Origin of the sequence: Methylobacterium sp. 190mf, assembly GCF_900107945.1 — a bacterium.
Taxonomy (GTDB): domain Bacteria; phylum Pseudomonadota; class Alphaproteobacteria; order Rhizobiales; family Beijerinckiaceae; genus Methylobacterium.
On the sequence record NZ_FNVI01000009.1, the window covers coordinates 166120 to 223397 of the forward strand.

Consider the following 57278-nt stretch of genomic DNA (forward strand, 5'->3'; position numbering starts at 1 on the left):
CTCGTCCTTCAGGTAGATCGCCCGGCGCCCGCGCTCGGCTTTGTAGAGCGGCGGCTGCGCGATGTAGAGGTGGCCGCGCTCGATCAGCTCCGGCATCTGCCGGAAGAAGAAGGTGAGCAGCAGAGTGCGGATGTGCGAGCCGTCCACGTCCGCGTCGGTCATGATGATGATGCGGTGGTAGCGCAACTTCTCCGGGTTGAAGCCCTCCCGGTCCGTGGAGGAGCGCCCGATCCCGGCGCCCAGCGCCGTGATCAGGGTGCCGATCTCCGCGGAGGACAGCATCCGGTCCGCGCGCACGCGCTCGACGTTGAGGATCTTGCCGCGCAGGGGCAGCACGGCCTGGAAGGTCCGGTCGCGGCCCTGCTTGGCCGAGCCGCCGGCGGAATCGCCCTCCACCAGCAGGATCTCGCACTTGGTCGGGTCGCGCTCCTGGCAGTCGGCGAGCTTGCCGGGCAGCGAGGCGATGTCGAGCGCGCCCTTGCGGGTCACGGTCTCGCGCGCCTTGCGGGCGGCCTCGCGGGCGGAGGCCGCCAGCACCACCTTGCCCATCACCGACCGCGCCTGGCTCGGATTCTCCTCGAGCCACGTGGACAGGCCCTCGTTGAGCACGTTCTCCACGGCCGGGCGCACCTCGGACGAGACGAGCTTGTCCTTGGTCTGCGACGAGAATTTGGGGTCCGGCACCTGCACCGAGATGACCGCGGTGAGCCCCTCGCGGCAATCCTCGCCGGTGAGCGAGACCTTCTCCTTCTTGGCGATGCCCGACGACTCGGCGTAGCCGGTGACCTGCCGGGTCAGGGCCGCCCGGAAGCCGGCCATGTGCGTGCCGCCGTCGCGCTGCGGGATGTTGTTGGTGAAGGGCAGGACCGTCTCGTTGAACGAGTCGTTCCACCAGAACGCGACCTCGACGCGAATTCCATCGCGCTCGGAGCTGACGACGACGGGACTCGTCATCCCGTCGATCGGCTTGCGGGAGCGGTCGAGATACCGGACGAAGGCCTCGATGCCGCCCTCGTAGTACAGCTCCTCGCGCTTCTTCTCGGCGTGGCGGGCATCGGTCAGGACGATGCGGACGCCGGAATTGAGGAAGGCGAGCTCGCGCAGGCGCTTCTCCAGCGTGCCGTAGTCGAACTCGATCATCGTGAAGGTGTCGGTCGACGGCAGGAAGGTGACTTCCGTGCCGCGCCTTCCGTTCCCGGGCCCGATGATCTCCAGGGGTGCCACGGCGTCGCCGTGGCGGAACTCCATCGCGTGCTCCTTGTCGTTGCGCCAGATGCGCAGGCGCAGCCACGACGACAGGGCGTTCACCACCGAGACGCCCACGCCGTGCAGGCCGCCGGAGACCTTGTAGGAGTTCTGGTCGAACTTACCGCCGGCATGCAGCTGGGTCATGATGACCTCGGCCGCCGAGACGCCCTCCTCCTTGTGGATGTCCACCGGGATGCCGCGCCCATTGTCGGAGACCGTGCAGGAACCGTCGGCGTTGAGCGTCACGGTGACGAGGTCGGCGTGGCCGGCCAGGGCCTCGTCGATGGCGTTGTCCACGACCTCGTACACCATGTGGTGGAGGCCGGAGCCGTCGTCGGTGTCGCCGATATACATGCCGGGCCGCTTGCGGACGGCGTCGAGGCCCTTCAGCACGCGGATGGATTCCGCGCCGTAATCGGCGGGCTCGGTCTGGGGGGTGTCGGCCATGAACTTCCTCGGCAGGCGGGCCTGATCGCGTCGGTGGCAGATGCGCCCTCGGGCGCCCGCGCCTGAACTCTCGCTTGGTCCGCCTGATATAGGGGTTCCGCGTTGAGATTGCACGATTTTACGGGTCCGCGGCGGGCCCGTCCCGTCGCTTTTGTGACGCCCGTCGCTTAACGCTGCGTTAGCCCTCGATGCCGCCCGCGCTCGCCGCATCCAGGCGGTCGATCGCCCCGGGTGCGAGCGTCAGCCGGACGGCGCCGAGCAGCTCGTCGAGCTGCGCCACGGAGGTCGCGCTCGCGATGGGCGCGGTGATGCCGGGGCGGGCGATGATCCAGGCGAGCGCGACCTGGGCCGGACTCGCGCCGTGGGCCTGCGCGACCGAATCGAGGACGTCGAGCAGCGCGAGGCCGCGGGGGTTCAGGTACTTGGCGACCCGGTTCTCCCGCGGGCGTCCCGCCGCGTCGTCGGCACTTCGGTACTTGCCGGTCAGGAAGCCGGCCGCCAGGGAGAAGTAGCCGATCACGCCGATCTGCTCGGCCCGGCAGAGCGGCTCAAGCTCGGCCTCGTAGCCGCGCTGGGCGAGGCTGTAATCGGGCTGCAAGCACTCGTAGCGCGGCAGGTCCGCGGAGGCCGAGACCGCCAGCGCCTCCGCGAGCCGGGCCGCGGTGTAGTTCGAGGCGCCGATCGCCCGGACCTTGCCGGCCGCGATCAGGCGCTCGTGCGCCCTCAGGGTCTCCTCGAGGGGCACCGCCGCGTCGTCGAGATGCGACTGGTACAGGTCGATCCGGTCGACCCCGAGGCGCCGCAGCGAGGCCTCGCAGGCCCGCTCGATATGGGCTGCCGAGAGGCCCTGGCCGGCCTCGCCCAGGTCCATGCCGACCTTGGTCGCCAGGACGATCCGGTCACGCGCGCCCGGTCGGGCCGCGAGCCACTTGCCGATCACCGTCTCGGATTCCCCGCCGACGTGGCCCGGGGCCCAGCGCGAGTAGACGTCGGCGGTGTCGATGAAGTCGAAGCCGCTCTCCACGAACCGGTCGAGGATCGCGAAGGACGCGGCCTCGTCGGCCGTCCAGCCGAAGACGTTGCCGCCGAGGCAGAACGGCGCGACCGTCAGGTCGGAGCGGCCGATGCGGCGCCTGTCCATGCGCGTCAATCCTGCAGGAAGGGGTTGGACACGCGCTCCGCGCCGAGAGTGCTGGTCGGTCCGTGGCCGGGGATGAAGGCGACGTCGTCGCCCAGCGGCAGGACCTTGTCCTTGATGGCGCGGATGAGCTGCTCGTGGTTGCCGCCGGGCAGGTCGGTGCGGCCGACCGAGCCCTTGAACACCACGTCGCCGACGAGGGCGAAGCGCGCGTCCCGGCTCACGAACACGACGCTGCCGGGCGAGTGGCCGGGGCAGTGGAGGATGTCGAAGCCGAGCCCGCCGACCGTCACGGCGTCGCCCTCGTCGAGCCACCGGTCAGGCGTGACGGGCCGGGCGGCGCCGAGGCCGTAATTGGCCGCCGTCTCGGGCAGGGAATCGAGCAGGAACTTGTCGGCCTGATGCGGGCCCTCGATCGGCACGCCGAGGCGCTCGCGCAGCTCGTCGGCGCCGGCGGCGTGGTCGACGTGCCCGTGGGTCAGCAGGATCTTCTCGACGGTGACGCCCTGCTCGCGGATCGCCGCCTCGATACGGTCGAGGTCGCCGCCGGGATCGACGACGGCGCCGACCTTGGTGGCGTCATCCCAGATCAGGGTGCAATTCTGCTGGAAGGGCGTGACCGGGATGATCCCGGCGCGTGGCGTACCTGGCATGTCGTCCCGCGTGTTGGTGGCGCCGCTCCGGACGCCCTCCGCCCCAGTTTAGCGTAGAACGCCGGTGGGCGGCACCCTGCGCGGCACCCTGCGCGGCACGCTCAGGCCGCGTCGCCCCTGGGGCGGCGCAGGCTGTCGTGAAGCGCCAGCATCTCGGCCATGCCGAGCGACCGCGAGCTCCAGCGGGTCTCCGCGGCGTTGACCTGGGTGAACCGGTCGTGGGACCGCCCGCCATAGGCGCCGAACAGGGCTCTGCCCGCCTCGACGGCACCGTCGCCGGGCGCCGTCTCGTCCGGCCGGTCGATCCGGTAGGACGGCGTCGGGGAACGGCCGGTCACGCCGATCCGCACCCAGGCGTCGCCGTGATGCTTCTGGCACATCCGCATGGTGCTCAGGACCTGGCGCAGGTAGGCCTCGCCGTCGGCGAGATCCGGCAGGACGTCCGCGATCGTCGCGTCCGGGGGATGATGCTTCGTCCGGGCCATGTCCCACCTCGCTCCGGCCTGTCCTACCGTGTCGGCCGGCCGAGGGCGAGCCGGGCCCCGGTATTCCTCACGTCGGCCGCCGCTTCAGCAGCGCGTCGAGCCCGCCGACGCGGAACCAGTGGTAGCCGTATCCCTCCAGGAACAGGCAGTGGCGGCCGTCGTCCTTCACTTCGCTGCGGGCGCCGGTGAGCAGGTCGACGAGGATGTCGTGCTCGCGATACTCGGATCCCGACGCCATCGCGACCTCCACGGGCTCCGGCGCCAGGTTGTGGACGCACAGGATGGCATTGCCGCGCCACGCGTAGCGCAGCGCCAGGACCGACGGGCGCCCGGTCTCCATCGCAACGACGTCGCCCCAGCCGATCTCCGGCGCCTCTTTGCGCTGCCGGATCATGCTCTGCATCCAGTTGAGCAGCGAGCCCTCCTCGTGGCGCTGGTCGGCGACGTTCACGTGCGCGTAGCCGTAGGGGCCGTGGTCGATCAGGGGCAGGACGGTGCGCCGGGCCGTCGAGAAGCCGCCCTGGTGCTCGCTCGTCCACTGCATCGGCGTGCGGGCGCAGTCGCGCTCCGGCAGAGCCAGCTCGTCGCCCATGCCGATCTCGTCGCCGTAGCGCAGCACCGGCGTTCCGGGGAGGGTGAACATCAGCGAGTAGGCGAGGCGGATCCGGCGGGGATCGCCGGCCAGCATCGGCGCGAAGCGGCGGCGGATGCCGCGGTCGTAGAGCTGCATCCCCTTCTCGGGTCCGAAGGCGTCGAACACGCTCTGGCGCTGCTTGTCGGTGAGGCGTCCCAGATCGAGCTCGTCGTGGTTCCGCAGGAAGATGCCCCACTGGCAGGAGAGCGGGCGCGGCTTCGTCCGCTCGATCGCCTTGACGAGGGGCCGCGCATCGTGGGCCGCCAGGGCGTAGAAGGTCGCCTGATTGACCTGGAAGTTGAACATCATGTGCATGCGGTCGGCGTCGTCGCCGAAATAGTCGAGGTCCTGCTTCGGCAGGATGTTGGCCTCGGCCAGGATGATCGCGTCGCCCTGGCGCCACTGCAGGAACTCGCGCAGGTCGCGCAGCATCTCGAACTGCTCGCGGGGCTTGCCGCCGACATCGGCGCCCTTCTCGGCGATGACGAACGGCACCGCGTCCATGCGGAAGCCGGAGACGCCGAGCTGTATCCAGAAGCCCATGATCTTCAGGATCTCGGCCAGCACCTCCGGATTGGCGGTGTTGAGATCGGGCTGGAAGTTGAAGAAGCGGTGGAAGTACCAGGCCTTGGCCTTCGTGTCGTAGGTCCAGGTCGTCTCTTGCACGCCCGGGAAGACCATGCCCTCGTCAGCGCTCGCGGGGCGCTCCTTCGACCAGACGTACCAGTCGCGGTAGGGCGATTTGGGGTCGGACCGGGCCGACTGGAACCACGGGTGCTGGTCCGAGGTGTGGTTGACGACGAGGTCGATGAGGACACGCAGGCCCCGCTGCTTGGCGGCGTGCGTGAAGGCGACGAAGTCCCCGAGCGAGCCGTAATCCGGATCGACGCCGTAATAGTCGGCGATGTCGTAGCCGCCGTCCTTCTTGGGCGAGGGCTGGAACGGCATCAGCCAGACCGCGGTGGCGCCCAGGCCCTGGATGTAGTCCAGCCGGCGTTCAAGCCCGGCGAAGTCGCCGATGCCGTCGCCGTTGGCGTCCATGAACGTGCCGACGGACAAGCAGTAGATGATCGCGTTCTTATACCACAGGTCGTTGATCATGGGCCCCCCGGCATCGTCGCGCCTCACGAACGTGGGAGCCGGCCAAAGCGTTGCCGTGCGGCGTCTCCTTAAATCAGCCGCGTTGTGCACGCCCTGTTCAGGCGCGCTTCCGAAAGGTCCGCGCTCGCCCCGTCGCGTCCCCCGAATCCGGCCCGTATGAACGCCATCCTGATCAAGCTGTTCGCGACCGCCCTGACGCTCAGCCAGGTCACGACACGGCCGGACGCGGTCCGGACGCAGTTCGATCCCGCGACGGACGGCCCGGAGGTGGTGCGCCTGCTGCGCGACGGCTGCGCCCACATGCGCAAGGCCTTCGACATCGAGGACATCAATCTCGACGAGTTGATCACCACCGCGATGGAGGATCCGTCCACGGTCGCCGGTCCGGCCGCGCCGAAGATCCTGCACGGTCTCGACCTGACCGAGCTGAACACGAGCTACAAGCAGTTCTGCAAGGGCGAGAACCCCGCGAACTCGCCCTTCGACGCGAAGGCGGTGATCGAGTTCTACGACAACGCCACCAAGGATCTGCCCAGCGCCGAGGCCCTGCGCGACAAGGCCCTGCCGGGGATGACCCGGATCCTCGACGGCGCCGGCAAGCCCTTCGCCGAGGCGTCGGAGCCGAACGGCCGCCGCATCGTGGTGCCGATCACGGCGGTCCCGAACCTCGTCCAGAAGGCCTTCATCGCCGCCGAGGACAAGCGCTTCGAGACCCATCACGGCATCGACGAGCGCGGGGTGATCCGCGCCTTCATCGCCAACCTCGCCTCGCCGGGGCGGCCGGCGGGCGGCTCGACCATCACCCAGCAGGTGGTCAAGAACCTCTCGGTCGGCGACGACGTCACCTACGAGCGCAAGATCCGCGAGATGATCGTCGCGTCGCGGCTGGAGCGCATCCTGACGAAGCCGCAGATCCTGGGGCTCTACCTCAACGGCATCTATCTCGGCCGCGGCGCCTACGGTATCGAGATGGCCGCGCAGAGCTATTTCGGGAAGCCGGTGGGGCAGCTGACCCTGCCGGAAGCGGCGCTCCTCGCCGGCATGCCCAAGGGGCCGAACTTCTACAGCCCGGACAAGTACCCCGACCGCGCGCGGGAGCGGCGCGCCTACGTGCTCGCCCGCCTCAAGGAAGAGGGGACGATCACCGAGGCCGAGATGAGCGCGGCGATCAAGTCCGATCTCGGTCTGAAGCCGATCGAGACCGCGCGGCGCGATTCCGGCTTCTACGTCGTGGATTTCCTCAATCGCGAGGCCCGGACCTTCGCGGGCGTGGATTCGCTGACCTCCGGCTCGCTGACCGTCCGTTCGACGATCAACGCGGGACTGCAGCGCGCCGTCGAGGACGCCCTGCAGGACGGCCTCGCCAATTACGAGCGCGGCACCGGCCGTCAGGCCTTCACGGGGCCGGAACTCAACCTCGTCGACAGCGTCCGGCGGATCCAGGCGGCGACGCCGGCCCCGGAGGGCTCCGCCTCGGCCGCGCCCGCCGTCACCGGCGCGCGGCCGGAGGCCGCGAAATCCGACGCCAGGCCGGAGGCCGGGCCGGCCGCGAAGCCGCGCCGCGGCGAGAGGGTCGCGGCCGTGCCGCAGAAGAAGCCGGCGTGGCTGCTGGCGCTCGAGAGCGCCCGCCCGGTCCTCTACGACGTTCACTGGCCGATGGCGGTGGTGCTGGAGACCGGCCGCGGCGGCGTGAAGGTCGGCCTCGCCGATGGCCGCACCGCCTCCCTCGACCCCGGCATCGCCCGCGGCAAGCTGCAGCCCTACGACGTGATCCGCGTGAAGGTCAGCGCCGGCAAGGGCGGCCCGCGCGCGCAGCTCCGGGTCCGGCCGACCGTCCAGGGCGCGGCCCTGGTGCTGGAGAACCAGACCGGCCGGATCCTCGCGATGGCCGGCGGCTTCTCCTACCCGCTGAGCCAGCTCAACCGGGTCACCCAGACGGTGCGCCAGCCCGGCTCGACGCTGAAGCCGCTGACCTACCTCGCCGCGCTCAACGCCGGCCTGCAGCCGAACACCCTGGTGATGGATTCCGCCGTGACCCTGCCGCCGATCGGCGGGGCCGGCGATTCCTGGTCGCCGAAGAACTACGAGGGCGGCGGCTCGGGGCCGACGACCCTGCGGCGCGGCCTGGAATTCTCCAAGAACCTCGTCACCGCCCGGCTCCTCCAGGGCGGGATCGCCCCGAAGGCGCCGGCGAGCCTGAAGCGGGTCTGCGACATCGCCCTCGAGGCGCAGATCTACGCCGAGTGCGAGCCCTACTACCCCTTCGTCCTCGGCGCGCAGCCGGTGCGGATGCTCGACCTCGCGGGCTTCTACGCGGCGGTGGCCAACGAGGGCGCCCGCCCGGCGCCCTACGCGCTCGAATCGGTCGAGCGGGACGGCAAGCCGCTCTACACGCACGCCGCCAAGGAGCCGGTGCGGATCGCCTCGGCGGACCGCGTGGCCTTCTACCAGCTGAAGACCATGCTGCAGGGCGTGACGCAGCACGGCACGGCCGCGGCGCTCGCGAAGGTCTCGGCCTACGTGGCCGGCAAGACCGGCACCTCGGAGAACGAGAACGACGCGTGGTTCGCCGGACTGACCAATGAGATCAGCGTGGTTGTCTGGGTCGGCTACGACAACGCCGACGGCACCCGCAAGACGCTCGGCCGCGGCCAGACCGGCGGCCACGTCTCGGTGCCGATCGCCTCGGCGATCCTGCAGGCGGCCTGGGCGAACGGTGTCGCCAAGACGCCGCTGCGGGGCCCCTCCCCCGAGGCGCGCCCGTTCATCGCCGACCTGCCGATCGACCCGCGCAGCGGCGTGCGGATCGCCGGCGGCGGCTTCCTCGAGCATTTCCGCACCAGCGGCGACGGGCGCATGGCGGACACTCAGTACCGCCTCGTGCCGCGCGAGACGCTCTACGCCATGCGGCCCGACGCGCAGGACGGCGACCTCGCCGGCGACGACGGCGCGAGCGTCGCGGGCGACTACTACGGCAACATGACCGGCGAGCGGCCGCGATCCGACTTCCTCGACCCGTTCGGCGAGCGTCCCGCGCCGCGCAGCCGCCGCGCGCAGGGCGACGTGGATCTCTACGGTCAGGATCCCTACAAGCCCTGGCCGGGCCAGACGAATCGCTCGCCCTTCGGCGGGGACGACGACGCGCGCCGCCCGCGCCGCCGCGATCCCGACTACCTGTTCGGCGAAGACCCCGGTTACTGACAGCCCTCCCCGACAGACGAGAATCCCGTTGCGCCAGCAGCTTCCCGCGGCCCTGGCGGCCGCCCTCACGGCCGCGCTCCCGGCCCTCCCGGCACGCGCCCAGACGCCCGCCGCCAACACCGCCCCGGCGCCGGGGCCCGAGCGGATCAAGGAGGTGCCCTCGGTCACGGCCGTCGATCCGGCCGCGATCAAGCCCGGCCAGATCCTGTTCACCGACCATCGCGACAACCCATCGGCGCCGGAGAACGGCCTGATCCCGTACCTCGACTGGCTGAAGGCGCGGCCGGCCGAGGCGGCGGCGCTCGCCCCGTATCCCGGCTACAAGGAGCCGGACTACACGGTCACGGTGAACGGCGTGACCAAGCCGCGGCACGAGACCCTGAAGGTCTACGTCGCCGAGGGGCGCTTCGTCGTCTCACGGCCGCCCGAGGCGATCGACCTCCAGGCCTTCGCCAACCTCGCCTTCGTGCAGAAGATGGATCCGGCGATCAAGCACCGCACCCTGGCGGTCGCCGACGTGACGCCCAACAAGGACCCGGCCGCCGCCTTCGCCAAGCGTCCCGACCGTCCGTGGTGCGAGGGCGCCGGCGCCTGCATCGAGTCGCGCTACGACCTCGAGGGCAAGCTGCCGCTCGGCGTGAAGCTCGCCAACAAGCTCGAGGAAGGCTCGACCAAGAAGATCGCCGAGTTCGTCTCGTTCCAGAGCGAGCTGCGGGTGCTCGGGCCGGACCAGGGCGACCGTCTCAAGGCGCTGACCAAGATCGACACCGCGGTGACCGGCGGCCTCGAGCAGACGATCTTCTGGGTCAACCAGATCCTGCGCTTCGGCAAGTTCCTGGCCGTGTTCCAGCCGATGCCGAACGACCCGACCAAGACGGTGGTCACCACCTATATGGCGCTGGCGATCAAGGGCGACGTCCTCGACCGCAAGGCCGAGTACGCCCGCGTGCCGGTACTCAAGAATCTGCTGCCCGCGCAGGTGCTGATGGGCAATTCCAGCTTCAACACCGGCAACTCGATCAGCGCCGGCCTGCCGGTCTACGCCCGCAACCGGATCGCCACCTTCGCGGACGCACTCACCAAGCGGTGACGCGCCGCGCGCGCCTCACATCCCGCGGTTGCCGATCGTCGGCAGCGTCGGCTGGGTGTAGGCGCGGTTCACGTCGCGGCGGGTCTGGGTGCCGTTGGTGTTGCCCGAGGCCCGGTAGTTGTCGAGGTTGAAGGTCTCGGCGAGGCCGCTGCGGGAATCCGGGCCGTCGCTGGTGCTGCAGGCGCAGAGGCCGCCGAGCGTCAGCGCGGAGAGGGCGAGAAGGGTCAAGCGCATCGCGTATCCTGAAAGCGGGCCGTGGCCGGCCCGCGACCGGCCACGGCCGGAGCGGCCCTCACGGGACGTCTCGCGGCATGGTCAGCGCGGAGGCGCCTCCGTCAAGGTCGCGCGCAAGATGTAAATCCGTTCTGCCGCCTCCGATGCGCGCCGGCCACGGAAAATCCACCACAGACCCGGATTGCGGCGGATAGGGCCGGCCAATCGTGTTGAGTTCGGCCCCCTCCCCCTGGCGAATCCCGGTCGTTTCGGGCGACAACCCTCCGCGATGAGCAACGTCTTGCCCTTCCGTCCGCGCCCGACCGTCACCCGCCTCGCTCGCTGCGAAGTTGTGACCGTGGCCGGTGATCTCCTCGCCCTGCTGGAGCAGCTCGAGGATGTGAGCGCCCGCGCCGCCGCGATGGGGCGTCCGGCGATTGAGGTCGAGCGCACCGTCCAGCACCTCTTGGATGCCGTGAGCGCCGTGGAGCGCGCCCTCGACTGCATCGGCGAGGGCGAGCAATCGGCGCCGGGCTAGACCGCGTCCCTGCGCGCTCGGGCGCGCCGGGCTCCTGACCGCGGGGACGTCGAATCCCGCGCCGGCGGGTCGCCGCGGGGCATTCCTAAGCAGACTCTAAATCATCCGGAACCCTCCAGTACGCCTTGCGGTTGAGGGTCGGATGCTCGCGTCGGGCGTCGCTTCCGGAGGGTGCTATGAGGCTTCGCACGAGCAGCTTGCTGGCCGTCATGGCGGCCGGCGGTCTCCTCGCCGGGACGGCGATGCGCGCCCAGGCCGCGGAGGTCGGATTCCTCGAGATGCTGTTCGGCGCCCGGCCGGCCCCGCAGCAGGCCCAGCCGGCTTCTACCCCAGCCCCCGCCTTCGACGGCCGCGCCTTCGGCCGCCACGCGACCCCGCGGCTCGGGGCGGCGCGCCGCCGCTTCCAGACCCGCTACGCGGCGCTCCCGCTCAAGATCCGCGTCAAGGAGCGGGAGATCAGCGAGCGCCAGACCCCCATCGACATGAAGGGCGGCGCGACGGCGGCGCTGCTCAAGGACGAGACGCTGCGGCCGGGCGACATCGTGGTGCTGAATTCCGGCGCCCGGGTGTTCACCGGGAATCCCGACAAGCGCCACGCGATCCGGGATTTCGAGCCGGTCCAGAACTCGCGCTTCGTGAGCCGGGGCACGCGGAAGGTCCTGGCCGGGCTGTTCACGCCGGTCGGCGCCGTGCCCGCGCAGGAGGCGCGGCGGATGATGGCCCGTGCCCGGCAGCCGATGCCCGAGGTGGCGACGCCGATCCCAGCGCAGAAGACCGCCATGCGGGTGATCAACCCGTGGCAGGGCGGGCAGTGACCGGCGCGGCGCCGCTCAGAAGAAGCGTTCCTTGATGACGATCGTGTCGCCCGGCCGGACCGCGTAGGTCATCGGCACGATCCCGGAGATCAGCGAGCCGCCGGCGTCGCGGGTCAGGACGGCGTAATCGCGCGCTGCCCGGGGGCCGAAACCGGCCGCGATCGCCACCGCCGTCTCCACGGTCATGCCGTTGACGAACGGGTACTGACCGGAGGTGGTGACTTCGCCGAGGATGTAGAACGGTCGGTAGGCGTCCACCTCCACGGTGACGTGCGGCTCGCGCACGTATCCGGAGGCCAGCTTGGCCTCGATCGCCTTGGCCGCCTGCGCGGTCGTCTGACCGCCCACCTGCACGGTCCCGATCAGCGGCATGGCGATGCGCCCCGCGCCGTCGACCGCGTATATGTTGGACAGGTTGTCCTGGCCGAACACGATCACCCGCAGCTTGTCGCCCGCCGCCAGCGTGTACCGCGCGGCGATCGAGCCGGTGCCGGTGGCATCGAGCTGGTCGGTGCGGAAGCTCGGCCGCAGGCAGCCGCCGAGCGCCAGAGTCGAGCCGAGTGCGAGGAGCAGAGCGCGCCGGTTCATCACCATCGCCGTCATGGATGCAGTTGCGGGGTGATGTAGGCCGTTAAGGTTAATGAAACTTGATCACCGCGCGACGGAGGCGGTGCCGTCACCGGCCCGCGCGGCCCTTAACTCTTGAGCAACCTTAACATCCACTAATGGCCGCGGGACGGCAGTAATGCCCGCCCGGCCTGTCTCCGCGTTCAGAGCGTCCGCATGTCCACGATCCGTCAACGCTCGATCTACGCCGTGCCCGGATCCCAGCCGCGCGCCGAGGAAGGCCTCGGCCTCGCGCAGCTGCCGCGGATCCTGCGGCGCTCGATCGGCTGGGTCGTCGGGCCGACCCTGGTGGTCGCCCTGGGCGCGAGCGTCTTCGTCAACGTGGTCAGCCCCCGCTACACCGGCGAGGCGAAGGTGCTCCTCGAGAGCCGCGACCCGGCCTTCGCCCGCACCGCGCAGGAGCGCGGCGACCAGCTCGCGCCGATCGACGAGCAGGCGGTGGCGAGCCAGGTGCAGGTCGTGATGTCCCGCGATCTCGCCCGCGAGGCGATCCGCCGACTCAAGCTCGTCGGCAACGCCGAGTTCGATCCCGGCGCGGGCAGCATCGGCGCCGTGCAGCGCGTGCTGATGATGCTCGGCATCGGTCCCAATCCCCTGGACCGCCCCGCCGAGGACCGGGTCCTCGACGCCTACTTCGACCACCTCCTGGTCTTCCCTGCCGGCAAGTCGCGCATCCTGACGATCGAGTTCCGCGCGAAGGATCCGAAGCTCGCGGCCGAGGCCGCCAACACCATCGCCAAGCTCTACATCGGCTCGCTGGAGGCCGATAAGGTCGACACCGCCCGCTACGCCTCCACCTGGCTCGGCGGCAACATCGACGGGCTGCGCAAGCGCGTCGCCGAGGCGGAGGCCAAGGTCGAGGCGTTCCGCGCCAAGAACGGCCTCGTAGGCAGCACCGGCCTGGCCGGGCGGCCGCTCAACGCCCAGCAGCTCGGAGAGCTGTCGAGCCAGCTCTCCGCGGCGCGGAGCCTGAAGGCCGACCTCGACGGCAAGGTGAAGGCCATCAAGGACCTGATCAAGGACGGGCGCGCCTTCGAGATTCCCGACGTCGCCAACAACGAGGTCATCCGCCGGATCGTCGAGAACCGGATCTCCGTGCGCGCCCAGCTCGCCCTCGAGTCGCGGACCCTCCTGCCGGCTCACCCGCGCATCAAGGAGCTGCACGCCCAGCTCGAGGACCTCGACGCCCAGATCAAGGCCTCGGCCGAGCGCGTCGTGCGCACGATGGAGAACGACGCCAAGATCGCGGGCGCCCGGGTCGAGAGCCTCCAGGCCGCCGTCGACGGCCAGCAGGACGTCGTCGTCCGCGGCAACGCCAGCGAGATCCAGCTCCGCGCGCTGGAGCGCGAGGCCAAGGCGCAGCGCGAGCAGCTCGAATCCTATCTCGGCCGCTACCGCGAGGCGGCGGCGCGCGACGGCGAGGCCGCGACCCCAGCTGACGCCCGCATCGTGTCCCGCGCGGTGACGCCCGAGGTTCCGTCCTTCCCGAAGAAGCTGCCGATCGTCGCCTTCGCGACGCTGCTGACGCTGATGCTCTCGGTCGGCGGGGTCATCGCCAGCGCGCTGCTGGCCGAGTCCGGCCGCGCCGCCGGCGACCGCGACGGCGATCCGGCTGACGATCGGCGGCGCCGCGAGCCGGTGCTGGATCGACCGTCCTTCACCTTCCCGGAGGCGACGCCGGCCGCCCGCTGGTCCGAGGCGTCGGGCGCGGCTGCCGCCGCGTCGGCGGCGCCCGCCGCGGCCACGGCGCTCCGCTCCCCCGACACGTTCGATCTCGCGCCGCTCGTCGCGCGCATCGCGGCGGCGCCCCGCGCACCGGAGGCGCAGGCGGGTCGCCGCGTCCTGATCGTCGAGACCGAAGCCCGTCGCGGCGTCCCGACGCTGCCCGAGGCCCTGACCCGCGCCCTCGGTCGCGAGGGGAGCCTCGTCGCCGTCGACCTGAACCTGCCGAACGACGGCACGGCGCGGCTCGGCTTCGCCGACCTCATCGCCGGCGAGGCCGCGTTCCTCGACGTGATCCAGGCACGCCGGGACGGCGGCCAGCATCGGATCGAGGCGGGGCTGCTGGAGTCGACCGTCCTGTTCGACGAGCCCGATGCCCTGGCCCTGACCTTCGAGGCCATGGCCGAGGCCTACGACTGGGTGGTCTTCCGGCTCCACGCCGCGCCGGGGGCCGTCGACCTCCTCGAGCTCGTGGCCGGCTTCATGGACAGCGTCGTCATCGCGTCGAACGCCGATGCCGAGGATCCGGCGCTGGCCGACCTCTACGCCCTCGCCGAGAAGGCCGGCGCGGGGCAGATCCTGGTCGCGCAGGATCGCCCAGCCGCGTCCGATGTCGAGGAGGCGCGGGCGGAGCTGCGCCTCAACGCCGCCTAGGCCGCGCGCCGATCAGGACCGGCGCAAGGTGCGGAGCCGCTTGAGGGCGGCGTAGAGGCGCGGGTCGCGCTTGATCCGCCGTTTCGTCCGCGTCAGGCCCCGGCGCAGGGCGCCGTAGGCCCGGCCCCGCAGGGTGACCGGGATGATCGTCTCGACGAGGCTGATCGTCTCGTCGCAGATGCTGGCCTTGTAGCGCGCCTCGCCGACGCCGAGATCGAAGCCCTGCCGGCCGCGGGCGGTCTGGTCGCGCACGAGATGCTGCAGGAGAAGGTCGCCGGGACTGTAACGGGCGACCTCGGGGTCGCCGTCGAACGCCGTCATCATGCCGCTGAACCGTCGGTCGCTGACGGCACCGCCGAAGGTGGCGAGAACGCGGCCGCTCTCGGCGAGACACAGGGCGTACAGCTCCACGGCGGGCTCTGCGCCGGTCGACGCGGCCGTCAGGAAGGACCGGATCGCGGGATCGGCGTAAGGGTCGGCCACGCCCATGCCGGCGAAGCGGGCCGATTTCTGCGCGAAGAACGCCGCCAGCAGGCGCGCCGCCTCGTCGGCGGACTCGGCGCGGCGGTAGACGATCGCGCCGTGCGCCTCCACGAGGCGCTTCTCCTTGGAGCGCAGCTTCTTCCGGGCGTCCGCGCTGAAAACCCGGCGCACGGTCGCCTCCGGATCCGGCCCGAGCATGAGGCCGTAGCCGTCGCTGGCCTCCGCCTCGCCGGTCGCGGCGAGCGGGTTCGCTGCCCCGTCCCACATCCGGGGCTGGTGCTTGAGCGCGAAGGCGTCGATCCCCTCAGCGCGGCCGGCGCGGATCAGCGCGGCGACGATGCTGCCGGGCCCGATGGCCGCCGCGTCGCGGGTGGCGAAGAGCGGCATGTGATAGTTGGCGTGCGTGCCGCCGACCGTGCGCGCGAGGCGCAGCCCGTGCTCCCGGCTCAGGGTGAACGGGACGAGGATGCGCGGCCGTCCGTCGTCATCCCGCAGGACCGCGACGCGCGCGCGCTCGGCCAGTCCCGTCGCCCGCAGGTAGGCGCTGATCCAGTCGAACCGCTGATACGGCGTGCCGAGGCTCGCCGGATCGGCTTCCAGGCGCCGCCACAGCGCCTCCGCCGCGGTCAGATCGGGGATGACCTCCGCGACGAGCCCCCCGGCGCTGCGCGAATCGACCATGTCCGTTCCCGCTACGTGGACACCGACCGCCATGACCCGATCTCCCGGGGACCGCGCGCGATCCCGTGCCGCGCAAACCCTGACGGCAAGCGGCTGAACAGCCCGTCACTCCGATCGATGATGGCGCGATACCGGCGCCGGACGGTCCGTCAAAGAACAGTCGTGGCTAATGATAGCTTGCTTTCGCCGCGGCCACGCATGCTTTCGGCTTTGTTTACCCGGGCGAGCCAAGGCTGTGCCGAGCTGGGCCGCGGGCCCGAACGGTTCAGGGCCATGCTGTCGTCGCGTGCCAAGCATCGGGTCTTCGCGTCCGGGTTCCGCGCGATCCAGGCGCTCGGGGCGGACCGCTGGCTCAGCCCCGCGGCGCGCGGCCTCGGCGTGATCCTCACTTTCCACCACGTCAGCCCCGACCCGGTCCCGGCCTTCGCGCCGAACCGCCTGCTCGGCATCACCCCCGAGTTCCTCGATCTGACCCTGCGCGAGCTCGATGCCCGCGGCTTCGAGATCATCGGTCTCGATTCGGTGCCGGAGCGGCTGGCCGAACCGGATTACGGGCCGCCCTTCGCGGTCCTGACCTTCGACGACGGCTACCGCGACAACGTCGAGCACGCCCGTCCCGTGCTGGCCCGCCACGGCGCGCCGTGGACCCTGTTCGTCACCAGCGGCTTCGCCGACCAGGCCGGGCGGCTCTGGTGGATCGAGCTGGAGCAGGCGATCGCGCGCCTGGACCGGGTGCGCATCGACGTCGGCGCGCGGAGTCTCGACCTTCCGGCGCGAAGCCCGCAGGAGAAGGCGCTGGCCTTCGAAGCCCTGTACCGCGACCTGCGGCGCGGGGACGAGGCGGACCTCCTCGACCGGATCGCGGCCCTCTGCCGGCAGGCCGGCTTCCCACCCGGACGCCTCGCCGCCGATCTGTGCCTGTCCTGGGCGGAACTGCGCGACCTCGCCGCCGACCCGTCCGTCACCGTCGGCGCCCACACGGTCAGCCATCCGATGCTCGCCAAGCACGCTCCCGCGATCGCGGCGCGCGAGATCGCCGAGGGGCGCGCGCGGATCGAGACGGAACTCGGGCGGCCGGTGCGGCACCTCTCCTACCCGGTCGGGGATCCGACCTCCGCCGGCCCGCGGGAATTCGCCCTGGCGCGGGAGATGGGCTTCGCGACGGCCGTGACCACGCGGCCCGGCCACCTCTTCGCCGAGCACGCCGCGCACCTCCAGGCCCTGCCCCGGGTGTCGGTGAACGGTTGCCACCAGACGCGCGCGGCGCTCGCCGGACTGCTCTCCGGCGTCCCGTTCCTGGCGTGGAATCGCGGGCGACGGCTCAACGTCGCCTGAGGCGACGACCCGCCCGCGGGCGGCGTCAGCGGAACAGCGCGTCGAACAGGTTCTGCGGCTGCTGCTGCGGCGGCGGGGCCGGCGCCGGCCCCTCGTTCGACGGGAAGAACTTGCGCGAGGGCTTCTGGCGGGGCTGCACCGGCACGCCGCGCGGCGCCTCCACGTCCACCTGCCCGTTGGCATTGAGCTGCTGGGCGGTCTTGGTCGCGTCCTTGCCGGGGCGCTTCGCCTTCTCGGGCTTGGCCGCCACGGCCGGGACGTCCTCCTGCTCCTTGGCCTCGGCGATCACGTCGCTGCCGCCCTTACAGTCGACCAGCCACACGTCGTAGATCGGGTGCTCGATCGCGTGCAGGCCGGGGCTCGACGCGAACATCCACCCGGTGAAGATCCGGCGGTACTTGTTGTCGAGGGTGACCTCGTCGACCTCGAGGAACGCCGTGGTCTTGGCGCTCTCGGTCGGCGGGCGCGTGTAGCAGACCCGCGGGGTGAGCTGCAGGGCGCCGAACTGCACGGTCTCGTCGACCGCCACCTCGAAATTGACGATCCGGCCGGTGATCTTGTCGAGGCCGGAGAACACCGCGGTCGGGTTCTTGATCTTGTCGGCGGCGGCGGGGCCGGCGCAGACGAGGAGCGCGAGGCCGGGGGCGAGCGCGCGGCGTGCGAGGGCGATGATGCGGCTCAAGGCTCGGACCCCTGGACGAGGGTGACCGGCCGCGCCAACGGGTGCGCGGCGGGCGATCGGGATTGACCCGTCATGAACACCGGAACGGTGGCGGCAAAAGGGCGCCGGCTCCGCGACGGGTCGCGGCTCTACTCGCCCGGCGTCCAGGACACGTAGTCGCCGGTCGCGGCCGGCCGCTGGCCCCAGGAGAGCTGCGAGCCCGCCGGCCTATACGCGTTCGCGGTGCCGGTCTGGTTCTCGATATGGGGCTTCTGCCACGCCTTCGGCTGGTAGGTCTCCTCGCTCGGCGCGACGTCGACGTTGTGGCAGAGCCAGCCGCGCCAGCCGGGGGGCACCTTCGAGGCGTCGGCGTAGCCGTTGTAGACGACCCAGCGGCGCTCCGAGCCCACCGAGCGGTCGATCAGCGCGCCCTCCGCCTTGTAGTACTTGTTCCCGAACTCGTCCTCGCCGACGAAGATGCCGGTGCGCGCGGTCTGGAGCGCGACGGAGACGGTCTGGCCGTTCCACCACGTGAAGATGCGCAGCAAAGTGTCCTTCAGCGCCATCGCCGGTCCCGGAATCGTGGCGCGCCGCGAGGGCGCTCGTCGGCGCCGTTATGGTGACCGCGCGCGTGTGAGTCCAGCCGCATGACGGAAGTGTCGCCCCGGGGCAACGCTCGGCCCGCGCTTTCGGCCTCCGGTTCCGGCCATCCGCCGGCTCCGCTCCCTAGGGTTGTGAATCTAAAATTTTCCCGATCCGATTCCCGAAAGCCGGAAGGACACTTATCCCGGCCCGGGACGATATCCACAGGCTTTTGCGAGCCGGCACAACATCTAGCGGGGAACAAGGCCGTCGAACACCACTTGTTGACGTGAGAGTGAAGGCGGCGGTAATCTCCCTGCATCGGTCGCGCCCCGCGGAAGTGGTGCGTTGGGCAGGGGCGGCCGTTCCTAATTTTCGTTCGCGGGACCGAGGCACGTCTCTCAGCCGGGCGTGGTCGGCCGCGAATCCCACTATCGGGCTAGACCCCGCGTCGCGCGGGGCCGGGACCCTCGTGTCCCGACGGGAGAGGTGTGTTTCATGCGGTTCGAGCGTCGCTACACCACGGCCGGACAATCGCCCTACGCCGGGATCCCCTTCCGCAAGGCCCTGAGCGAGATCCGCAACCCGGACGGCTCGGTCGTGTTCCGCCTCGACGGCATCGACGTGCCGGAGAGCTGGAGCCAGGTCGCGAGCGACGTTCTCGCGCAGAAATACTTCCGCAAGGCGGGCGTTCCGGCGCGGCTGCGCAAGGTCGAGGAGAACGCGGTCCCCTCCTTCCTCTGGCGCTCGGTGCCGGACGACGCGGCCCTGGCCGAGATCCCCGAGGACGAGCGCTTCGTCTCCGAAGCCTCCGCCACGCAGGTCTTCGACCGGCTCGCCGGCTGCTGGACCTACTGGGGCTGGAAGGGCGGCTACTTCTCGTCGGAGGAGGATGCCTCGGCCTTCATGGACGAGCTGCGCTTCATGCTGGCCCGCCAGATGGTGGCGCCGAACTCGCCGCAATGGTTCAACACCGGCCTGCACTGGGCCTACGGCATCGATGGCCCGAGCCAGGGCCACTACTATTGCGACCCGCAGACCGGCGTGCTGACCAAGTCGGCCTCGGCCTACGAGCACCCGCAGCCGCACGCCTGCTTCATCCAGTCGGTCCAGGACGACCTCGTCAACGATGGCGGCATCATGGACCTGTGGGTGCGCGAGGCGCGCCTGTTCAAGTACGGCTCCGGCACCGGCTCGAACTTCTCGATGCTGCGCTCGGAGAACGAGAAGCTCGGCGGCGGCGGCAAGTCCTCGGGCCTGATGAGCTTCCTGAAGATCGGCGACCGGGCGGCCGGCGCGATCAAGTCGGGCGGCACCACGCGGCGCGCCGCCAAGATGGTGATCGTCGACATCGACCATCCGGATATCGAGGCCTTCATCGACTGGAAGGTGAAGGAGGAGCAGAAGGTCGCCGCCCTGGTGACGGGCTCGAAGGTCGTCTCCAAGCACCTGACCCTGGTGATGAAGGCCTGCACGCAGTGCGAGGCCGAGGGCGATGCCTGCTTCGATCCGGAGCGCAACCCGGCGCTCAAGCGCGAGATCAAGGCCGCCCGCCGCGCCTCCGTGCCGGATTCCTACATCAAGCGCGTGGTGCAGTTCGCCCGCCAGGGCTTCACCAAGATCGAGTTCCCCGTCTACGATACCGACTGGGATTCGGAGGCCTACCTCACGGTCGCCGGCCAGAACTCCAACAACTCGGTCTCGCTGACCGACAACTTCCTGCGCGCCGTCGAGGCGGATGCCGACTGGCAGCTGACCGCCCGCACCACCGGCAAGGTCACAAAGACTCTGAAGGCCCGCGACCTGTGGGAGCGGATCGGCGAGGCCGCCTGGGCCTCTGCGGACCCGGGCCTGCACTTCAACACCACGATGAACGACTGGCACACCTGCCCGGCGGGCGGGCGGATCCGGGCCTCGAACCCGTGCTCCGAGTACATGTTCCTCGACGACACCGCCTGCAATCTCGCCTCGGCGAACCTGCTGACGATGTATGACCGGGACACCAAGCGCTTCGACGTGGAGGCCTTCGAGCACCTCAACCGCCTCTGGACGGTGGTGCTCGAGATCTCCGTGATGATGGCGCAGTTCCCGTCCAAGGAGATCGCGGAACTCTCCTACCGCTACCGGACGCTGGGTCTCGGCTACGCCAATATCGGCGGCCTGCTGATGACCATGGGCCTTCCTTACGATTCCGACGCGGGCCGGGCGCTCGCCGGCGCGCTCACGGCGATCATGACCGGCGTCGCCTACGCCACCTCGGCCGAGATGGCCGCGGAACTCGGCACCTTCCCGGCCTACGACGAAAATGCCGACGCGATGCTGCGGGTCATCCGCAATCATCGCCGGGCCGCCCACGGCGAGGCCGGTGGCTACGAGTTCCTCAACGTCGCGCCGGTCGCCCTCGACCACGCCAACATCCCGCAGGCGGATCTGGGCGACCACGCCCGCGCCGCCTGGGACCGGGCGCTGAAGCTCGGCGAGGAGCACGGCTACCGCAACGCCCAGGCCACCGTGATCGCGCCGACCGGCACGATCGGCCTCGTGATGGATTGCGACACGACCGGCATCGAGCCCGACTTCGCCCTGGTGAAGTTCAAGAAGCTCGCCGGCGGCGGCTACTTCAAGATCATCAACCAGGCCGCTCCGGACGCCCTGCGGGCGCTCGGTTACCGCGAATCCGAGATCGCCGAGATCGAGGCCTACGCGGTCGGCCACGGCTCGATGGGTCAGGCGCCGGGCATCAACCCGACGACGCTGCGCGCCAAGGGCTTCACGGACGAGAAGATCGCCGCGGTGGAGAAGGGCCTGAAGTCGGCCTTCGACATCAAGTTCGTGTTCAACCGCTGGACGCTCGGCGACGATTTCCTCACGCAGACCCTCCGGGTCCCCGCGGAGAAGCTGTCGGACCCGACCTTCGAGCTGCTGCCGTTCCTCGGCTTCACCAAGAAGGAGATCGAGGCCGCCAACACCCACATCTGCGGGGCTATGACCCTGGAGGGCGCGCCGGGCCTGAAGCTCGAGCACTACCCGGTCTTCGACTGCGCCAACCCGTGCGGCCGGATCGGCAAGCGCTACCTCTCGGTCGAGAGCCACATCCGCATGATGGCGGCAGCGCAGCCCTTCATCTCGGGGGCGATCTCCAAGACCATCAACATGCCGAACGACGCCACGGTCGAGGATTGCAAGGCGGCCTACCTGCTGTCCTGGCGCCTCGCCCTCAAGGCGAACGCCCTCTATCGCGACGGCTCGAAGCTGTCGCAGCCGCTCAACTCGGCGCTCATCTCGGATGACGAAGACGAGGCCGATGAGGGGATCGAGGCCCTGATCCAGGCGCCGGCCGCCGCCAAGGCCGCCGCCGCCGCGGAGAAGATCGTCGAGCGCGTGATCGAGCGCGTCGAGCGGATCCGCTCCCGCGAGAAGCTGCCGGCCCGCCGGAAGGGCTACACCCAGAAGGCGGTGGTGGGCGGCCACAAGGTCTACCTGCGCACCGGCGAGTACGACGACGGCCGCCTCGGCGAGATCTTCATCGACATGCACAAGGAGGGCGCGACCTTCCGGAGCCTGATGAACAACTTCGCCATCGCGATCTCGCTCGGCCTCCAGTACGGCGTGCCGCTCGAGGAATACGTGGAGGCTTTCACCTTCACGCGGTTCGAGCCGGCCGGCTTCGTGCAGGGCAACGACGCGATCAAGAACGCGACCTCGCTCCTCGACTACGTGTTCCGCGAGCTGGCGGTCTCGTATCTCGGCCGCGCCGACCTCGCCCATGTCAGCCCCGCCGAGATCGGCGGCACGGTGATCGGCGGCGGCGAGAGCGGCGACACGACCCGCGAGGGCCCGAAGCCCGCGCCGGCCTCCTCGGTCGTGTCCCGCGGCCTGCTGCGCGGCTCGGCTGACCGGCTCACCCTGATCCAGGGTGGCCCGGCCGGTGCCAGCCTCGGGGTCGGTGCGGCGAGCGCCGGCCAGTCGGCGCCTGCCGGCGGCACGGTCCACGCGCTCCGCGGCAGCACGGCGCTGAAGGCGGAGCCTGCGGTGGCCGGTCAGGCCGAGACGATCGCCGACACCCTCCCCTTCGCCAAGGCGGAGAGGAGCGTCGCAGACCGGCGGGCCGAGGCGAAGATGAAGGGCTATGTCGGCGAGGCTTGCCCGGAATGCGCGAACTTCACGCTGGTCCGCAACGGCACCTGCCTGAAGTGCGACACCTGCGGTTCGACGACAGGGTGCTCCTGATACGCCGACGGCTCGTACGATAAAGAAGGCCTAAGTTGCTTGCCGCTCTGAGTTGAACCTGCTGAGGTTTCAGCGAGATATATCTCAGAGCGGCATTCGACCGCCTGCGTCCGAGAGGGGCGCCGATTAGCGGACGGTATCCGCGCTCGCTGTACCGGTCAGTGATCCCCCGAACATGTCGAGCATGTTCGGGGGAAGCTGCGCTTAGACGGACCAATGGTCTCTGCGCTGCGCGTGCGACGAGATCGAGACCTGTTCGCGATGAGCCGGTCGCACCTGTGATGGTGCGGATCAGGCCTTCGCCCTAACCGAGAGCCGGAAGGGTGCACGACGACGCGGTCATCGCGGCTGCCAAGCGGCCAGAGGGCGCCTATGTATCGTGCGAGGCAACGCCAGCCATCGAACCGGGCTGGTCTCGACTGAAGGTAGCCGATCCGCGCGCCCGCTGAGACGACGTCGCCATGACCTCATCGACTTCGACCAGAGCGGTCGTGATCGGCGCCTCCGGCGGCATTGGCCGAGCCCTTGTCTCCGGACTGGCTGCGAGCGGAGCCTACGCTCCGATCTTCGCCCTCTCGCGCTCGCAGCCATCGTTCCCGCACGGCATCCGCAGCCACGCGATCGACCTTACCGACGAGGCGTCGGTCGCTGCGGCCGCGGCTGCGGTCGCGGAGGCCGGACCGGTCGGTTTGGTCATCGTCGCGACCGGCATCCTCCATCAGGACGGCGTCGCGCCCGAGAAGGCGCTGAAGGCGCTCGATCCCGGCGCGATGGCCGCCGTGTTCTCCATCAACGCGATCGGCCCCGCCCTCGTCGCCAAGCATTTCGTCCCGCTGCTGGCACGAGAGGGACGTTGCGTGTTCGCAGCGTTGTCGGCACGGGTCGGATCGATCGAGGATAATCGCTCGGGCGGATGGTACGCTTACCGCGCCTCGAAGGCGGCTCTGAACCAGATCCTGCGGACCCTATCGATCGAAGTGGCCCGCAGCCGCCCGGACGCGATCGTCGTCGGCCTCCATCCGGGCACGGTCGCTTCCAACCTGTCGCGGCCCTTCCGCCCAGATCCGGGCGCCCCCGGCGTCTTTCGACCCGACGAGAGCGCAGCTCATCTTCTGCGCGTGCTCGGCGAGCTCGACGTGGCGGACACCGGAAGCGTCTTCGCCTGGGACGGCGCGCGCGTCCCGGCCTAGGGCTCGGAACCGGTCAGCGCGAGGCGGCGGTCCCGCCAGGCAGATCGCATTGCCCCGGACGGATCAGTCCACGTCGTCCTGGACGTAAGACGCCAGGCCGTTGCCGAAGGACCACTCGTCTCGCGCGTTCGGCGACAGGACGATGAGCACGTCTTCCGGACGAAGACCGGGATCGGCGACGAGGTTGTCGGTGATCGCTCTGTAGAGAGCCTTCTTCTTCGCCGTGTCCCGCCAATTGCCCGCGACGATGTTGATGATCACCACGTCGTCGGTGCGTTGAAGCCCGAGATAGTCGGAATCGTAGATCAGCTCGTCCGGCGCGTGCTGATGGATGAGGTGAAAGCGGTCGTCTGCGGGCACGCCGTAGGCGTTGCGCAGGCCGCGATGGATGCCGTCCGAGATGGCTCTGATATGGGCCGGTGACTTGCCCTTGAGGAGCGAGATGCGAACGAGGGGCATGGCTTGCGGTCTCCTGCGACGTCGAGCGGCTGGCCGCCTTGACGCTCGCCGTTTACGCCCCCAGGATCGTCCGGAAAATTTGAAACACCTGAATAAAGACTTTCCGGAAATTGAAGCATGGCGACGCGCACCAACCTCGACATGGACGTGCTCCGCACCTTCGTGACCGGGTTCGAGCTCGGCAGTTTCGCCCGCGCGGCCGAGCGACTGGGGCGGTCGCAATCGGCCGTCAGCACGCAGCTCCGGAAGCTGGAGGAACAGGTCGGTCAGCCGCTCGTGCAGAAGGCGGGACGCGGTCTCGCGCTGACCGCCGCCGGTGAGAGCATGCTCGGCTACGCGAAGCGGCTCTTGGAACTCAACGACGAGGCGGTCGACCGGCTGCGCGGACCCGAGCTCGAGGGCTGGGCGCGGCTGGGCCTCGCGCAGGATTTCGCCGAGGGCTGGCTGCCGGCGGTGCTCAAGCGGTTCTCGCGGGCCTATCCGCGTGTGCGTATCGAGGTTCAGGTCGGGCTCGGCGCGCAGCTCGTCGAGAAGACCCTGAGGGGCGAGCTCGACGTCGCGCTGGTCTGGGGGGACGGCAGCGGTGCCCCTCACGCGCACCGGGTCGCCGAAGTGCCGATCCACTGGATCGGCCCCCCGGACTGGCCGGGTCTCGCGGACCCGGTCCGGGAACCCGTCCCGTTCGCGGCCTTCACGCCGCCGTGCACGTTCCGGTCCGCGGCCGTGTCTGCCTTGGACGGTCGCGGCTTGCCCTGGCGGCTAGTCTTCACCAGCCCCAGCCTCTCGGGACTCTGGGCCGCCGCCGAAGGTGGCTTGGGTGTCACCGCGCGCACCGCCGTCGGCCTGCCGAAAACGCTGAGCGTTCTCGATCCGGCCGCGACCGGCCTGCCGCCTCTTCCGAGCGCGTCACTGACACTCCACCAGGCCGAAGCCGAATTGGCGCCGGCCGTCGCGCGGCTCACCGATATTCTTCTCGAGACCATAAGGGAGCACGTCGCGTAAGGGCGCGATGGCCAGTGACGGGCTCTCGGCGCGCCGCAGACACCCCGGTCATCGAACATCAGTCCTCTCGGTCTCTGCCCGCGTACGAACGGTGATCGATCGCCCCGGCCAGGACTTCTCGAGGAGAGACCGCGAGAGGCACCCGACCGCTGTTCGGACCTTGCCCTGTCCGCGTCGCGAGGCTCGATCACGGGGCGGCGGAGCCGAGGGTGACGTGGCTCGCGCCAGCGGAGATGAGGCCCCATCATTCGGTTTTGTCGAACACAGGGTGGCGAACTTTCAAATTATCCGAACACTCTAGGTCACGTAAGTCTTCGTCCGTTGGCCGCCGCGGCGGTCGCGAAGCCACGGACCGACGACCATGCCCTTCATCAATGTCAAAGTCGCGGGTACGCCCCTCGCACCCGAGCAGATCACGGCGATCCAGGCGGGCATCACCCGGTTGATGGCCACTGTCCTGCACAAGGTCGCGCCTCTGGTCGGCGTACTGGTCGAGGCGGTGCCTGCCGCGGGATGGAGCGTCGGTGCCGAGCCGATCGCCCGCGCCGCGCAAGTGGACGCCATCATCAGCGCGGACACGAACACGCCCGATGAGAAATCGCGCTTCATTTCTGAAGTAAACCGGCTCCTGAAGACCGTCCTCGGGGCCGAACTGGCGGAGGTGTCCTACATCGTCATCCACGAGGTGCCGAAGGACAGCTGGGGTTACGACGGCCTGACCCAGGCGGAGCGCGGGCGCCGCCGCGCATAGCTCGCAGCGTTCCGCAGGTGGGGGCGCCGGATCATGTGTCGGCCGACCGGCGCCGCCGGCCTGTCACGAACGCGCCCGGCGCTTAATCCGACTGCCGGCACCAACGACGTGAAATTGTGGTGCCTGCAGCTTTTACGACATGTGGAACGGACAATCTGTATTAATCGTCTGGGATCGCCCAAAATCTCAGCTTGACGGCTCGACCCGTCTCGGGAGATCTCCCTCCCAGAGTGCCACGGTGAAGGGCACACCGCGCACGCGGAATCTTGGAGAGGAAACGATGGTCTTCGCAGGTCGCGCTGCAGCCGCGGTGCTGTTATTGACGATGGTGTCGGCCCCCGCGCGGGCCGCGGACCCGATCAAGATCGGGCTGAGCGGGCCCTATACGGGCGGCTCGTCTTCGATGGGTGTCTCGATGCGGGACGGCGCCAAGCTCGCCGCCGCCGAGATCAACAAGGCCGGCGGCGTTCTCGGCCGGCCGATCCAGCTGATCGAGCGCGACGACGAGGCCAAGAACGAGGTCGGCGCGCAGGTCGCGCAGGAACTGATCAACAAGGAGAAAGTCGTCGCGAGCGTCGGCTTCATCAATACCGGCGTGGCTCTGGCCGCCCAGCGCTTCTACCAAGAGGCCGAGATCCCGGTCTTCAACAACGTCGCGACCGGGACGATCATCACCAACCAGTTCAAGGAGCCGGACTACGACGCCAACTACGTCTTCCGGAACTCCGCCTACGACGTGCTTCAGGCCGGCCTGATGGTCGACGAGGCCCTCGCCCAGGGTCACAAGAAGATCGCGGTCCTGGCGGACTCGACCAATTACGGGCAGCTCGGGCGCGAGGACATCGAGAAGTATCTCGCGACCAAGAACGTGAAGCCCGTCGCGGTCGAGAAGTTCAACATCAAGGACGTCGACATGACGGCCCAGCTGCTAAAGGCGCAGCAGGCCGGCGCCGAGGTGATCCTGGCCTACGGCATCGGGCCGGAACTGGCCCAGATCGCCAACGGCATGGCCAAGCTCGGCTGGAAGGTCCCGATGATCACGAGCTGGCCGTCCTCGATGCAGAGCTTCATCGACATCGCCGGCACGAACGGCAACGGCGTGATCATGCCCCAGACCTTCATCGAGGATCAGACCCTGCCGAAGCGCAAGGCGTTCCTTGAGAACTACTACAAGACCTACGGTGTCACGAAGATCCCGACCCCCGTGGCCGGCGCCCAGGGCTACGACTCGATCTACCTCCTCGCCGCGGCGATCAAGCAGGCCGGCGGCACCGACGGCGCCAAGATCCGCGCCGCCCTGGAGAACCTGAACGAGAAGGTCGAGGGCGTGGTCACGACCTACGACAAGCCCTTCACGGCGAAGGACCACAACGCCATCTCGCGCAACATGGTCGTGTTCGGGAAGGTGCAGGACGGCAAGATCGTCTACGCCAAGGACGAGGACGCCAAGAACGCCGGCGTGGTTCGTCTGAAGGAGAAGTCCTCGAACTGAGGATCCGGACGCTGCGCCCGCGACGGGCGCGGCGTCTCCCTCGGGGCCGGCGGCGTCACAGCCCGCTGGCGCTCAGCACAGCGGTCCCGCGGCGCCCGCCGCGCGACCGGACGTCCCTCCGGCGACAGCGATCCCATGGAAATCCTGCTCCAGCTCATCGCGTCCGGCGTCGCGGTCGGCATGATCTACGCCGCCATCGCGTTCGGCTATCAGCTGACCTTCGCGACCTCGAAGACCCTCAATTTCGGCCAGGGCGAGGCGCTGGCCCTCGGGGCCCTGTTCGGCCTGACCCTGGTGCCGTTCGTCGGCTACTGGCTGATGATCCCGCTGGTCCTGGTCTTCGGCTTCGCCCTCGGAGCCGTGGTCGAGCGCCTCGGCGTGCGCCCGGCCGTGAAGATCAAGTCCGAGTACGGGTGGATCATGGCCACCATCGCGCTCGGCATCATCTTCAAGAACGTCGCCGAGAACGTCTGGGGACGTGACGACCTGAAATTCCCCTCCCCGCTGCCCGAGACGGCGCTCCAGGTCGGCGGCGTGCGCGTCCTGCCGATGGAACTGCTGATCGTCGCGGGTGCGCTGCTGATGATGCTGGCGGTGGAGATCTTCAATCGCAAGTCGATCTGGGGGAAGGCGGTCGTCGCCACCTCCAACGACATCGACGCCGCCGGGCTGATGGGCATCAACACCCAGAAGGTCATCACCCTCTCCTACTCGATCAGCGCCATGACGGCGGCCTTCGCGGGCGTGCTGGTGGCGCCCGTCACCCTGACCGGGGCGACGATGGGCTCCGTGCTGGCGCTCAAGGCCTTCGCGGTGGCGATCATCGGCGGCCTCGAATCCGGCCTCGGCGTCATCGTCGGCGGCCTGATCCTCGGCGTCGCAGAGACGCTGACCGGCTTCTACATCTCGACCGGCTACAAGGATGTGCCGGGCCTGATCCTGCTCCTCGTCGTCCTCTCCATCCGCCCGGTCGGCCTGTTCGGCAAGGCCGTCATCAAGAAGGTCTGAGCGTGACCTCCCGCGCAATTCTCACGGCAGCCTGAGCCATGGCGCAGACCCTCGCCCCCACCGAAGCGCCCGCCCCGGCGGCCGCCCCCAGCCTGTCGCGCCACGTCGGCATCCTCGGCGCCGTGCTGCTGGTCGTCGGCCTCGCGGTCTTCCCGCACGTGGTCACGAGCTCGTACTACATCCACCTGATGATCGTGATCGCGATCTACGCGATCCTGATCCTCGGGCTCGACATCGTGGTCGGCTATACCGGGCAGGTGAGCCTCGGCCATGCCGGCCTGTTCGGCGTCGGCGCCTACTCGGCGGCGGTGCTGTTCCTGCACTTCAAGCTCGGGATCTGGTGGGGCATCCTGGCCGGGATCGGGGTGACCTCCGCCTTCGGCGTGCTGCTCGCCGTGCCGGCCCTGCGGGTGACCGGCCCCTACCTCGCCATGGTGACGCTGGCCTTCGGCACCATCGTCCAGATCTTCATCAACGAGCTGACGCCGCTGACCAACGGTCCCCTCGGCATCACCCTGCCGCCGGCCCGCGTCCTCGACTTCTCGCTGCTGGGCCTCCAGGCCCCCTGGGGCGCGGCCGGCCGCAAGCTCGAGTTCTACTACCTGGTCTGTCTGGCGCTACTGGCCACGATCCTGGTCGTCAACCGGGTGGTGCGCTCGCCCTACGGCCGCGCCTTCGAGGCGCTGCGCGACTCGCCGATCGCCTGCGATTGCATGGGCGTCAGCGTCTACCGCTACAAGGTCTACGCCTTCGTGATCTCGGCGGCTTTGGCCGGCCTCGCGGGCGCGCTGTTCGCGTGGTCAGAGCGCTACGTGGCGCCGAACTCCTACGGGTTCGAGCTGACCGTGCTGTTCCTCCTCGCCGTCACGATGGGCGGCCGCAAGTCGCGGGCGGGGCCGATCATCGGCTCGGCGATCATCGTGATGATGCCGAACGTGCTCGCCGATATCGGCCTGGTGCGGATCATGGCGGGGATCATCGCCGCCGCGGCACTGGTCGTGGGCGCTCTCGCCCTCCTGCGTCGCGCAGAGAACCGGTTCGCCCTGCTGGTGCCGGTCGCGCTCTGCCTCGCCTTCTTCCCGGCCACGCTCGCGCTCGAATCGGTCACCGACTTCCGGCTGACGGTCTTCGGCCTGATGATCCTGTTCGTGGTGTATTACCTGCCGGACGGGATCGTGGGCTTCCTCCGTGAGAAGATCCCCGCCCTGCGCCCGGCCCACACGGCCGAGGGCAAGAGCCTCCATGCCGAGGGCGCGGCCCTCAGCGTGCAGAGCGGCGACCGGGGCGCCGACCCGCTCCTCACCGTCGATCAGGCACTGATGCAGTTCGGCGGCCTCAAGGCGCTGGCCGGCGTCGATCTCACGGTGCGGCCGGGCACGATCCACGGGCTGATCGGTCCCAACGGATCCGGCAAGAGCACGATGATGAACGTGCTCACCGGCATCTACAAACCGACCGGCGGCAGCGTGACCCTCGCGCGCGGCCAGGGGACGAAGCGCCTCGACGGGCGCACCCCGTCGGAGATCGCCGCTGCCGGCGTGGCACGCACCTTCCAGAACGTGCAGCTCTTCCGCGAGATGACCGCGCTCGAGAACGTGCTGGTCGGCCTGCACCACAGCTTCCGCGGCACCCTGTTCGACGCGATCCTCGGCACGCCCCGGCGGCGCCGGGAGGAGCGCGAGCAGCGCGCCCGCGCCATGGCGATCCTCGACTTCGTGGGCCTCGGCGCCCTGGCGCAGGTGGAGGCCCGCAATCTGCCCTACGGCAAGCAGCGGCTCCTCGAGATCGGTCGCGCGCTCGCCCTCGACCCGGTCCTGCTGCTCCTCGACGAGCCGGCCGCGGGCCTCACCGCCCCCGACATCGCCGAGCTGACGGCGATCATCCGCAAGATCCGCGATGCCGGCATCACGGTGATCCTGATCGAGCACCACATGGACGTGGTCATGGGCCTGTGCGACCGCGTCAGCGTCCTCGATTTCGGCCACAAGATCGCCGAGGGCAGCGCCCGCGAAGTGCAGGCCGACCCGAAGGTGGTCGAGGCCTATCTCGGCAGCCCCGTCGCCGACGAGGAGATGACCCATGCTTGAGGTCACGGGTCTGTCGGCCGGCTACGGCCAGGTGGAGGTTCTGCACGGCCTCGACTTCCAGGTTCCGAAGGGCCAGGTCGTGGCGCTGATCGGCTCCAACGGGGCCGGCAAGACCACCACGATGCGCGCCCTGTCGGGCATGATCCGGCCGCGGGCCGGTTCGATCCGCCTCAACGGACAGGAGATCGGCGGCCTCGACAGCCACGACGTCGCCCGGTTCGGCCTCGCGCACTCGCCGGAGGGCCGGCGCGTCTTCCCGACGCTCTCGGTCGAGGACAACCTGACCCTCGGTGCCTTCCCGCGCCTGACCGGCTCGCGTCCGAAAGGCGACGTCGCGGCCGACCGCGAGCGGGCCTTCGAGATGTTCCCGCGGCTCAAGGAGCGGCGCGCCCAGCTCGCCGGCACGCTCTCGGGCGGCGAGCAGCAGATGCTTGCCATGGGCCGAGCGCTGATGCTGCGGCCCGAGATCCTCCTGCTCGACGAGCCCTCGATGGGCCTCGCTCCCAAGCTGGTGGAGGAGGTCTTCCGGATCATCCGGCTGCTCAAGGCCGAGCAGGTGACGATGCTGCTCGTCGAGCAGTTCGCCATGGCGGCGCTCGGCGTCGCCGACCACGCCTACGTGCTGGAGAACGGCCGGATCCGCTTCCAGGGCCCGGCGCAGCAGATGCGCAACGATCCGGCCGTGCGGGCGGCGTATCTCGGCGGCAGCCACTGACATCCGACCGCGGATCGGTGCCGCGCGTGGCCTGGGATGTCCCCCAGTCCCGGCGCCCGGCATGAACCTGTCTCGCCGGGGCCGGCGGGTCACGCCCGGCGCACCGTCGTCGGCGCGGCTCGCGAATGCCTGACGGTCGGCGCATCACCCTCGCGGACAAGCGCCCGCGCTCACGAACGCCCTACAGGATTGTCCGACGCCGGGGTGCGGGCGGCCCGGTGTTTGCTGAGGTTCGCCGGGGACAACGCTGAGGCCGGTCGGGCTCTGATGCCCGTAGGCCGCGCCGCCGCTCTCCTGTAGAGACCGTCGGGACGCGGCCGGCGCGACGGCCACACGGGAGGTGTCGATTTTGGACGACGGTTGGGCGACTGCCTTAGGGTTGTTTGCCGTCCTCGCCCTGGTTCTGGCGAACGGCTTCTTCGTCGCAGCGGAGTTCGCCCTGGTCGCGGTGCGCAGGAGTCGCGTCGCCGAACTCGTCGCCGAGCGGCGCGTGAACGCGAAGGCGCTGCTCTGGGCCACGGACCACCTCGACGCCCACCTCGCGGCGACGCAGCTCGGCATCACCATCTCGTCCCTGGCGCTCGGCTGGGTCGGCGAGCCGGCGCTGGCCCACCTGATCTTGCCCACCCTGACGTGGCTGCCGGACATGCTCTCGACGGCAGCCGCCCACACGGTCGCCGTGGTGATCTCGTTCGTCATCATGACGGCGCTGCACATCGTGCTGGGCGAGTTGGCGCCGAAGAGCCTCGCGCTCCAGCGCAGCGAGCGCACGGCCCTGGCGGTGATCCGTCCGCTCAGCGTGTTCCTGTTCGTGTTCCGCCCGGCCATCCTGTTTCTCAACGGGCTCGGCAACGGCGTCCTGCGCCTGTGCGGATTGCAGCCCGGCCACGGCGAGGGCGGCCACCACTCGACGGCCGAGCTCAACCTCCTGGTCGAGGCGAGCCGCGAGGCAGGCCTCATCCGCGAGGCCCAGCAGGAAGCGGTCGAGCGCATCTTCCGGCTGGGGGACCGCCGGGTTCGCGAGATCATGACGCCGCGCCACGAGGTCGAGTGGGTCGACCTCGACGGATCGCCCGAGGAGATCACGCGGGCGGTCCGCGTCTGCAGCCACGCCCATGTCGTCGTGAGCCGTGGCGGCATCGACGAGGTCGTCGGCGTTCTGCGCAAGCAGGATCTGCTCGATCAGATCCTCGACGGGCGAGCCCTCGATATCGCCACCGCCATGCGGCCGCCGAACGTCGTCCACGAGGGCATGACGGTGCTCACGGCGCTGGAGAGCTTCCAGCGCAACCCCGTGCAGCTGGCGGTGATCGTCGACGAGTACGGCAGCCTGGAAGGCATCGTCACGCAGACGGATCTCCTCGAGGCGATCGCGGGCGACATACCCGAGGTCGGTGAGGACCCGGCGGTCGTCGAGCGCGAGGACGGCTCGTTGCTCATCGACGGCATGATGCCGGCCGAGGACGCGTTCGATCGTCTCGCCTTCAACGATCCGCCGGGCACGGACGACTACACGACTTTGGCCGGCTACGTGATCTTCCAGCTCGGCCGCATTCCGGCGGCGGGGGACGCGTTCGTGGCGGAGGGGTGGCGTCTCGAGGTGGTCGACATGGACGGCCGTCGCATCGACAAGGTCCTCGCCACCCGCTTGCCGGCGCGGGCGCCGGTCGGAGGGGCGTGACCGCGTCGCCGGGCCATCAATCGGCGCATATCCAATCGGCGCATATGCCTGCGAGAATCGCTGGCGCGTCGTCTCGCGCGGCGGTAGTCGTCGACCGCGCGAGTTCGGAGCGATATCGCGACCGTCAGTAGCGATCGTAGCGATAGCCACCGTAACGTCGCCCTTCGTAGAAGCGCGCGTCCCTGCGTCCGTAGCCACCGAACTCACGGTGGCGGCGATAGCCGTGCGCGGGCGCCCAGGGTGGCGGGCCGCCGTGACGGAAGCCCCGCTCTCCGCGGGCCCAGGGCGGATCGGCGAAGGCGGCCGAGGTCGATCCGAGGATGCCTCCGGTTAGTGTCAGTGTGCCGAGCAGGATCAGCGTTGGCGTGCGGATCATGGATGCCTTCCTCACAGCGGGGGCGTCCCGCGTCGCCCCAGATACGGTGCTCCGCGGCAAACCGTTCCCCGCCGTCGCGAAGGCACGAGGCCGGTCAGCTCGAAGCCTCTCCGAATAACCGCGCGGTCTTCAGGATCGCTCTGGTCCGAGAATAAGAACAGGTGGCGATGGAACGGCACAGGTCCCGGTGGAACAGGCGTTCACAGCGTGATCGTGCGCAGTCACGACGTCGATAGCGGCACGAATTGTCGGAACGGTCCCGGCGACCCTGCCGTTTAGGGGCTCCAAAACAGGAGACGCCCCATGACACGCTTGCCGATTATCGTCCTCGCCACCCTCGCTCTCGGGGGCAGCGCCGTCGCCGCCGAGCAGGGGGCCTCGTCCAAGACTCCGGGCCACGAGATGCAGGATCGCGGGAGCCGGGCCGGGAGCCCGGGCGCGTCCGGTTACGCGCCGGGCCACGAGATGAAGTCCGGCGGGACGGACTCGGCCGGTTCGACGTCGCGAAGCGGCGGAAGCACGACGGGCACCACCGGCACCAACTCGACCGGCACCCGTCGCTGACACGACCGTCGTCCCGTCCGGTTATTTTGCTCGACGGGACGAACCAGCTGCAAGTCGAGCAATGCTGATCAATAAGGATCCGGGCTCGGTTCCGGCTCATGAGGCGCGGATCGTCGAAGATGAATTGTCGATGAACGGCAGGATTGATTAATTTCGTGAGCCGTGGAACGCGATGATTGGCGACTGCATTTCTCGTTTCAGTTCGATGAACGAGGTTGGAGTATGAAGAAGCTTATCACGACCCTGGTCGCCGGCACCGCGCTGCTGGGTGTAGTCTCTGCCGCTCAGGCCCATGAGTGGGGTGGCGGCTATGGCTACGGCTACGGTCCGGGTCACGGCCATTCTCGCGTGATCGTGCGCGAAGGCTATGGCGACGGCTATCGCGGCGTTCGCTTCGGCCACCGAGACTGGGATCGTCCGGATTTTCGCGTGATCGAGCGTCGCGGGTACGGTCATCGTTACCACGACGACGATTGGGACGATTGATCCGACCCGGATTGATGCGGAGTAGAGAGGCGCCCGACCGGGCGCCTCTTTTTTTATTTCCGATCATCGGCGCACCGCATGCAACGGTTTGGCGCCCGTCCGGCTTTCTGAGCGGTTCATCGACACGAGGAACAGCATCGCTATGCCGGTACGTCTGATCACGACTGCTCTGCTTCTGTCCGCAGGGGCCACGGCCGCGCTCGCCGCGCCCATGTCGGCCGACGACAAGGCGGCGCTCCAGCAGCAATGCATGGGCGATTTCACGACCTTCTGCGGTGGCATGCCGCCCGACGATGGGCCCGAGACCCAGGCCTGTTTCGAGAAGAATATGGCCAAGCTGTCGCCGGGCTGCCAGGGCGCCATCCAGAGCTACAAGCAGGGCAAGAAGGGCTGATCCAACCCGGCTGTCGTCTCCCAAGATCGGACGCGATCAGCCTCGCCATCGGTCCCGCGCGGGACTGATCGCACAGGCAATACAGCGGATCGAAGACCGTAGACGCGGGGGCGGCCCGAGCCGCCCCCGCCGGTGTTCAGTAGCTGTAGGACCGGCGCGGGTAGGCCTGGGGCGCGCCGTACCCGGTGTCGCGCGGCTGGACCCGCGACCCGTACTCGATCTCCTTGCGCCGCGCCTGCCGGTTGGCGAGGTAGCGGCCGCCCAGGCAGCCGGCGACGGCGCCGACGACGCCGCGCTCGGCGAGGTAATGGCCCGCCAGACCGCCGATGATCGCGCCCTTGATACAGCCCTTCGCCTCAGCCGCACCGACGCTCATGAGTGTCACGAGAGCGATGGCGGATGCTTGTCCCACGATGCGCATGCTGATGCTCCTCTTCGATCCGGAAGAGAATGCACCTGCGTCACGACCGTTCCGGACGTCGGAAAAGGGGTCGGCGCCCCCTTGTTCGTCGCCGCGGAGGTCCGACTGTTTCGCGCGCGTCGCTTCGTCCTGATGTCGGCGCCGATCCTGTGGCGCCGCGACCGACGATCGTGCCGGACGGAGCCGTCGCCGTCGGAGGCCGTCCTCCGGAAGCAATGGCCCGGTTCAGGACTGCGGTGCGCGTACGGAGCGACGGTTGCCGCTCCGCTTGACTCTAATACTTAGGACTCCTAATTATCCTCTCATGGACCACGCGGCCGACCCAGATCCCGTCCTGATCCGCCTGCGCGAGGGCTTCGAGCGCGTCGCCCTCGTGCTGCGGGCCGATCTGTGGGCGGCCGCGGGCGATGCGGGCCTGAATCCGACACAGGCGCAGGTGCTGGCGCTGCTCGCGGGACGCCCGGCCGGCCTGAGGGCGAAGGAGATCGCCGCGCATCTGGCCGTCTCGGCACCGAGCATGGCCGACACGCTCGCCGCGCTCGCCCGCAAGGCCCTGCTGACGCGCGCGCCCGATCCCGCGGATGCCCGCGCGGCGATCGTGCGCCTGACCGACGAAGGCCGCGCGCTCGGGCGCGCCCTCGCCGCGGCCACGTCACAGGTGATGTCGGCTCTGGCGCGGCTGGCGCCGCCTGAGCAGGCAGATCTCCTCCTGACCCAGATCAAGCTCATCCGGACCCTGCAGCAGGCGGGTGCCATCCCCGTGCAGCGGATGTGCGTCAGCTGCCGCCATTTCAGGCCGAACGCCCATCCGGCCGAGGCCCAGCCCCACCATTGCGCCTTCGTGAACGCTGCGATCGGGACCCGGGATCTCCGGCTCGATTGCAGCGAGCATGAAGCGGCCGATCCCGACGTCCAGGCTGCCACCTGGACGTCCTTCGCGAATGGATCGCAGCCCCTCCGAGCACCACGAGAGACCTGAAAGGACACATCGTCATGACGAGGATCAAGGCACGGGGCGTCGGCCTCGTGGCGGCGGCTCTGTGCGCGCTCTCCACCGGTGCCTCGGCCGGGCCCATCCGGGCGCAGCCGAGTCCCGCTGTCCTGGCGTCGTTCGACATCGTCGAGACGACGATCGCGACCAAGGGCGACACCGCCGTCTTCACCACCCGGGTCCGGGGCGAGGCGGGCAAGGACAAGCCGAATGCCACCGGCAAGTTCGAGGGCTCGAGCGTCTACGCCTACGTCTGGCCGACGACCCTCGATAGCGACGCGATCGGCTTCGACAAGGCTCAGGGTATCGTGGCGCTCGCCGTCACCTTCCACCCCGATTTCGACGACGCGGCCTACGGTGCCAGGAACCGCCATGTCTGGCACCCGCACTGGGTGGTGCTCGCCAAGGACGCGGCCTGCGGCGGCGGCCTGAAGGTCGTCGATATCCCGGACGGCGCGAAGCCGAAGGTTCCGCCGACCTGGCCGAAGGTCCCGCTCCTGATCGACAGCCCGGACTACCCGACCACCTTCCGGGGCGACACGGTTCAGGTCGAGATCCCGGTCTCGCTCATCACCGGCATCAAGGGTGCCTCGTTCGACGGGGTGACGTCCGGCCTCAAGGTGAACGGCAACCTGCACGCGCCGCTGCTCTGCGTCAGCGACGTCTTCAAGGTCGCCTCGGGCAACCTGTCACTGCCGGGCAAGGTGACCCCTCAGAAGTAGGACGCGCGACAGGAAGCGGTTCGGCGACTGCCATCGCCGAACCGCCGGAAGATCCCCCTCCGAGCATCAGAGAAGGACGAGTCACCATGGCATATGCCCGCCTCGACGATCCACCCCCGGCCGCGGCCGGGCTCTCGCCGCGCGCAGACGTGATCGATCGCCGACCCGTGAGGGCGCCGACCGCGCCGAGGATCGCGGCGCTGGCACGCCTCGGCGGGATCCTTCTCGCGCTCCTCGCGCCGCCGACAGGGGCGATCGCCGCCGATGCCCAGGACTTGGTGGAGGCTCTGCGCACAGTCGCCGGCAGTCGGCCCGGCGTGCGCCCGACCTTCGCCAAAGGACAGTGCGTCCGCGGCACCTACACCCCTGCGGCCGAAGTGGGACAGGTGACGCGGTCGATCAGTTTCACGCGGCCGTGGCCTCTCGTCGGGCGGTTCTCGGTCGGCGGCGGCAACCCGTCGGTGCCGGACGCGACCAGGACTGTCCTGCGCGGCTTCTCGATCAAGCTCCTGTCGGACGGTGGCGAGACCCATCTGCTGTTCGAGAACGCGCCGGTCCACTTCGCGCGGACCGTCGACCAGATGCTCGCGTTCCTGCAGGTCCGCGTTCCCGGCCCCGACGGCAAGCCGAATCCGGAGGCCATCGCGGCCTTCGCGAAGGCCAATCCGGAGACGACGCGCCAGGCGGCCTTCGTCGCCGGCAAGCCTGTCCCGGGCAGCTATGCCGGCCTCGTCTATTGGGGCGTGCACACGTTCACGGGGCTCAACGCGGACGGCCGTGCCGTGCCCTTCAAGTTCAAGATCGTGCCCCGAGCCGGCGAGATCACCCTCAGCGACGAGGAGGCGAAGGGCAAGCCTGCACACTTCCTGGCCGACGCGCTTCGGGAAGAGCTGTCGAAGGGCCCGGCGGGGTTCGACGTCGTGGCCCTGCTCGCCGGGCCCAACGACGATCTCGGCAGCGACATCACCCAGCGGTGGACCAACGAGGACGACCGGAAGGCGGTCACCCTCGGCACGATCGCGGTGACCGGCATCGAGCCGAACGAGACCTGCGACCAGGGCACCTTCGACCCGGGACAGCTGGCAGACGGCATCGACGCGCCGAAGGACGAGATCTTCGCGGCGCGCCGCACCGCCTACGGGATCTCGTTCGGCCTCCGCTCCCAGTGAGCCTCCGCGGCCCGGCGGCTGCCACCGCCCGGCCGCCACACCCGCGGGCCGCGCCTCGACAGGGCGCCGCGCGGCCAGCGGCCGATGCGACCAGACGGCCGCCCGTCATCGACGACTGGAGCTCCGGAGAAGCGGCATGACCATCCTGGCCCCCGAACTCGTGACCGGTCGCTGGTTCAACACGCCCGCGCCGCTCTCCCTCGCCGCGCTGCGCGGCACGGTCGTCGTGCTGCACGCGTTCCAGATGCTGTGCCCCGGCTGCGTGGCGCACGGCACGCCGCAGCCCGAGAAGCTGCACCGGATGTTTGCCGGCAACGGCGCAGTCGCGGTGATCGGCCTGCACGCGGTGTTCGAGCATCATGCCGCCATGACCGAAGTCGCCCTCGAAGCCTTCATCCACGAGTATCGTCTGACCCTGCCGATCGCCGTCGACTTCCGCGAGGACGACAGTCCGATCCCGCAGACGATGCGGCGCTACGGTATGCGCGGAACGCCGACCACGATCGTCATCGACCGCGACGGACGCGTCCGGGAACACGCCTTCGGGCAGGTCGACGACCTCGCGCTCGGGATCCTCGTGGGCTCGCTGATCGCGGCACCGGGCACGGGATCGATGCGCGGGAAGTTGGCACCGGACGGGTGCGAGGAAGCCGGCTGTAGGCTCACGGAGGCAACGCGGCCATGACGGCGCCTCTTCTCCCACCCGTCCTCCCGCTCGTCCTCGCCGGCCCGGTCGCGCCGCTGGGACCGGACGGTCCGCCGAGCGGCATCGTCAAGAACCCCGTTCCCGGGCCGTGGCGGATCACGGCGACCGGTCTCGTGGGCGATGTCCAGGCCGATCTCCGGTACCACGGCGGTCCCGAGAAGGCGCTCCACCAGTATCCGCAGGACCATTACGCCGCCTGGGCCACCGAGATCGGCGATCATCCGCTGCTCTCCGCACCGGGCGCCTTCGGTGAGAATCTCGCCACGACGGGCTGGACGGAGCGCGACGTCTGCGTCGGCGACGTCGCCCGCTTCGGCTCGGCGCTGTTACAGGTCAGCCAGGGGCGCCAGCCCTGCTTCAAGCTCGACCGACGCTTCGGACGATCCGGGATGGCGCTCGCCGTGCAGAGAACGGGGCGGACGGGCTGGTACTGGCGGGTCCTCGAGGACGGCGTCGCCGAGCCGGGCGACAGGATCGAGCTCCGCGCGCGTCCGCGGCCGGACTGGTCGCTCGCGCGCCTGATCCACCTCTTCTACGTCGACACGCGCAACCGGTCCGAGCTGCACGCCGCGAGCGCGATCCCGGAACTGGCGGAGAGCTGGCGCCTGCTCCTGCGCCGACGCTTGCGGACCGGCGCGGTCGAGGACTGGTCGAAGCGCGTCACCGGACGGGATGGCGGGCCGGGCGCCTGATTGCGGGCGCGTCGATGCGGTTGGGCCTCGGACGAGGGGCCGGGCTGCCGGTCGGATGCCGGCCACGGCACGCGCTCATTGCGGGAAGGCCGACGGGAACAGGCGCCGGAGATGCGCGTGCAAGCCGGGCTCGCGCCACGTCCGGCCGCGCCAAGCGAGGTGCCCGTCCGGCCGGATCAGGCAGGCCATGGTCCCCGCGCCGTAAGCCTTACCGAAGGCCCCCGTCGGATCCGCGAGCGTCGTCACGCCCGGGATGGGCACCACGCTGCCGATGACGACGACCCGGACGCGGGTACGGTGCTGGCGGGCCCAGATCGGCAGATCGGGGCCGGCCACGGCGTCCGACATCCCGGCTGCATAAATGAGGAGGACGTGCTCGGTGCCTCTGAGTTCGTCGAAGAGCCGCGTTGGGAAGCCGAGTCCGTCGCGGACCAGCCCGTTGACGTCGGGCGCCCGGTCGCCGGCCCTCGTGCCGGCCTCCGTCGGCTCCGTCGCGTCGCCGGTGATCCAGGCCGTGTTCCGGTAGCTGACGAGGACCTGCGTGTCGGCGAGGCGGTCCGGCGCGCCGCCGCGCTCCCGACCGTATCCCTCGCTCGCCGTCCGGGTCCGCGCGATCACGTCCGCGCCCACCGGGCGCCGCTCCCCCTCGTAGCTGTCGAGGAGAGCCTCGGGGCTGGCGCCCCGAAGAACCAGGGCGAGCTTCCAGGCCAGATTGTAGGCGTCCTGGATCCCGGTGTTCATCCCCTGCCCGCCGGTCGGCGGGTGGATGTGGGCGGCATCGCCCGCCAGGAAGCAGCGGCCGCGCCGATAGGCGGCGGCGAGGCGCATGCTGATGCGGTACACCGACGACCAGCGCAGGTCCGACAGGCGCGAGCCGTCCGGCAGGAGATCGTCGGCCACGGCCTGCAGGTCGGCCAGCGACGGGCCTTGAAGCTCGGCCTGGATCCCGTGGTCCGACCCGCCCGCCGGCACCAGATGCTGCGGCGCGAGCATCGAGACGCGGTAGCGGCCCGGCTCGGGGAGCGGGATGGCGATGAACATGTCGGGCGGGGCGTCCTCGTTCAGTCGCAGCGCCCGGACCGCGAGGCCGTAGGGTACATCCCAGGCGATATGCACGTCACCGAGCATGAACGGCCAGGGATAGGCCTCGCCCTCGAACGGGATGCCGAGCTGGCGCCGGACCGTGCTGTGGGCACCGTCGCAGCCGACGACGTAGCGGAAGTGCGCCTCCGCGACCGCACCGTCCGCCTCCTGCAGGTGCGCGCGGATTTCGGCGCCGTCCTGCTCCAGGGCCGTCAGGCGCAGGCCGCGCTCGACCCGGACTCCAAAGCGCTCCAACTGACGGTTCAGGACGCGCTCGGTCTCGAACTGGGGCAGACCGAGCGACGCGTAGGGCAGATCGAGCGGTGGACTGACCGCGTCGATTGGCGGCTGGCCGTGCAGGATCGTGCGCAGGCCCGTGAGCCAGAGACCCGCGTCGATCATCTCGCGGGCGAGGCCCATGTCCTCCCAGACTTCCAGCGTGCGCGGGGTAACCCCGATCGCGCGGCAATAGGGCGACGGCCGCGCCGCAGCATCGACGACCCGGCAGCGCGCCCCGTGCCGGGCGAGTTCGCAGGCGAGCGTCAGACCGACCGGACCGGCCCCCACGATCAGTACATCCGCCATCGCACCCTCCCCGGACCGATCCCGAATCGTCCCAGCGCCCGCACCTATCTGAGATCGCCTGACCGGAATCACGCCGTCGACGCGCGGACTATAGGTGCCGTTCGAAGGATCCGCCGCAGGCACGGCTCGGGATGCGCCGCTCCCGACCGACGACGATGCGCCGATCCCGCGACAGCGGCTCAGCGCGCGTTCCGGAGAGCCGACGGCGGAGGGCGCGCTACGACCTCCCCAAGTCGATTGATTTCGTCGACTGTGTTTCGCGCAGACATTGCATTGATGCCGCGGTTCGGGGGGGGGGGCGAAAAGTCAATGCTTCTCGAGAAAGACATCATTGTATATGGAGCTGACCAGTATGGGGGCCGTGTCCTGGCGCCCCGGGGTCGCGAGAGATGTCGAGTTTCGACGAGTCGGTCGCGCGCCAGCAGCGGTTCATGGGACCGCTCCTGGTGGCGGCGATCCTGTTCGGCCTGGCCGGGCTGCCGGTCGCGGTCTGGCTCGACCTGCGCGGCCTGTCCGAGCGCATGCTCGCCACGCAGGCGATCGAGACCGGCCGGATCATCGACCAGATGCGCAGCTTCTACGCCAGCGACGTCGTCCAGGCGGTCAACGCCGCGACCGGCCGGGTCGAGACGCGTCACGATTACAAGGGGGTGCCGAACGCGATCCCGATCCCCGCGACGCTCTCCCTGGAACTCGGCGAGCGGATCAGCGGCGGCGACGGCGCGGTGAAGTACCGTTTCGTCTCCGATCTCCCGTTCAAGGACCGCAAGCCGCACGATCTCGACAGCTTCGAGACCCAGGCCCTGGCGGACCTCCGGGCGCACCCCCAGACCGGCTTCGTCAGCGAGACGACGGGGTCCATCTTCGACCGGCAGGTGCGCATCGCGGCGCCGATCCGCATGGAATCCGCCTGCGTGCGCTGCCACAACGCCCATCCCCTGAGCCCGAAGACCGACTGGAAGGTCGGCGACGTCCGAGGCATCCAGGAGATCGTCCTGCACCAGCCGATCGCCGCCAACGTCTTCGCCTTCAAGTACCTCCTCGGCTACTTCATCCTGGCGGCGCTCGCCGGCACCACCTTCCTGCTGCTGCAGGCGCGCCAGTCCCGCCTCATCGACCGGATGAACAGGGAGCTGACCGAGTCGAACGGGTTCCTGGCGTCGGTCTCGGTGCAGATCGCCAAGTACATCTCGCCCCAGGTCTACAAGAGCATCTTCAGCGGCGAGCGGGACGTGTCGGTGGCGACCGAGCGCAAGAAGCTGACGATCTTCTTCTCCGACATCAAGGACTTCACCGCGACCACCGAGCGCCTGCAGCCCGAGGAACTGACCGCGCTGCTGAACGAGTACCTGACCGAGATGACCGCCATCGCGGTCAAGCACGGCGGCACGGTGGACAAGTATATCGGCGACGCGATGCTAGTCTTCTTCGGCGACCCGGAGAGCCGGGGCGTCCGCGAGGACGCGCAGGCCTGCGTTCGAATGGCGATCGAGATGCAGAAGCGCCTGGGCCAGCTCAACGCCCGCTGGCGGCGATCCGGCATCGAGCGCCCGTTCCAGGCCCGGATCGGCATCAACACGGGCTACTGCAACGTCGGCAATTTCGGCAGCGACGAGCGGATGGACTACACGATCATCGGCGCGGAGGCGAACCTCGCCGCCCGCCTGCAGGCGGCCGCTGTCCCGGGCGGCATCACCCTGAGCTACGAGACCTACGCGCTGGTGAGCGACATCGTCCAGGCGAGCCCGCAGGAGCCGATCCGCATGAAGGGTATCAGCCGCGAGATCGTCCCCTACGCCATCGAGGGCGACCTCACCGCCGAGGCCCCGGAGACGATCTTCTCCGAACACGCCCGGGGGATCGACTTCTACGTCGACGTCGACGCCCTGGAGATGGAGGGCGCGGCGCGACTCCGGAAGCGCCTGCTCGACACGCTCGCCGCCGTCGACCGCCGGATGACCGGGGCGGGCACCCCCTCGGATGACGGCTCGCGGCCCTCCGCGGCCGGCTGAGGTCCGGGCGACCGCGTCAGAGCGGCAGGGCGGACATCGCCAGGGCGCCGTGGTGGCGGAGCGCGTTCGTGGCCGCCACCTGCCGCTTGAAAGCCGTCATCAGCCTGGGCGAAACGCCCTGGCTGTCGGGCAGGCGGATCGTCATCGGGTCGAGGAAGCGCCCGTTGACGCTCACCTCGTAGTGGACGTGGGGGCCCGTCGAGAGGCCGGTCGAGCCCATGTAGGCGATGACCTGCCCCTGATGGACGGTCGCGCCGACCTGAACGCCGTGCGCGAGCCGCTGCAGGTGATTGTAGGCCGTCACGTAGCCGTTCGCGTGGTGGATCTCGACGCGATTGCCGTAGCCACCGCGCGGGCCCGCATACGCCACGGTCCCGTCGCCCGTCGCCATGATCGGCGTGCCGGCCTTGTTGGCCCAATCGACGCCGTTGTGGAAGCGGGCGTAGTGGAGGATCGGATGGACGCGCGTGCCGAACGGGGAGGTGATCCGCCCGTCGGCGATCGGCATGCGCATCAGGAACTTGCGGAGCGAGTTGCCTGTCTCGCTGAAGTAGCTCGCCGTCCCGGCCTCGGGCGCCTCGAAGCGGTAGGCGCGGTGCTTCACCCCGCCGAGCGTCAGGGCGACGTAGCGCACCTCCGGCGGGCCGCCGACCTTCTCGCTCGGGCTGAACAGCACCTCCAGCCGGTCGGACGGGGCGATCCGGCGCTGCATGTCCAGGCCGAACGCGAAGATGCCGACGATGCGCTCGGCCAGGATGCCGGGCATGCCGTTGCGCAGGACCGCCTCGAAGATGCTCCTGTAGAGGCTGGCGCCCGAACCCTCTCCGTCGCCGTCGTCGCCGGAACGCGACGCCGCGACCTGGGCCGACGGCGGCGCCACCGTGACGAAGCCGCCGGAATCCCGTTCCGCGACGATCTCCTCGACGCCGCCCGCGCCGTAGAGCGTCACCCGGGCGATCCGGCGCGCGGCCTCGCCGGCGCGCGACCGGACGAGGAGAAGGTCAACGTGCTGCCCCTCGGCCAGCCCGGTGCGGGCATGCTCGCTGAAGGCGGCCAGGATGGCGGTCACGCTCGCGGGCTCGGCGCCGTTCGCCGCCAGCGCGTCGGCCAGAGTCTCGCCGCGCTTGAGCACGACGTCGCGCGTCTCGGTCAGGCTCAGGCCGGAGGCGGGCTGGGTCTCGGCGAGGTCGGTGATGTTCTCCGGGACGACCCGCACCTCGATCGCGTGGAACGGGTCGCGGCCCGTATCGGCGCCGGCGGCGGTCGCGGCGGCGTCGGCCGGCGCGGCGACCAGGATCTGCGAGAGCAGCCGCTGCGGCGCGAGCGGCGCGGCGATCCGCGGCCCCGTCTCGCGCGCCTCATCCGACTGCCTCTCCACGAGGGCCGTGACGTCCTCGTCGCTCAGGCCGGGCGCGTCGTCGGGAACCGGCGTGCCCTCGAGCGCGGAGCGCGTGATCGTGACCGTGGTCCCGGACGGATCGTCCACCGGCTCGTCTGCGACAGGGGCGACCTCTCCGTCCGCGGCGAGCTGGCGCGTCGGATCGAAGGGTGGGATCTGCCCGTCGACCGCGTCGCCGGAGGACAGGCTCGTGACCAGTCGCACGAAGGGCTGGGTCCGGATAATCTCGCGCTCGCCGACCTGGTGGGTCACCGGCGCGGAGAACTCCTCCCGGTCCGAGGCGACGAGTTGGCGCCGCACGAGGCGGTCGCCGCGCTGTCCGACCACGCCTTGCCCCTCCGCGACCTGGGCGGGCCCCTGGCGGAATGTCGGCTTGGCTGGCGCGAGATCGGTGTCGACGGACATGCGGAGCGCCGCCCCCATGAGGGCCGCGCCGCAGGTGGCGATCAGGCAGCTGGCGCAGAGCCAGCGCAGGTTCAGCCGTCGCCGGTCGAGCGGCGTCGTCACTCCGTGGGTCGGGGCCGCGACCGCGCTGCGCGACAGGGACCTGTGCAGAATGGGCAGCCCGCCGCGCGGTGCTCGTCCGCCCTCGTTCATCCGGTCCCCTCACGCTCAAGCTCGCCGCTTCGGCGGTGAGTGCGGCCTGAATGAGGCTGCGACTTGCGCCTGGCGCGACGCTCGTCCGCTCAAGGAGCGCACGTGTCGAACGCGGTACCGGCGGGCAGGACGGGGCATTCGTCGACCGCCCACGATCGTTTCGACCGGACTCCGCCACGGAGCCGGGGAACGCCCGGCGCAGATCGCTGTTGCCCCAGTCGCCACGGAGGGATCGGGGTCCGACCGCCGCGACTTCGGCACCTTGCCGCGACACATTCGGAGAACATGGTCATGGTCGACACGGACAGGGTCACGGGCGCCGCGCGCGCGTTCGGCGGGAAGGTGCAGGGCGCGGTCGGCGACGCCGTCGACTCGGACCGTCACGCGCTCGAGGGGCGTCTCCGGGAGGCGCAGGGCACCGCCGAGAATCTCTACGGCCAAGCCAAGGACGCCGTGCGGCACGCGGCCGACGAGGTCTCGGACCACGCCGCCGAGGCCTACGACCGGAGCCGCCACGTCGCCTGGGAAGGTCATCAGAAATCCGTCGAGTGGCCGCACGCCTCCCTGATCGTGGCCGGTCTCGTCGGCTTCGGTCTCGGTTTCCTCGTCAGCCGTCTCTGACACGGATCGCCGCGTGCCGCCGTCGGCTTCACGTCGACTGGATCGCGGGGCCGCGAGCGCCGTGCGCGATTAAGTCGGCACGGAGGCCAGGGCCGAGCCCGTGCCGCGGGAGGCGCGGGCCCCCTCTCCCGCGCGAGAGGGGGATGGCGCCGGTTCTCGACCGGGAACCGCCGTCCTAATCGAACCATCGCACATCGGTCGGAAGCGACCCGAGCGGGTTCAGGCACATGCCGCACGCAGCCGCCACGCCCGTCGGAAGCCCATCGGCGCTGCCTGGCCGATCCTTGCGGCACAGAGGGTGTCGGCGACCTGCGAGGGTCCACGCCCGAGTCCGGGAATGAGCCTCCAGTATCCACGCTGTTGGTAACTTGTGTTCCGTTATGGAACAGAGTCATTGGCTCTATTCTCGCTCTAGACACCGCTGAGAGGTGTCTAATGCATCAGTTTATCGGCCTATTTGCCATCTTCGTCACGCTGGCCGGCGTGCTCCACACCTGGGGTGCGCCGCGCTGGGCGATCGCCGGCCTCTGCCTGATCGGTCTCCTCGGCGTGTCGGCCACCGTCGTCGGCATTCAGCCAAAAGTGGCCCCGTCGCCGGTGTCCCAGGTGCAGTCGCTCAACGACGCGATGCAGCCCGTCTTCGAAGGCGTCTGGGACCCGCTGCGGCCCGGCCGGCTGCTGACGACGTCCCGCTAGCGTCTCCGGTCCGCCCGGGCTCCGCCGCGGGCCGCGGGTCCGGTTGGACAGCCCGCGCCGTACCCTAGAAGGTCGAGCGCGCCTCGATGCTGGAATAGTACCCGGAGCCCTGCACCCGATCCCGGACGTAGCCGGCGGCCACCGACATCTGGACGGGTCCGAAGCGGACGCCGGTCAGGTGGGCGCCGATCCGGTACTGGCGGAAGAAGTCGTCGCCGAGGAACAACGCCTCGGGTCCGATATAGACGCCGTCGGCGAGCATGTAGCCGACGCGCAGGCGCGAGTAGTAGGCGTTGAACTTCGTCGAGTACGAGCCGTAGGCCGAGACCATGGTCCGGTCGGTCGGCGTCGCGTAGAAATTGCCCGCGACCTTCAGCCCGACGCCCGTACCGACGACCGGGTTGCCCGGATCGGGAATCGACAGCTGGTTGCTGCGGACGTTGAAGCCGATGAATCCTGCGAGGGCCGCGTCCTTCCAGACCCACTCGTAACCCGCCTGCAGGGCGCCTTCCTGCTGGTAGCCGGTGACCCGCGTCGCGACGGACCGGCCGGGATACGAGTAGGTGCCACCGATGGCGTCCACGCGGACCCGCAGGCCGTCCCGGGTGGGTGAGCCGTTCGGCGCGGCGGTCACCGTCACGGAGCCGAAGGCCGAGCTGTTCGACGTGACGCTGGTGGATCCGTCGACCGCGACGGCCCAGCTGTCGTCGACCGCCTGCTGCGAGGCGCCCGTGTACCAGTCGGCGCCGGCGCTGCGCGCCGGGAGGTCGGCGGCGGCGGCCTGCGTGGCGGAGGCCGCCGCGCAGGCGCACGAGAGGGCCAGAACGGTCGTGTACGGAGTGCGAGGACGTCGGGCAGCTGATTCCGCAGTCCCGCCCATATTCGAAAGCTCCGTTAAGGTACGATTTACGCTTTAACCAACACTCGTCGACAATAGTTAACATTCACTTTTGGAAGGACTGAGTTTCGATCAGGGCGTCTGCGCGGAGAGCGAGCGCGAGAACCACGCGGTCGCTGCGTCGGGCGGGACGCGCGGCGATCAGGCCGCGCGCGCGCGGACCGCGGCGTCGAGGACGACCTGCAGGTCCTCGTTGCGGAAAGGCTTGTCGATCCGCAGGAAGGTGTCGGCGGAGCGCGGCAGCTGGCCGTGTGGGCTGGCGAGGATGACCCGAATCTGCGGGTACCGCTCGACCACGGTGGCGGCGAGCTGGAGGCCCGCCATCACCGGCATCGATTGATCGACGATCATCGCGTCGAAGGCGGCGTCGCGGGCGAGGATCTCGAGGGCGTGCGCCCCGGAGGCGGCCTGGACCACCGCGTGGCCGAGATCGGCGAGCACCTCTGCGACGCTGGCCCGCACGAGGCCGTCGCTCTCCACGAGCAGGATCTTCAGCCCCGCCGCGCGGATCGGAGGGAGCGTGGCGACGGCCGGGGGCGCGGCGGGCAGCCAGAACTCGGCCAGGAACGGCTCGGCGCCGGTGCCGTCGCGGATCAGGCGCCAGTGGCCGCCGGTCTCGGTCACGAGCGCCGCGGCTGCCGCGAGGGTCGGGCCTGCTGCCGTCGGCAGCGGCGCGGCCTCGGGTCGGCGACCGCTGCTGACGAGCACGCGCACGTAGGCCGCAACTTCCGCCGCGGCGCCCATGTCCTCGGGGGTGCCCTCGACGGCCGCGATGGCGAAGCCGGCGAGGCCGGCGTCTCGAATATGGAAGGCCAGGTTGAGGAGCAGCAGCTCCAGCACGCGCTCGCTGCACAGGACGGGCGGCAACCCGGCGGGGATGCGGTTGAGGACCGGCATCTCGCCGAGGGCGTTCGCGGCCAGGAACGGCAGGTAGCCCTCGAAGGTGGTGGCGAGGTCGGTCTCGGCGAGGGTGATGCCGGTCTCGTCGCCGCGCACGAGGTGCAGCATCCGGCGGGTGAGCGCCGCGCCCCGGCGCGCGCCGGCCGTCGCCCGCCCGACCAGCCGTTCCTGGTCGTCCCCGAGGGTGTGGCGCCGCGCCAGCAGCGTGAGATTCGTCAGGACGACGGTCAAAACGTCGTTGAACTCGTGGACGATGCCGTCGGTCACCCGCCGCAGGACGAGGTTGCGACGCGGCTCGACGGGCCGCGGCAGGGTCGCCCCCTCGCCGCCCGGCAGCTTCCGCATCAGGGCGAAGAGCCGCCGGTCGCCCCTGGCATCGGCGAGGCACAGCAGCCTTACCTGGACCTGCTGCTCCGGCCAGTCGCGGAGGTGCAGAGTCACGTCGTGCGGGCCGTCGGCCGCGAGGGCGGCGTCGCGCGCCCGGTCGAGCACGGGCCGGTCCTCGGCGACGAAGCAGGCGGCGAACGGGGCGGCGACGGGGGCCCCGTCGTCGCCGGCCGCGCTCCGCGAATCCAGCAGGGTCCGGCCGGTATCCGGATCGATCTCGCAGCAGGCCCAGCCGGAGACCGCCTCGAAGGTTGTCAGCCGCGCCTTGAGGCGCGCGACCTCGGACCCGGCGCCGGCCATCTGCAGCCCGGCACTGCGGCGATGCCCCGCGAAGACGTCCGAGAGCGCCGCGAACTCGCCGATCCAAGTGCGGGGCGCTTCGGTCTCGCCGGCGGTCTCGCTCTCACCCCTCAGGAGGCGGCGCAGCGGTCGCGTCAGCCGCTCTCCCGCGACGAAGCCGAGCGCCGCCGCACAGAGGATCAGGGCGAGCCCGACGCCCAGCATCCGCCAGTCCGGTGACGCGGCGAGCGCCGCGCCGGAGGGCACGGCCTGCGCCGTCACCAGCCATCCCGGCGAGCCGATCTCGGCCGCGAGACGCATCGGCGTCGTGGCCGAGACGGCCGTCGTCCGGAACGGGCTCGGGGCCCCCGACAGGACCCGGCTGTCCGGGGTGGCGACGAGGAAGCCGAGGGTGTCGGGCAGCGCCGCGGCGCGCCGCACCTCCTCCTCGACCTTGGTGAGATAGCTCGGGTCGGCGTCGAGGCGCAGCAGGCCGTCCTGACCGCGCTCGCCCAGCGCCACGGCGGTCCCGAACGGCGAGTCGGCCTCCGCCCCGTCGCTGACCACGATGACCCCGGCCGCGCGGCCGCGCAGGAACCACGTCTGCCGCGCGACGCTGCTGCCGACGCGGCGCTCGTCCCGGGCCGCCAGCACGGTACCGTCGGGCGCGACGAGGACGGCGTCCCGGTAGACCGGGTTGAGGTCGAGCCACCCGCGCAGGCGCGCGGCGCGCTGGTCGGCGGAGAGCAGGCCCTCGTCGTCGCGGAGCATCAGGGCGGCGCTGCGCGCGTCGACCACGGTCTGCCGCAGCCGCGCCGCGAGGGCGGCGACGTAGGCGCGCGAGGCCGAACCGACCATCTCCTGCGGGGACGCCGCGGGTCCGGGCCGCGCGGCCGGGACGACGATCAGGACGGCGGCCGCGAACCCCGCCGCCGCGGCGATCGCCACCTGCAGAGCGTTGAGCAATCCGAGGGAGATCTGCAGCGGCTTCGCGGTCATCCGTACGCCCGGGGGTCGGTGCCGAGCGAGGCGCGATTTTCGTTAAGGGTCGATTAAGGCCCGCGGCGCAACCCGGCCGTGCCCCCCGACGCGGGCGCGGTCCGCCGGGCGGGTCGTTCCGACTATCCGTGGCGCTCTGCGTCGCCTGCCCCGCACCGAAGCCGGTTATAGCGAAGCTTTAGAACGGAATATTAATGTATTCGGCGCAACGGCGCGTCCCGATCCCGCTCTCGCAGCCCGATCGACTTCGCCGCGCCGGGCATCATCTGGGTTGCTTGCATTCCTAAGTTAACTGTAATTTCCGGCGAAGTGGAGTGGGCTGGATATTACGAATGGGTTTGTTCATTGACCATCGTCGCTGTACAAACCCGGCGGTAGAGCCGTTGCACCTCGATCCGAGGGATTTTTGGCCCGGGAGGCTGTAGCGTGAGGCAGGCGTTGCGTTGGCTGGCCTGGGTTGGGGCGACAGTCGCCAGCCTCGCCCTGCTCAGCCAGCCGGTCGGGACGCAGGCCCAGCTCGCCATGAGCCTCGCCGCCATGGCGGTGATGATCGTGCTGTGGGCCGTGCTCGACGGGCCGCGCACGCGGTTCGTCTTCATGGCGCTCGGCAGCCTCGTGGTGCTGCGCTACATCCTGTGGCGGCTCACCAACACGCTGCCCTCGCCGGGCGACCCGGTCAGCTTCGGCTTCGGCCTGATCCTGCTGGTGGCCGAGCTCTACTGCGTCTTCATCCTGTTCGTCAGCCTGATCATCAACGCGGACCCGCTGCGGCGCGACCCACCGCCGGCTGCCCCGGCCGCCGACCTGCCCACGGTCGACGTGTTCGTCCCGAGCTACAACGAGGATGCCGCGATCCTCGCCATGACCCTGGCGGCGGCGCGACAGCTGAACTACCCGCCCGAGAAGCTCACGGTGTGGTTGCTCGACGACGGCGGTACCGACCAGAAGTGCAGCGATGCCGACCCGGCCAAGGCCGCGGCGGCGCGCGCCCGTCGGGGCGAGCTGCAGGCGCTCTGCGACGAGCTCGGCGCCCGCTACCTCACCCGCGCCCGGAACGAGCACGCGAAGGCGGGCAACCTCAACAACGGTCTCGCCCATGCCCGGGGGGACCTCGTGGCGGTGCTGGACGCCGACCACGTCCCGTTCCGCTCGTTCCTGACCGAGACCGTCGGCTATTTCGCGCAGGATCCGCGCCTGTTCCTCGTGCAGACGCCACACGCGTTCCTCAACCCCGACCCGGTCGAGCGCAATCTGCGGACCTTCGAGCGCATGCCCTCGGAGAACGAGATGTTCTACGCGGTCACGCAGCGCGGCCTCGACAAGTGGAACGGCTCGTTCTTCTGCGGCTCGGCGGCCCTTCTGCGCCGCACCGCCCTCGACGAGGCCGGCGGCTTCTCGGGCATCACCATCACGGAGGATTGCGAGACCGCCTTCGAGCTGCACTCGCGCAACTGGAACAGCGCCTACGTCGACAAGCCGCTGATCGCCGGCCTGCAGCCCGACACACTGGCGGACTTCATCGGCCAGCGCTCCCGCTGGTGCCAGGGGATGTTCCAAATCCTGCTGCTGAAGAACCCGGCCTTCCAGAAGGGCCTCAAGCCCATCCAGAAGATCGCCTATCTCTCCAGCATGACCTTCTGGTTCTTCCCGATCCCGCGGCTGATCTTCATGTTCGCGCCGCTGCTGCACATCTTCTTCGACCTGAAGATCTTCGTGGCCAGCGTGGACGAGTCGATCGCCTACACGCTGACCTACATCATCATCAACTTGATGATCCAGAACTACATCTACGGCAAGTTCCGATGGCCGTTCGTGTCGGAACTCTACGAGTACATCCAGGGCGTCTACCTGGCCAAGGCAATCGTCTCTGTCATCGCGTCGCCCCGCAAGCCGACCTTCAACGTCACCAACAAGGGGGCGACCCTCGACCACGACCACATCTCGTCGCTCGCCCTTCCGTTCTTCCTGATCTACCTGCTCCTGATGCTCGGCTGCGCCGTCGCGGCGTGGCGCTACCTGTACGAGCCCGGCGTGACCAACCTCATGCTGGTGGTCGGACTGTGGAACTTCTTCAACCTGCTCACCGCGGGCGCGTCCCTCGGGGTCTGCGCCGAGCGGCGCCAGCTCGAGCGCACGCCCTCCCTGGCGATCGATCGCCAGGGCGTCCTCACGGTCGCCGGCCACAGCGTCGACGTCTCGATCGAGCGCGTCTCCGCCGAAGCCTGCACCCTGCGCCTCCTCGGCGGCGCCCTCGATCCGGGGCTCACGCGCCCGCCGCTGCGGGGGACGCTCAGCGTCGAGCCGACGGCCGGCGCGCGCCGGACCGCGCCGCTGCCGGTGCACCTGGACCAAGCGACGCGCGACGGACAGGAACTCGTCATGCGGGTGAACTTCGGCACGCTGGCCATCCGCGACTACCCGGCGCTCGCGGGACTCATGTACGGGGACGCTGAGGCGATGCGGCGCTTCCAGCTCCGGCGGCGGCGGCACAAGGACATTCCGACCGGCACGCTGCAATTCGCGTGGTGGGGCCTGGTCGAGCCGTTCCGCGCGCTCCGCTATCTTCTCGCGAGCCGACGCCCCAGGCCCGTCGAGATCGAGGAGGCGCCGATCTACGACGCACCGCACGACGCCGCCGCGGCACCGGCGCCGGCTCCGGTGCCGTCCGTCCCGGCACCGGCGGCCCCCGTTGCGGCGCCGTCGCTGCCCGCGACCGCCAAACCCACCGACATCGAGAGCGGGGACGACTGGGTCCGCCTGATGATGGATTACGAGAACGAGCGCACCCTGGCCGAGCTTCGCGGCCGGCGCACGAGCGCGGCGTGACGGCGATGGGTGCTCGGCTCCGCCTCCCCGTGCTGGGACTGCTGCTCGGTCTCACGAGCGTTCCTGCCCTGGCCCAGAGCTTCCTGGGCTCGGGGCCGGCGGAACGGCTGACGGTCCCGCCGAGCGGCAACGCCCTGCGCGCGCCGTCCGAGGACGGGTCGGGCCCCGCGCGCCGGCCGGACGCGTCGGCGACGGAGACGCGGCCGACCGCGCGCCCGTACGAGCCGCCCCGGACCGCCGCGCCTCAGACGGTGCCGCGCGCGGCGATCCAGGCGACCATCGCGCCGGCGCGCCGGCTTCCGTCCGGCCCGCGCGGCTTCCGCCTGACCGGGGAAGAGGATTCCCTACGCTACCCCGTCTACCTCACCGAGGCGCAGACGCGGGGACCGGCACGGCTGCGCCTCTCCTACCTGTCGGCGATCTCGGTGGCGCCGGAGAGTTCCGAACTCGCTGCCTTCGTCAACGGGACGAAGGTCGGCTGGACCCGCATCCAGGCGCCCGGTGCCGTGAAGGTGGTGGAGTTCGCCATCGGCGACGGCGTGCTGAAGCCCGGCTACAACGCCGTCACCTTCACCGCCAGCCAGCGCCATCGCGTCGACTGCTCGGTCGGGGCGACCTACGAATTGTGGACGCAGATCGATCCGTCGCGATCCGGCCTCGTGGTCCCGCCGGCGACCGACATGGACGTCCGGTCTCTCGCCGCCGCGGAGCCGGACGAGAGCGGCGCCCTGCCGATCCAGGTCATCCTGAACGAGCGCCCGAACCTCGCTCGCCTGGAGCGCATGATCGAGGCAGTGCAGGCCCTCGCCCTCGTGGGACGGGTCGCCCGTCCGACGGTGACCTTCGGCCCTCCACTGCAGGGCCGAAACGGCATCAACCTCGTCGTCGGTACAGCCTCCGAGATCGCCGGCATCGAAGGCGTTCCCGAACTCGGGCCGATCAGCGGGCCCCGCCTCGCCATCCTGCCGGCGCGGCCGAACACACCGCCGACCCTGGTCGTCACCGGAACCCGCGACGAGGACGTCCGTCAGGCCATCACCAACCTCGCCGTCCCACCCGACAACGGGACGCCGGGCGGGCTCAAGGCGGTCCAGCTGTTCCGCGGCTACATGGTGCACGGCGGCGAGAATCTGACGCTCGACCGCCTCGGCGTGACGTCCCGCGAGTTCTCGGGGCGCCTGCTCCATGTCGGCTTCGCCCTCCGCTTTCCCGGGGATTTCGTCCCGGCCGATTACGGCAAGGTGATGCTCCACCTGGCCGGGGCCTACGTGGCCGGGCTCTCCTCGGAGGCCCGCATCGTCATCGACATCAACGGGCGCAACGCGGCCAGCGTCCCGCTGCCCGACGGGCGCGGTGAGGTGTTCGACGACAGCGCGATTCCCCTGCCCTTCAGCCTCTGGCGCCCGGGGGTGAACCACGTCGAGATCTCGGCGCAGCTGCCGAACGCCGCCGACCAGGTCTGTGACACCCTCAGCCCGGCGGCCAAGCAGGCGCGCTTCCTGTTCCTCGACCGCTCGCGGATCGAGATCCCGCATTTCGCCCGGGCGGCGCGCAGCCCCGACCTCGCGGCGATCAAGGGGGGCGCCGTACCGTTCGTCGTCCCGGGGCAGCGCGCGCGCCTCGTGCTGCCGACGCCCGACCGCGACAGCGCCGACGCCGCCGCGACCCTCGCCGCCCGACTGGCGATGGCGGCCGAGCGCGTCATCGATTTCGAGGTCGTGACCCAGCAGCAGGTCGTGTCCGACACGAGCCAGCTCGTGGTCGCGCCCGCCCGCGCCCTCGACCCGGCGCTCCTGGAATCGGTCGGTTTCGATCCGCAGCAGGTCCAGCGGGTCTGGGAAGGCCGCGCCGACATGGTCGCCACCCCGGGCCAGTTCGGTCCCGAGGGCGTGCTCACCCTCGATCGGCTGCGCCGCAACCTCCCGATGCGTTGCGCCCTGCCGACCCTGATCCCGCAGGTGCGCCCGGCGCAGCCCGCCCCGGCCCAGCAGGCGCCGCCGTCCCAGGGCGAGACGAGCGCCGGGCCCTCCCCGACCAAGGCCCCGGCCCCCTCGCCGGGCTCCGCGTCGGACCGTGAGCTCATCGACCGCTGGGAGGCGTCGACACGCGGCTCGCGCCAGATCTGGGCGGCCCTGGACAGCGTCTGGAACGAGATCACCGGCACGGTGCACTCCCTGCGCCAGACGATCACGGCGCAGGTGAAGCCGGACGAGACGGTCGAGGTTCCGGCCACGGCCTCGCTGCTCATCGCCGAGGGACCCCCGGTCCAGGCGAGCAACACCGTGATCGTGACCGCGCCGAACGCGTCGCTGCTGAAGGCGTCCGTCTCCTGCCTCGTCGACCCGGTGGTCTGGGCGAGGCTCGGCGGCAGCGCCGCCTTCCTCGACGCGTCGAACGGCACGCTGGTGACGTCCCGGCCCGAGCGGATCGAGATCGTCGAGACGCAGCCGCGATCTCTGCCGAACCTGCGCCTCGTGTCCGCGGCTTGGCTGTCGATCAACACGGAATACTACGTGGGCATGACCCTCGCGATGGCTCTCTGCCTCGGCCTGGCCACCACGAGCCTCGTGCGCAACGTCGGCAGGAAGAATCCATGAGTCGCCGCGCCCGCACCCCCCTCGCCGCAGCTTTCCTCGCCGCGGCGATCCTGCCCGCGGCGGCCGCCTCGCCCCAGGACGAGCCCGCCGTGCCTCCGAGTACCGCGCAGCCGGGCACGCAGCCCGCGCAGGCGCCCCGGACCGCGATTCAGGGGCTCGCCGGCAAGCTCGGCAACGACGCCGCGTGGCGGGCCTACCGCGCGCGGTTCATCACCGACCAGGGGCGCGTGGTCGACACCGCGAACGGTCAGATCAGCCACAGCGAGGGCCAGGGCTACGGCATGCTGCTCGCCGTGGCGGCCGGTGATCGGGTCAGCTTCGAGCGGATCTGGGGCTGGACCCGGGCCAATTTGATGGTCCGCGGCGACGAGTTGCTGGCGTGGCGCTGGTCACCCGACAAGCGTCCGGCGGTCAGCGACATGAACAACGCCACCGACGGCGACATCCTGATCGCCTGGGCGCTCACCGAGGCGGCCGAGGCCTGGAACGAGCCGAGCTACCGGACCGCCGCGCGCCGGATCGCCATCGAGTTCGGGCGCAAGACCATCCTGTTCCGGGACCCGCACGGGGCGCTGCTGCTGCCGGCGGTCTCGGGCTTCTCGGCGCGGGAGCGCCCGGACGGTCCGCTGATCAACCTCTCCTACTGGATCTTCCCCGCCTTCCCGCGCCTCGCCCTCGTCGCGCCGGAATACGACTGGGCGGCCCTGACGCGCAGCGGCCTCGCCCTGCTGCGGCAGTCGCGCTTCGGTCCGAGCAACCTGCCCACCGAGTGGATCTCCGCCAAGGAGGCGCCGCGTCCAGCGACCGGCTTCCCGCCGCTGTTCTCCTACAACGCCATCCGGATCCCGCTCTACCTCGTCTGGGCGGGACTGGTGCGGCCCGACGACCTCGCGCCGTTCCAGGCCCTGTGGTCGGGCGCCGATCGGGAACGGCTGCCGATCGTCGACACCGGCGACGGGCGGAAGGTCGAGTGGCTCACCGAGGCCGGCTACATGGGGCTCCCGGCCCTGGTGGCCTGCGCCCTCGACGGGACGCCCTTCCCCGAGGATGCGCGCGGCGACATCGGCAACCAGAACTACTACCCGGCCACTCTGAGCCTCCTCGCCCTGACCGCGGCCCGCATGCGTTACCCGTCATGCCTGAAGTCCTGACCGGTCGTCCGCCGGCACGCCTGCGACCGGCCGCGCCCTGCCTCCTGATGCTGGCGCTGTCCACCGCGCCGGCCGCCGCGCAGGTCGACGCGCGACCCGGTCCCGCGCCGCAGTCTCCCGCCGCGCCGACACGGTCCGAGCCCCGCATCGTCTACGGCGACGGCCCGCGCGCGCCGGCGATCCTGGCCGACCCGGCCACGTCGCGCACGACCGACATGGTCGACGAGAGCGCGCTGCGCTACTACGCGGCCCAGAAGCAGACGACTCGGATGAAGGCCGAGATCGCCCGCCTGAAGCGGCTCTATCCCGGCTGGAACGAGCCGCCGGACCTCAACGCGCTGCAGCCGAGCCCGCCCGAAGAGGCGCCCCTGTGGGACCTCTTCACCGCGGGGCGGTTCGACGACCTCCGCGCGGCGATCGTCGCGCGCAGGTCGATCGACCCCGCGTGGCAGCCCTCCGAGGAGCTCGCGCGCAAGCTCCGCCGGGCCGAGTTCCGGTCCCGGATCACGGCGCTCACCGGCAAGGACGCCGACGCGATCATCGACCTCTACCGCGCCGATTCCGGCGCCCTCGATCCGCTCGACGTCCAAAGCATCTGGATGGTCGCCGACGCCCTGGGCGATACCGGCTCGGGCGACGAGGCCTTCGAGCTCTACAAGTCGATCCTCGACGGCAACGCCGATTCCGGCGTGCGCCTCGCCACCATCCAGAAGGCGATGGCGCATCTGCGCATGGCGCAGGCGGAGCGCCTGATCGAGATGGGGCACCGGGGCGCGAACGGGGCCTCGGAATTCGACGCGATCC

General features: G+C 70.2%; 47 protein-coding genes (2 of these 47 only partly in view). 30 read left to right on the forward strand and 17 right to left on the reverse strand.

The features are described 5' to 3' along the window. The 5 genes from gyrB to C4T42_RS13105 form a co-directional block, all read right to left on the reverse strand. Positions 1-1695, reverse strand: partial view of a DNA topoisomerase (ATP-hydrolyzing) subunit B gene (gyrB, locus tag C4T42_RS13085; RefSeq protein WP_020091680.1) — the 5' portion only. Its footprint begins 750 nt before the window's first position; the window shows 1695 of its 2445 coding nt (coding positions 1-1695); its start codon is at positions 1693-1695; the stop codon falls past the left edge of the window. A 178-nt stretch (positions 1696-1873) separates the two neighbouring features. Further along, positions 1874-2836 carry an aldo/keto reductase gene (locus C4T42_RS13090; RefSeq protein ID WP_020091679.1) on the reverse strand — a complete coding sequence of 321 codons (963 nt, stop codon included), beginning with the start codon at positions 2834-2836 and terminating at the stop codon, positions 1874-1876. A gap of 5 nt (positions 2837-2841) precedes the next feature. Then, entirely contained in the window at positions 2842-3486 is a 645-nt protein-coding gene (locus C4T42_RS13095; RefSeq protein ID WP_020091678.1) for an MBL fold metallo-hydrolase, read from the reverse strand. A 101-nt stretch (positions 3487-3587) separates the two neighbouring features. Further along, entirely contained in the window at positions 3588-3971 is a 384-nt protein-coding gene (locus tag C4T42_RS13100; protein WP_020091677.1) for a hypothetical protein, read from the reverse strand. A gap of 67 nt (positions 3972-4038) precedes the next feature. After that, positions 4039-5706: an alpha-amylase family protein gene (locus C4T42_RS13105; protein WP_103985202.1), complete on the reverse strand. Its 1668-nt coding sequence runs from the start codon at positions 5704-5706 to the stop codon at positions 4039-4041. A 156-nt stretch (positions 5707-5862) separates the two neighbouring features. Between C4T42_RS13105 and C4T42_RS13110 the strand changes: the two genes are divergently transcribed. Continuing rightward, positions 5863-8907 carry a transglycosylase domain-containing protein gene (locus tag C4T42_RS13110; RefSeq protein ID WP_020091675.1) on the forward strand — a complete coding sequence of 1015 codons (3045 nt, stop codon included), beginning with the start codon at positions 5863-5865 and terminating at the stop codon, positions 8905-8907. 28 nt (positions 8908-8935) lie between these two features. After that, positions 8936-9997: a hypothetical protein gene (locus tag C4T42_RS13115; protein WP_020091674.1), complete on the forward strand. Its 1062-nt coding sequence runs from the start codon at positions 8936-8938 to the stop codon at positions 9995-9997. Positions 9998-10012: 15 nt separating this feature from the next. Here C4T42_RS13115 and C4T42_RS13120 read toward each other — a convergent pair whose 3' ends face one another. Beyond that, positions 10013-10231, reverse strand: a complete 219-nt coding sequence (locus C4T42_RS13120) for a hypothetical protein (protein WP_020091673.1) — start codon at positions 10229-10231, stop codon at positions 10013-10015. Between the two features lie 268 nt (positions 10232-10499). On the opposite strand from C4T42_RS13120, the gene C4T42_RS13125 reads away from it, so the two are divergent. Beyond that, positions 10500-10748, forward strand: coding sequence for a hypothetical protein (locus C4T42_RS13125; RefSeq protein WP_012317333.1), 249 nt, complete (start codon positions 10500-10502; stop codon positions 10746-10748). 176 nt (positions 10749-10924) lie between these two features. Then, positions 10925-11563, forward strand: a complete 639-nt coding sequence (locus C4T42_RS13130; protein ID WP_026604712.1) for a hypothetical protein — start codon at positions 10925-10927, stop codon at positions 11561-11563. 15 nt (positions 11564-11578) lie between these two features. On the opposite strand, the gene C4T42_RS13135 is transcribed toward C4T42_RS13130, so the two are convergent. Continuing rightward, complete coding sequence (locus C4T42_RS13135; RefSeq protein WP_020091671.1) at positions 11579-12157, reverse strand: polysaccharide biosynthesis/export family protein; 579 nt, start codon at positions 12155-12157, stop codon at positions 11579-11581. 189 nt (positions 12158-12346) lie between these two features. On the opposite strand from C4T42_RS13135, the gene C4T42_RS13140 reads away from it, so the two are divergent. After that, on the forward strand, positions 12347-14566 hold the full coding sequence (locus tag C4T42_RS13140) for an exopolysaccharide transport family protein (protein WP_103985203.1): 2220 nt from the start codon (positions 12347-12349) through the stop codon (positions 14564-14566). Between the two features lie 12 nt (positions 14567-14578). Here C4T42_RS13140 and C4T42_RS13145 read toward each other — a convergent pair whose 3' ends face one another. Next, complete coding sequence (locus C4T42_RS13145) at positions 14579-15763, reverse strand: GNAT family N-acetyltransferase (RefSeq protein ID WP_026604711.1); 1185 nt, start codon at positions 15761-15763, stop codon at positions 14579-14581. 240 nt (positions 15764-16003) lie between these two features. Between C4T42_RS13145 and C4T42_RS13150 the strand changes: the two genes are divergently transcribed. Beyond that, positions 16004-17065: a polysaccharide deacetylase family protein gene (locus C4T42_RS13150; protein WP_020091668.1), complete on the forward strand. Its 1062-nt coding sequence runs from the start codon at positions 16004-16006 to the stop codon at positions 17063-17065. 25 nt (positions 17066-17090) lie between these two features. Here C4T42_RS13150 and C4T42_RS13155 read toward each other — a convergent pair whose 3' ends face one another. Then, positions 17091-17747, reverse strand: coding sequence for a DUF2155 domain-containing protein (locus C4T42_RS13155; protein ID WP_020091667.1), 657 nt, complete (start codon positions 17745-17747; stop codon positions 17091-17093). Between the two features lie 128 nt (positions 17748-17875). Next, on the reverse strand, positions 17876-18292 hold the full coding sequence (locus tag C4T42_RS13160; protein ID WP_020091666.1) for an NADH:ubiquinone oxidoreductase subunit NDUFA12: 417 nt from the start codon (positions 18290-18292) through the stop codon (positions 17876-17878). Positions 18293-18806: 514 nt separating this feature from the next. Between C4T42_RS13160 and C4T42_RS13165 the strand changes: the two genes are divergently transcribed. Both C4T42_RS13165 and C4T42_RS13170 read left to right on the forward strand, forming a co-directional pair. After that, positions 18807-22538 (forward strand): vitamin B12-dependent ribonucleotide reductase, encoded by a 3732-nt coding sequence (locus C4T42_RS13165; protein WP_103985204.1) that lies wholly within the window; start codon positions 18807-18809, stop codon positions 22536-22538. Positions 22539-22999: 461 nt separating this feature from the next. Further along, a complete protein-coding gene (locus C4T42_RS13170; protein WP_026604709.1) occupies positions 23000-23728 on the forward strand; it encodes an SDR family NAD(P)-dependent oxidoreductase in 729 nt (242 codons plus the stop codon). Positions 23729-23791: 63 nt separating this feature from the next. Here C4T42_RS13170 and C4T42_RS13175 read toward each other — a convergent pair whose 3' ends face one another. Then, positions 23792-24187 (reverse strand): tautomerase family protein, encoded by a 396-nt coding sequence (locus C4T42_RS13175; RefSeq protein WP_020091663.1) that lies wholly within the window; start codon positions 24185-24187, stop codon positions 23792-23794. A gap of 117 nt (positions 24188-24304) precedes the next feature. On the opposite strand from C4T42_RS13175, the gene C4T42_RS13180 reads away from it, so the two are divergent. The 7 genes from C4T42_RS13180 to C4T42_RS13210 all read left to right on the forward strand — a co-directional run bounded on the left by C4T42_RS13180 (position 24305) and on the right by C4T42_RS13210 (position 32923). Further along, complete coding sequence (locus C4T42_RS13180) at positions 24305-25189, forward strand: LysR substrate-binding domain-containing protein (protein ID WP_020091662.1); 885 nt, start codon at positions 24305-24307, stop codon at positions 25187-25189. Between the two features lie 361 nt (positions 25190-25550). Continuing rightward, the gene (locus C4T42_RS13185) at positions 25551-25940 is read left to right on the forward strand and encodes a tautomerase family protein (protein ID WP_020091661.1); all 390 of its coding nucleotides are present in this window, start codon (positions 25551-25553) and stop codon (positions 25938-25940) included. A 280-nt stretch (positions 25941-26220) separates the two neighbouring features. After that, on the forward strand, positions 26221-27432 hold the full coding sequence (locus tag C4T42_RS13190; protein ID WP_026604708.1) for an ABC transporter substrate-binding protein: 1212 nt from the start codon (positions 26221-26223) through the stop codon (positions 27430-27432). A 135-nt stretch (positions 27433-27567) separates the two neighbouring features. After that, entirely contained in the window at positions 27568-28440 is an 873-nt protein-coding gene (locus tag C4T42_RS13195; protein WP_020091659.1) for a branched-chain amino acid ABC transporter permease, read from the forward strand. A gap of 38 nt (positions 28441-28478) precedes the next feature. Further along, positions 28479-30527, forward strand: a complete 2049-nt coding sequence (locus tag C4T42_RS13200; RefSeq protein WP_020091658.1) for a branched-chain amino acid ABC transporter ATP-binding protein/permease — start codon at positions 28479-28481, stop codon at positions 30525-30527. Beyond that, the gene (locus tag C4T42_RS13205; protein WP_010682999.1) at positions 30520-31242 is read left to right on the forward strand and encodes an ABC transporter ATP-binding protein; all 723 of its coding nucleotides are present in this window, start codon (positions 30520-30522) and stop codon (positions 31240-31242) included. The genes C4T42_RS13200 and C4T42_RS13205 overlap by 8 nt, the downstream gene beginning before the upstream one ends. 379 nt (positions 31243-31621) lie before the next feature. Continuing rightward, on the forward strand, positions 31622-32923 hold the full coding sequence (locus C4T42_RS13210; protein ID WP_244603202.1) for a hemolysin family protein: 1302 nt from the start codon (positions 31622-31624) through the stop codon (positions 32921-32923). A gap of 124 nt (positions 32924-33047) precedes the next feature. On the opposite strand, the gene C4T42_RS13215 is transcribed toward C4T42_RS13210, so the two are convergent. Next, on the reverse strand, positions 33048-33299 hold the full coding sequence (locus C4T42_RS13215) for a hypothetical protein (protein WP_042674660.1): 252 nt from the start codon (positions 33297-33299) through the stop codon (positions 33048-33050). A gap of 303 nt (positions 33300-33602) precedes the next feature. Between C4T42_RS13215 and C4T42_RS13220 the strand changes: the two genes are divergently transcribed. From C4T42_RS13220 to C4T42_RS13230, 3 genes are all read left to right on the forward strand, one after another. After that, positions 33603-33863 (forward strand): hypothetical protein, encoded by a 261-nt coding sequence (locus C4T42_RS13220; protein ID WP_020091656.1) that lies wholly within the window; start codon positions 33603-33605, stop codon positions 33861-33863. Positions 33864-34085: 222 nt separating this feature from the next. Beyond that, positions 34086-34349 carry a hypothetical protein gene (locus tag C4T42_RS13225; protein ID WP_103985206.1) on the forward strand — a complete coding sequence of 88 codons (264 nt, stop codon included), beginning with the start codon at positions 34086-34088 and terminating at the stop codon, positions 34347-34349. A gap of 142 nt (positions 34350-34491) precedes the next feature. Beyond that, complete coding sequence (locus tag C4T42_RS13230) at positions 34492-34743, forward strand: hypothetical protein (protein ID WP_020091655.1); 252 nt, start codon at positions 34492-34494, stop codon at positions 34741-34743. A 136-nt stretch (positions 34744-34879) separates the two neighbouring features. Here C4T42_RS13230 and C4T42_RS13235 read toward each other — a convergent pair whose 3' ends face one another. Next, positions 34880-35164, reverse strand: a complete 285-nt coding sequence (locus tag C4T42_RS13235; protein ID WP_020091654.1) for a hypothetical protein — start codon at positions 35162-35164, stop codon at positions 34880-34882. 304 nt (positions 35165-35468) lie between these two features. Between C4T42_RS13235 and C4T42_RS13240 the strand changes: the two genes are divergently transcribed. The 5 genes from C4T42_RS13240 (at position 35469) to C4T42_RS13260 (ending at position 39444) form a co-directional block, all read left to right on the forward strand. After that, positions 35469-36143, forward strand: a complete 675-nt coding sequence (locus C4T42_RS13240; RefSeq protein WP_020091653.1) for a MarR family transcriptional regulator — start codon at positions 35469-35471, stop codon at positions 36141-36143. A 14-nt stretch (positions 36144-36157) separates the two neighbouring features. Then, entirely contained in the window at positions 36158-36877 is a 720-nt protein-coding gene (locus C4T42_RS13245) for a hypothetical protein (protein ID WP_020091652.1), read from the forward strand. Between the two features lie 167 nt (positions 36878-37044). Further along, positions 37045-38046 (forward strand): catalase, encoded by a 1002-nt coding sequence (locus C4T42_RS13250; RefSeq protein WP_234081046.1) that lies wholly within the window; start codon positions 37045-37047, stop codon positions 38044-38046. Positions 38047-38182: 136 nt separating this feature from the next. Next, a complete protein-coding gene (locus C4T42_RS13255; protein WP_020091650.1) occupies positions 38183-38731 on the forward strand; it encodes a TlpA disulfide reductase family protein in 549 nt (182 codons plus the stop codon). Beyond that, positions 38728-39444: an MOSC domain-containing protein gene (locus tag C4T42_RS13260; protein ID WP_020091649.1), complete on the forward strand. Its 717-nt coding sequence runs from the start codon at positions 38728-38730 to the stop codon at positions 39442-39444. Before C4T42_RS13255 ends, C4T42_RS13260 begins: the two co-directional genes overlap by 4 nt. Before the next feature lie 75 nt (positions 39445-39519). On the opposite strand, the gene C4T42_RS13265 is transcribed toward C4T42_RS13260, so the two are convergent. Next, complete coding sequence (locus tag C4T42_RS13265; protein WP_020091648.1) at positions 39520-41112, reverse strand: FAD-dependent monooxygenase; 1593 nt, start codon at positions 41110-41112, stop codon at positions 39520-39522. 389 nt (positions 41113-41501) lie between these two features. Between C4T42_RS13265 and C4T42_RS13270 the strand changes: the two genes are divergently transcribed. After that, complete coding sequence (locus C4T42_RS13270) at positions 41502-43124, forward strand: adenylate/guanylate cyclase domain-containing protein (RefSeq protein ID WP_020091647.1); 1623 nt, start codon at positions 41502-41504, stop codon at positions 43122-43124. Between the two features lie 16 nt (positions 43125-43140). On the opposite strand, the gene C4T42_RS13275 is transcribed toward C4T42_RS13270, so the two are convergent. Continuing rightward, the gene (locus C4T42_RS13275; protein WP_026604705.1) at positions 43141-45120 is read right to left on the reverse strand and encodes a M23 family metallopeptidase; all 1980 of its coding nucleotides are present in this window, start codon (positions 45118-45120) and stop codon (positions 43141-43143) included. A gap of 291 nt (positions 45121-45411) precedes the next feature. On the opposite strand from C4T42_RS13275, the gene C4T42_RS13280 reads away from it, so the two are divergent. Together C4T42_RS13280 and C4T42_RS13285 are read left to right on the forward strand one after the other, a co-directional pair. Further along, positions 45412-45741, forward strand: a complete 330-nt coding sequence (locus tag C4T42_RS13280; RefSeq protein ID WP_026604704.1) for a CsbD family protein — start codon at positions 45412-45414, stop codon at positions 45739-45741. A 435-nt stretch (positions 45742-46176) separates the two neighbouring features. Further along, positions 46177-46437, forward strand: coding sequence for a hypothetical protein (locus C4T42_RS13285; protein ID WP_020091644.1), 261 nt, complete (start codon positions 46177-46179; stop codon positions 46435-46437). Positions 46438-46501: 64 nt separating this feature from the next. Here C4T42_RS13285 and bcsS read toward each other — a convergent pair whose 3' ends face one another. Together bcsS and C4T42_RS13295 are read right to left on the reverse strand one after the other, a co-directional pair. Beyond that, complete coding sequence (gene bcsS / locus C4T42_RS13290; RefSeq protein ID WP_020091643.1) at positions 46502-47317, reverse strand: cellulose biosynthesis protein BcsS; 816 nt, start codon at positions 47315-47317, stop codon at positions 46502-46504. A gap of 159 nt (positions 47318-47476) precedes the next feature. Continuing rightward, complete coding sequence (locus C4T42_RS13295) at positions 47477-49900, reverse strand: response regulator (RefSeq protein ID WP_020091642.1); 2424 nt, start codon at positions 49898-49900, stop codon at positions 47477-47479. A 426-nt stretch (positions 49901-50326) separates the two neighbouring features. On the opposite strand from C4T42_RS13295, the gene bcsA reads away from it, so the two are divergent. The 4 genes in view from bcsA to C4T42_RS13315 are tightly spaced (at most 5 nt apart) and all read left to right on the forward strand, a layout consistent with a single transcriptional unit that may run on beyond the window. Further along, positions 50327-52726 (forward strand): UDP-forming cellulose synthase catalytic subunit, encoded by a 2400-nt coding sequence (gene bcsA / locus C4T42_RS13300; protein WP_026604703.1) that lies wholly within the window; start codon positions 50327-50329, stop codon positions 52724-52726. Between the two features lie 5 nt (positions 52727-52731). Beyond that, positions 52732-55323, forward strand: a complete 2592-nt coding sequence (locus C4T42_RS13305; RefSeq protein WP_043712205.1) for a cellulose biosynthesis cyclic di-GMP-binding regulatory protein BcsB — start codon at positions 52732-52734, stop codon at positions 55321-55323. Further along, a complete protein-coding gene (locus C4T42_RS13310) occupies positions 55320-56474 on the forward strand; it encodes a glycosyl hydrolase family 8 (protein ID WP_020091639.1) in 1155 nt (384 codons plus the stop codon). The genes C4T42_RS13305 and C4T42_RS13310 overlap by 4 nt, the downstream gene beginning before the upstream one ends. Next, on the forward strand, positions 56459-57278 hold the 5' end (the start) of the coding sequence (locus tag C4T42_RS13315; protein WP_026604702.1) for a hypothetical protein. The gene runs 1190 nt beyond the window's last position; the window shows 820 of its 2010 coding nt (coding positions 1-820); the start codon lies at positions 56459-56461; the stop codon falls past the right edge of the window. The genes C4T42_RS13310 and C4T42_RS13315 overlap by 16 nt, the downstream gene beginning before the upstream one ends.

Bases quoted from the DNA above. Each gene is read 5' to 3' on its own strand.
- C4T42_RS13090 (WP_020091679.1), bottom strand. From the start codon at position 2,836: ATGGACAGGCGCCGCATCGGCCGCTCCGACCTGACGGTCGCGCCGTTC.
- C4T42_RS13095 (WP_020091678.1), bottom strand. From the start codon at position 3,486: ATGCCAGGTACGCCACGCGCCGGGATCATCCCGGTCACGCCCTTCCAG.
- C4T42_RS13100 (WP_020091677.1), bottom strand. From the start codon at position 3,971: ATGGCCCGGACGAAGCATCATCCCCCGGACGCGACGATCGCGGACGTC.
- C4T42_RS13105 (WP_103985202.1), bottom strand. From the start codon at position 5,706: ATGATCAACGACCTGTGGTATAAGAACGCGATCATCTACTGCTTGTCC.
- C4T42_RS13110 (WP_020091675.1), top strand. From the start codon at position 5,863: ATGAACGCCATCCTGATCAAGCTGTTCGCGACCGCCCTGACGCTCAGC.
- C4T42_RS13120 (WP_020091673.1), bottom strand. From the start codon at position 10,231: ATGCGCTTGACCCTTCTCGCCCTCTCCGCGCTGACGCTCGGCGGCCTC.
- C4T42_RS13125 (WP_012317333.1), top strand. From the start codon at position 10,500: ATGAGCAACGTCTTGCCCTTCCGTCCGCGCCCGACCGTCACCCGCCTC.
- C4T42_RS13130 (WP_026604712.1), top strand. From the start codon at position 10,925: ATGAGGCTTCGCACGAGCAGCTTGCTGGCCGTCATGGCGGCCGGCGGT.
- C4T42_RS13135 (WP_020091671.1), bottom strand. From the start codon at position 12,157: ATGGTGATGAACCGGCGCGCTCTGCTCCTCGCACTCGGCTCGACTCTG.
- C4T42_RS13140 (WP_103985203.1), top strand. From the start codon at position 12,347: ATGTCCACGATCCGTCAACGCTCGATCTACGCCGTGCCCGGATCCCAG.
- C4T42_RS13145 (WP_026604711.1), bottom strand. From the start codon at position 15,763: ATGGCGGTCGGTGTCCACGTAGCGGGAACGGACATGGTCGATTCGCGC.
- C4T42_RS13150 (WP_020091668.1), top strand. From the start codon at position 16,004: ATGCTGTCGTCGCGTGCCAAGCATCGGGTCTTCGCGTCCGGGTTCCGC.
- C4T42_RS13160 (WP_020091666.1), bottom strand. From the start codon at position 18,292: ATGGCGCTGAAGGACACTTTGCTGCGCATCTTCACGTGGTGGAACGGC.
- C4T42_RS13165 (WP_103985204.1), top strand. From the start codon at position 18,807: ATGCGGTTCGAGCGTCGCTACACCACGGCCGGACAATCGCCCTACGCC.
- C4T42_RS13170 (WP_026604709.1), top strand. From the start codon at position 23,000: ATGACCTCATCGACTTCGACCAGAGCGGTCGTGATCGGCGCCTCCGGC.
- C4T42_RS13175 (WP_020091663.1), bottom strand. From the start codon at position 24,187: ATGCCCCTCGTTCGCATCTCGCTCCTCAAGGGCAAGTCACCGGCCCAT.
- C4T42_RS13180 (WP_020091662.1), top strand. From the start codon at position 24,305: ATGGCGACGCGCACCAACCTCGACATGGACGTGCTCCGCACCTTCGTG.
- C4T42_RS13185 (WP_020091661.1), top strand. From the start codon at position 25,551: ATGCCCTTCATCAATGTCAAAGTCGCGGGTACGCCCCTCGCACCCGAG.
- C4T42_RS13190 (WP_026604708.1), top strand. From the start codon at position 26,221: ATGGTCTTCGCAGGTCGCGCTGCAGCCGCGGTGCTGTTATTGACGATG.
- C4T42_RS13195 (WP_020091659.1), top strand. From the start codon at position 27,568: ATGGAAATCCTGCTCCAGCTCATCGCGTCCGGCGTCGCGGTCGGCATG.
- C4T42_RS13200 (WP_020091658.1), top strand. From the start codon at position 28,479: ATGGCGCAGACCCTCGCCCCCACCGAAGCGCCCGCCCCGGCGGCCGCC.
- C4T42_RS13205 (WP_010682999.1), top strand. From the start codon at position 30,520: ATGCTTGAGGTCACGGGTCTGTCGGCCGGCTACGGCCAGGTGGAGGTT.
- C4T42_RS13215 (WP_042674660.1), bottom strand. From the start codon at position 33,299: ATGATCCGCACGCCAACGCTGATCCTGCTCGGCACACTGACACTAACC.
- C4T42_RS13220 (WP_020091656.1), top strand. From the start codon at position 33,603: ATGACACGCTTGCCGATTATCGTCCTCGCCACCCTCGCTCTCGGGGGC.
- C4T42_RS13225 (WP_103985206.1), top strand. From the start codon at position 34,086: ATGAAGAAGCTTATCACGACCCTGGTCGCCGGCACCGCGCTGCTGGGT.
- C4T42_RS13230 (WP_020091655.1), top strand. From the start codon at position 34,492: ATGCCGGTACGTCTGATCACGACTGCTCTGCTTCTGTCCGCAGGGGCC.
- C4T42_RS13235 (WP_020091654.1), bottom strand. From the start codon at position 35,164: ATGCGCATCGTGGGACAAGCATCCGCCATCGCTCTCGTGACACTCATG.
- C4T42_RS13240 (WP_020091653.1), top strand. From the start codon at position 35,469: ATGGACCACGCGGCCGACCCAGATCCCGTCCTGATCCGCCTGCGCGAG.
- C4T42_RS13245 (WP_020091652.1), top strand. From the start codon at position 36,158: ATGACGAGGATCAAGGCACGGGGCGTCGGCCTCGTGGCGGCGGCTCTG.
- C4T42_RS13255 (WP_020091650.1), top strand. From the start codon at position 38,183: ATGACCATCCTGGCCCCCGAACTCGTGACCGGTCGCTGGTTCAACACG.
- C4T42_RS13260 (WP_020091649.1), top strand. From the start codon at position 38,728: ATGACGGCGCCTCTTCTCCCACCCGTCCTCCCGCTCGTCCTCGCCGGC.
- C4T42_RS13265 (WP_020091648.1), bottom strand. From the start codon at position 41,112: ATGGCGGATGTACTGATCGTGGGGGCCGGTCCGGTCGGTCTGACGCTC.
- C4T42_RS13270 (WP_020091647.1), top strand. From the start codon at position 41,502: ATGTCGAGTTTCGACGAGTCGGTCGCGCGCCAGCAGCGGTTCATGGGA.
- C4T42_RS13275 (WP_026604705.1), bottom strand. From the start codon at position 45,120: ATGAACGAGGGCGGACGAGCACCGCGCGGCGGGCTGCCCATTCTGCAC.
- C4T42_RS13280 (WP_026604704.1), top strand. From the start codon at position 45,412: ATGGTCGACACGGACAGGGTCACGGGCGCCGCGCGCGCGTTCGGCGGG.
- C4T42_RS13285 (WP_020091644.1), top strand. From the start codon at position 46,177: ATGCATCAGTTTATCGGCCTATTTGCCATCTTCGTCACGCTGGCCGGC.
- bcsS (WP_020091643.1), bottom strand. From the start codon at position 47,317: ATGGGCGGGACTGCGGAATCAGCTGCCCGACGTCCTCGCACTCCGTAC.
- C4T42_RS13295 (WP_020091642.1), bottom strand. From the start codon at position 49,900: ATGACCGCGAAGCCGCTGCAGATCTCCCTCGGATTGCTCAACGCTCTG.
- C4T42_RS13305 (WP_043712205.1), top strand. From the start codon at position 52,732: ATGGGTGCTCGGCTCCGCCTCCCCGTGCTGGGACTGCTGCTCGGTCTC.
- C4T42_RS13310 (WP_020091639.1), top strand. From the start codon at position 55,320: ATGAGTCGCCGCGCCCGCACCCCCCTCGCCGCAGCTTTCCTCGCCGCG.